Annotated in this window: 55 protein-coding genes, 1 pseudogene and 1 riboswitch (1 of these 57 running past the window's edge); of the genes and pseudogenes, 13 read left to right on the top strand and 43 right to left on the bottom strand. The window is 34.7% G+C overall.

Annotated elements, in window-relative coordinates; all coding sequences use genetic code 11:
* Window positions 1–180 precede the first annotated feature (180 nt).
* Window positions 181–456: a hypothetical protein gene (locus tag QOR44_RS03980; RefSeq protein ID WP_000880722.1), complete on the bottom strand. Its 276-nt coding sequence runs from the start codon at window positions 454–456 to the stop codon at window positions 181–183.
* Window positions 443–1,639 (bottom strand): methionine adenosyltransferase, encoded by a 1,197-nt coding sequence (gene metK, locus QOR44_RS03975; RefSeq protein WP_283572664.1) that lies wholly within the window; start codon window positions 1,637–1,639, stop codon window positions 443–445. Before metK ends, QOR44_RS03980 begins: the two co-directional genes overlap by 14 nt.
* A 184-nt stretch (window positions 1,640–1,823) precedes the next feature.
* Here metK and birA point away from each other — a divergent pair, with 184 nt between their 5' ends.
* Window positions 1,824–2,759, top strand: a complete 936-nt coding sequence (birA, locus tag QOR44_RS03970) for a bifunctional biotin--[acetyl-CoA-carboxylase] ligase/biotin operon repressor BirA (protein WP_001873801.1) — start codon at window positions 1,824–1,826, stop codon at window positions 2,757–2,759.
* Here birA and QOR44_RS03965 read toward each other — a convergent pair.
* From QOR44_RS03965 to udk, 4 genes are all read right to left on the bottom strand, one after another.
* Window positions 2,740–2,934, bottom strand: a complete 195-nt coding sequence (locus QOR44_RS03965; protein ID WP_000166926.1) for a DUF3272 domain-containing protein — start codon at window positions 2,932–2,934, stop codon at window positions 2,740–2,742. The two genes, birA and QOR44_RS03965, sit on opposite strands and share 20 nt — an antisense overlap.
* 88 nt (window positions 2,935–3,022) lie before the next feature.
* Window positions 3,023–4,687, bottom strand: coding sequence for a DNA polymerase III subunit gamma/tau (gene dnaX / locus QOR44_RS03960; protein ID WP_000283824.1), 1,665 nt, complete (start codon window positions 4,685–4,687; stop codon window positions 3,023–3,025).
* Window positions 4,687–5,184 (bottom strand): GAF domain-containing protein, encoded by a 498-nt coding sequence (locus QOR44_RS03955; protein ID WP_001043210.1) that lies wholly within the window; start codon window positions 5,182–5,184, stop codon window positions 4,687–4,689. Before QOR44_RS03955 ends, dnaX begins: the two co-directional genes overlap by 1 nt.
* 86 nt (window positions 5,185–5,270) lie before the next feature.
* Complete coding sequence (gene udk / locus QOR44_RS03950) at window positions 5,271–5,900, bottom strand: uridine kinase (RefSeq protein WP_001227823.1); 630 nt, start codon at window positions 5,898–5,900, stop codon at window positions 5,271–5,273.
* 144 nt (window positions 5,901–6,044) lie between these two features.
* Between udk and QOR44_RS03945 the strand changes: the two genes are divergently transcribed.
* Entirely contained in the window at window positions 6,045–7,127 is a 1,083-nt protein-coding gene (locus QOR44_RS03945; protein WP_000628859.1) for a DEAD/DEAH box helicase, read from the top strand.
* A gap of 31 nt (window positions 7,128–7,158) precedes the next feature.
* Here the strand turns inward: QOR44_RS03945 and QOR44_RS03940 are convergent, their stop codons facing one another.
* From QOR44_RS03940 to QOR44_RS03925, 4 genes are all read right to left on the bottom strand, one after another.
* Window positions 7,159–8,412: a polysaccharide deacetylase family protein gene (locus QOR44_RS03940; protein ID WP_000733382.1), complete on the bottom strand. Its 1,254-nt coding sequence runs from the start codon at window positions 8,410–8,412 to the stop codon at window positions 7,159–7,161.
* Between the two features lie 139 nt (window positions 8,413–8,551).
* Window positions 8,552–9,979 (bottom strand): NADP-dependent glyceraldehyde-3-phosphate dehydrogenase, encoded by a 1,428-nt coding sequence (locus tag QOR44_RS03935; RefSeq protein ID WP_000159916.1) that lies wholly within the window; start codon window positions 9,977–9,979, stop codon window positions 8,552–8,554.
* Window positions 9,980–10,128: 149 nt separating this feature from the next.
* On the bottom strand, window positions 10,129–11,862 hold the full coding sequence (gene ptsP, locus QOR44_RS03930; protein ID WP_000138153.1) for a phosphoenolpyruvate--protein phosphotransferase: 1,734 nt from the start codon (window positions 11,860–11,862) through the stop codon (window positions 10,129–10,131).
* Window positions 11,863–11,866: 4 nt separating this feature from the next.
* Window positions 11,867–12,130: a phosphocarrier protein HPr gene (locus QOR44_RS03925; RefSeq protein WP_000146945.1), complete on the bottom strand. Its 264-nt coding sequence runs from the start codon at window positions 12,128–12,130 to the stop codon at window positions 11,867–11,869.
* A 381-nt stretch (window positions 12,131–12,511) separates the two neighbouring features.
* On the opposite strand from QOR44_RS03925, the gene QOR44_RS03920 reads away from it, so the two are divergent.
* The 4 genes from QOR44_RS03920 to thiT all read left to right on the top strand — a co-directional run bounded on the left by QOR44_RS03920 (window position 12,512) and on the right by thiT (window position 16,939).
* Entirely contained in the window at window positions 12,512–12,736 is a 225-nt protein-coding gene (locus tag QOR44_RS03920; RefSeq protein ID WP_000719060.1) for a redoxin NrdH, read from the top strand.
* A 77-nt stretch (window positions 12,737–12,813) separates the two neighbouring features.
* Window positions 12,814–14,973: a class 1b ribonucleoside-diphosphate reductase subunit alpha gene (gene nrdE, locus QOR44_RS03915; RefSeq protein WP_000053862.1), complete on the top strand. Its 2,160-nt coding sequence runs from the start codon at window positions 12,814–12,816 to the stop codon at window positions 14,971–14,973.
* 202 nt (window positions 14,974–15,175) lie between these two features.
* Window positions 15,176–16,135, top strand: coding sequence for a class 1b ribonucleoside-diphosphate reductase subunit beta (gene nrdF / locus QOR44_RS03910; RefSeq protein ID WP_000214845.1), 960 nt, complete (start codon window positions 15,176–15,178; stop codon window positions 16,133–16,135).
* A gap of 84 nt (window positions 16,136–16,219) precedes the next feature.
* Window positions 16,220–16,318, top strand: a riboswitch (TPP riboswitch).
* A gap of 57 nt (window positions 16,319–16,375) precedes the next feature.
* Entirely contained in the window at window positions 16,376–16,939 is a 564-nt protein-coding gene (gene thiT, locus QOR44_RS03905) for an energy-coupled thiamine transporter ThiT (RefSeq protein WP_000042136.1), read from the top strand.
* An 85-nt stretch (window positions 16,940–17,024) separates the two neighbouring features.
* Here thiT and QOR44_RS03900 read toward each other — a convergent pair whose 3' ends face one another.
* The 15 genes and pseudogenes from QOR44_RS03900 to QOR44_RS03830 form a co-directional block, all read right to left on the bottom strand.
* Window positions 17,025–17,783, bottom strand: a complete 759-nt coding sequence (locus QOR44_RS03900; RefSeq protein WP_000787659.1) for a DUF3169 family protein — start codon at window positions 17,781–17,783, stop codon at window positions 17,025–17,027.
* Between the two features lie 2 nt (window positions 17,784–17,785).
* Window positions 17,786–18,001, bottom strand: a complete 216-nt coding sequence (locus QOR44_RS03895; RefSeq protein WP_000522958.1) for a helix-turn-helix transcriptional regulator — start codon at window positions 17,999–18,001, stop codon at window positions 17,786–17,788.
* A 44-nt stretch (window positions 18,002–18,045) separates the two neighbouring features.
* Window positions 18,046–18,327, bottom strand: a pseudogene (locus QOR44_RS03890) (hypothetical protein).
* A gap of 34 nt (window positions 18,328–18,361) precedes the next feature.
* Window positions 18,362–18,550, bottom strand: coding sequence for a hypothetical protein (locus QOR44_RS03885; RefSeq protein WP_000711346.1), 189 nt, complete (start codon window positions 18,548–18,550; stop codon window positions 18,362–18,364).
* A gap of 200 nt (window positions 18,551–18,750) precedes the next feature.
* Window positions 18,751–19,569, bottom strand: coding sequence for a glycosyltransferase family 8 protein (locus QOR44_RS03880; RefSeq protein ID WP_001050375.1), 819 nt, complete (start codon window positions 19,567–19,569; stop codon window positions 18,751–18,753).
* Window positions 19,570–19,656: 87 nt separating this feature from the next.
* Window positions 19,657–20,373, bottom strand: coding sequence for a DUF554 domain-containing protein (locus QOR44_RS03875; protein WP_000232924.1), 717 nt, complete (start codon window positions 20,371–20,373; stop codon window positions 19,657–19,659).
* Window positions 20,374–20,454: 81 nt separating this feature from the next.
* Window positions 20,455–23,073 carry an alanine--tRNA ligase gene (gene alaS, locus QOR44_RS03870; RefSeq protein ID WP_000661548.1) on the bottom strand — a complete coding sequence of 873 codons (2,619 nt, stop codon included), beginning with the start codon at window positions 23,071–23,073 and terminating at the stop codon, window positions 20,455–20,457.
* A gap of 15 nt (window positions 23,074–23,088) precedes the next feature.
* Entirely contained in the window at window positions 23,089–23,574 is a 486-nt protein-coding gene (locus tag QOR44_RS03865; RefSeq protein ID WP_000190196.1) for an LURP-one-related/scramblase family protein, read from the bottom strand.
* 241 nt (window positions 23,575–23,815) lie between these two features.
* Window positions 23,816–24,745 carry a peptidylprolyl isomerase PrsA gene (prsA, locus tag QOR44_RS03860; protein WP_000857817.1) on the bottom strand — a complete coding sequence of 310 codons (930 nt, stop codon included), beginning with the start codon at window positions 24,743–24,745 and terminating at the stop codon, window positions 23,816–23,818.
* 60 nt (window positions 24,746–24,805) lie between these two features.
* Entirely contained in the window at window positions 24,806–25,513 is a 708-nt protein-coding gene (locus tag QOR44_RS03855; RefSeq protein ID WP_000250854.1) for an O-methyltransferase, read from the bottom strand.
* 73 nt (window positions 25,514–25,586) lie between these two features.
* A complete protein-coding gene (locus tag QOR44_RS03850; protein ID WP_000736931.1) occupies window positions 25,587–26,213 on the bottom strand; it encodes an HAD-IA family hydrolase in 627 nt (208 codons plus the stop codon).
* Between the two features lie 194 nt (window positions 26,214–26,407).
* The gene (gene pepF / locus QOR44_RS03845; RefSeq protein WP_001282901.1) at window positions 26,408–28,213 is read right to left on the bottom strand and encodes an oligoendopeptidase F; all 1,806 of its coding nucleotides are present in this window, start codon (window positions 28,211–28,213) and stop codon (window positions 26,408–26,410) included.
* Between the two features lie 15 nt (window positions 28,214–28,228).
* Window positions 28,229–29,176: a competence protein CoiA gene (locus tag QOR44_RS03840; protein WP_000903646.1), complete on the bottom strand. Its 948-nt coding sequence runs from the start codon at window positions 29,174–29,176 to the stop codon at window positions 28,229–28,231.
* Window positions 29,177–29,227: 51 nt separating this feature from the next.
* Window positions 29,228–30,379 (bottom strand): MFS transporter, encoded by a 1,152-nt coding sequence (locus tag QOR44_RS03835; protein ID WP_001086191.1) that lies wholly within the window; start codon window positions 30,377–30,379, stop codon window positions 29,228–29,230.
* 72 nt (window positions 30,380–30,451) lie between these two features.
* The gene (locus QOR44_RS03830; RefSeq protein ID WP_001234960.1) at window positions 30,452–31,171 is read right to left on the bottom strand and encodes a 16S rRNA pseudouridine(516) synthase; all 720 of its coding nucleotides are present in this window, start codon (window positions 31,169–31,171) and stop codon (window positions 30,452–30,454) included.
* Window positions 31,172–31,266: 95 nt separating this feature from the next.
* Between QOR44_RS03830 and QOR44_RS03825 the strand changes: the two genes are divergently transcribed.
* Window positions 31,267–32,223, top strand: coding sequence for a glutathione S-transferase family protein (locus tag QOR44_RS03825; RefSeq protein WP_000523783.1), 957 nt, complete (start codon window positions 31,267–31,269; stop codon window positions 32,221–32,223).
* Between the two features lie 71 nt (window positions 32,224–32,294).
* On the opposite strand, the gene QOR44_RS03820 is transcribed toward QOR44_RS03825, so the two are convergent.
* Together QOR44_RS03820 and QOR44_RS03815 are read right to left on the bottom strand one after the other, a co-directional pair.
* Window positions 32,295–32,996 carry a glucosamine-6-phosphate deaminase gene (locus QOR44_RS03820; protein WP_001263957.1) on the bottom strand — a complete coding sequence of 234 codons (702 nt, stop codon included), beginning with the start codon at window positions 32,994–32,996 and terminating at the stop codon, window positions 32,295–32,297.
* Window positions 32,997–33,146: 150 nt separating this feature from the next.
* The gene (locus QOR44_RS03815) at window positions 33,147–33,827 is read right to left on the bottom strand and encodes a VIT1/CCC1 transporter family protein (RefSeq protein ID WP_000656582.1); all 681 of its coding nucleotides are present in this window, start codon (window positions 33,825–33,827) and stop codon (window positions 33,147–33,149) included.
* A 153-nt stretch (window positions 33,828–33,980) separates the two neighbouring features.
* Between QOR44_RS03815 and queA the strand changes: the two genes are divergently transcribed.
* Both queA and QOR44_RS03805 read left to right on the top strand, forming a co-directional pair.
* Entirely contained in the window at window positions 33,981–35,009 is a 1,029-nt protein-coding gene (queA, locus tag QOR44_RS03810; protein ID WP_001095268.1) for a tRNA preQ1(34) S-adenosylmethionine ribosyltransferase-isomerase QueA, read from the top strand.
* 80 nt (window positions 35,010–35,089) lie between these two features.
* Entirely contained in the window at window positions 35,090–35,533 is a 444-nt protein-coding gene (locus QOR44_RS03805; RefSeq protein ID WP_000606029.1) for a MarR family winged helix-turn-helix transcriptional regulator, read from the top strand.
* 54 nt (window positions 35,534–35,587) lie between these two features.
* Here QOR44_RS03805 and QOR44_RS03800 read toward each other — a convergent pair whose 3' ends face one another.
* From QOR44_RS03800 to QOR44_RS03790, 3 genes are all read right to left on the bottom strand, one after another.
* The gene (locus tag QOR44_RS03800; protein ID WP_000814859.1) at window positions 35,588–36,652 is read right to left on the bottom strand and encodes a serine hydrolase; all 1,065 of its coding nucleotides are present in this window, start codon (window positions 36,650–36,652) and stop codon (window positions 35,588–35,590) included.
* Between the two features lie 100 nt (window positions 36,653–36,752).
* A complete protein-coding gene (locus QOR44_RS03795) occupies window positions 36,753–38,009 on the bottom strand; it encodes a GntP family permease (protein WP_000388411.1) in 1,257 nt (418 codons plus the stop codon).
* A 24-nt stretch (window positions 38,010–38,033) separates the two neighbouring features.
* Window positions 38,034–39,176: a glycerate kinase family protein gene (locus QOR44_RS03790; protein WP_000869903.1), complete on the bottom strand. Its 1,143-nt coding sequence runs from the start codon at window positions 39,174–39,176 to the stop codon at window positions 38,034–38,036.
* Window positions 39,177–39,342: 166 nt separating this feature from the next.
* On the opposite strand from QOR44_RS03790, the gene QOR44_RS03785 reads away from it, so the two are divergent.
* A complete protein-coding gene (locus tag QOR44_RS03785) occupies window positions 39,343–40,437 on the top strand; it encodes a CdaR family transcriptional regulator (protein WP_000776696.1) in 1,095 nt (364 codons plus the stop codon).
* Window positions 40,438–40,505: 68 nt separating this feature from the next.
* Here the strand turns inward: QOR44_RS03785 and QOR44_RS03780 are convergent, their stop codons facing one another.
* The 6 genes from QOR44_RS03780 to QOR44_RS03755 all read right to left on the bottom strand — a co-directional run bounded on the left by QOR44_RS03780 (window position 40,506) and on the right by QOR44_RS03755 (window position 47,508).
* Window positions 40,506–41,933, bottom strand: a complete 1,428-nt coding sequence (locus QOR44_RS03780; RefSeq protein WP_000215673.1) for a glycoside hydrolase family 1 protein — start codon at window positions 41,931–41,933, stop codon at window positions 40,506–40,508.
* 16 nt (window positions 41,934–41,949) lie between these two features.
* A complete protein-coding gene (locus QOR44_RS03775; RefSeq protein WP_000170539.1) occupies window positions 41,950–43,818 on the bottom strand; it encodes a PTS beta-glucoside transporter subunit IIBCA in 1,869 nt (622 codons plus the stop codon).
* Window positions 43,811–44,662: a BglG family transcription antiterminator LicT gene (gene licT / locus QOR44_RS03770; protein WP_000584608.1), complete on the bottom strand. Its 852-nt coding sequence runs from the start codon at window positions 44,660–44,662 to the stop codon at window positions 43,811–43,813. Before licT ends, QOR44_RS03775 begins: the two co-directional genes overlap by 8 nt.
* A gap of 338 nt (window positions 44,663–45,000) precedes the next feature.
* On the bottom strand, window positions 45,001–45,609 hold the full coding sequence (sodA, locus tag QOR44_RS03765; RefSeq protein WP_000974717.1) for a superoxide dismutase SodA: 609 nt from the start codon (window positions 45,607–45,609) through the stop codon (window positions 45,001–45,003).
* A 79-nt stretch (window positions 45,610–45,688) separates the two neighbouring features.
* A complete protein-coding gene (gene holA, locus QOR44_RS03760) occupies window positions 45,689–46,726 on the bottom strand; it encodes a DNA polymerase III subunit delta (protein WP_000560292.1) in 1,038 nt (345 codons plus the stop codon).
* Window positions 46,727–46,779: 53 nt separating this feature from the next.
* Window positions 46,780–47,508 carry a methyltransferase domain-containing protein gene (locus QOR44_RS03755; protein ID WP_000468967.1) on the bottom strand — a complete coding sequence of 243 codons (729 nt, stop codon included), beginning with the start codon at window positions 47,506–47,508 and terminating at the stop codon, window positions 46,780–46,782.
* 175 nt (window positions 47,509–47,683) lie between these two features.
* Between QOR44_RS03755 and QOR44_RS03750 the strand changes: the two genes are divergently transcribed.
* Entirely contained in the window at window positions 47,684–48,676 is a 993-nt protein-coding gene (locus tag QOR44_RS03750) for an alpha/beta hydrolase fold domain-containing protein (RefSeq protein ID WP_000800991.1), read from the top strand.
* 58 nt (window positions 48,677–48,734) lie between these two features.
* Here QOR44_RS03750 and QOR44_RS03745 read toward each other — a convergent pair whose 3' ends face one another.
* The 5 genes from QOR44_RS03745 to QOR44_RS03725 all read right to left on the bottom strand — a co-directional run bounded on the left by QOR44_RS03745 (window position 48,735) and on the right by QOR44_RS03725 (window position 54,337).
* Complete coding sequence (locus tag QOR44_RS03745) at window positions 48,735–49,679, bottom strand: LacI family DNA-binding transcriptional regulator (RefSeq protein WP_000200826.1); 945 nt, start codon at window positions 49,677–49,679, stop codon at window positions 48,735–48,737.
* Between the two features lie 10 nt (window positions 49,680–49,689).
* Window positions 49,690–50,499 carry a Cof-type HAD-IIB family hydrolase gene (locus tag QOR44_RS03740; protein ID WP_000153216.1) on the bottom strand — a complete coding sequence of 270 codons (810 nt, stop codon included), beginning with the start codon at window positions 50,497–50,499 and terminating at the stop codon, window positions 49,690–49,692.
* A 124-nt stretch (window positions 50,500–50,623) separates the two neighbouring features.
* A complete protein-coding gene (locus tag QOR44_RS03735) occupies window positions 50,624–52,861 on the bottom strand; it encodes a DNA internalization-related competence protein ComEC/Rec2 (RefSeq protein WP_000939914.1) in 2,238 nt (745 codons plus the stop codon).
* The gene (locus QOR44_RS03730; RefSeq protein WP_000461740.1) at window positions 52,845–53,498 is read right to left on the bottom strand and encodes a helix-hairpin-helix domain-containing protein; all 654 of its coding nucleotides are present in this window, start codon (window positions 53,496–53,498) and stop codon (window positions 52,845–52,847) included. Before QOR44_RS03730 ends, QOR44_RS03735 begins: the two co-directional genes overlap by 17 nt.
* Window positions 53,499–53,596: 98 nt before the next feature.
* A complete protein-coding gene (locus QOR44_RS03725; RefSeq protein ID WP_000500221.1) occupies window positions 53,597–54,337 on the bottom strand; it encodes a lysophospholipid acyltransferase family protein in 741 nt (246 codons plus the stop codon).
* Window positions 54,338–54,471: 134 nt separating this feature from the next.
* Between QOR44_RS03725 and QOR44_RS03720 the strand changes: the two genes are divergently transcribed.
* Both QOR44_RS03720 and QOR44_RS03715 read left to right on the top strand, forming a co-directional pair.
* Complete coding sequence (locus QOR44_RS03720) at window positions 54,472–55,236, top strand: tRNA1(Val) (adenine(37)-N6)-methyltransferase (RefSeq protein ID WP_000567424.1); 765 nt, start codon at window positions 54,472–54,474, stop codon at window positions 55,234–55,236.
* Window positions 55,229–55,495 (top strand): GIY-YIG nuclease family protein, encoded by a 267-nt coding sequence (locus tag QOR44_RS03715; RefSeq protein ID WP_000598736.1) that lies wholly within the window; start codon window positions 55,229–55,231, stop codon window positions 55,493–55,495. Before QOR44_RS03720 ends, QOR44_RS03715 begins: the two co-directional genes overlap by 8 nt.
* 184 nt (window positions 55,496–55,679) lie before the next feature.
* Here the strand turns inward: QOR44_RS03715 and cshA are convergent, their stop codons facing one another.
* Both cshA and QOR44_RS03705 read right to left on the bottom strand, forming a co-directional pair.
* Window positions 55,680–57,266, bottom strand: a complete 1,587-nt coding sequence (cshA, locus tag QOR44_RS03710; RefSeq protein WP_000673086.1) for a degradosome RNA helicase CshA — start codon at window positions 57,264–57,266, stop codon at window positions 55,680–55,682.
* A 234-nt stretch (window positions 57,267–57,500) separates the two neighbouring features.
* Window positions 57,501–57,671 carry the 3' end of a MetQ/NlpA family ABC transporter substrate-binding protein gene (locus QOR44_RS03705; RefSeq protein ID WP_000735512.1) on the bottom strand. The gene runs 660 nt beyond the window's last position, so only the last 171 of its 831 coding nucleotides appear in the window; its start codon lies beyond the right edge, outside the window — the gene reads right to left on this strand; it ends in the stop codon at window positions 57,501–57,503.

Raw genomic sequence — 57,671 nt, 5'->3', positions numbered from 1 at the left:
TAACATGACAAATCAATTAAATTACGAACTTTTGTTTTTGTTTTCATGTTTTAAGGACAATAATGTTCGGTTATAATAACTAACGCTGTTTGTCGAGATGGAATTTTTACTTTTTTTAGAAACTTTGTATTTTTATTAAATACATTTAAATCAAATAAAAATATCACTTTTTTATTTTTTTTACATTTTATACTTATATAATATTTTTATAAAGGCTCTATTTATTTGATAATCAAATGATTTGAGTGTGAAATTATTTTTTTGAAAAATTTTTCGATAGGAAAATTCAATTAACTTGGCCATCATTTTATTCACAATATACACCATATTTTCAAGAAATATGCAGTATTTCCTATACTTAACCAGTTTATTATAAGATTTTATAAATGTTCTATAAATTATCATGAGCAAAAAAAGCGTAAACTTTCGTTTACGCTTTTTATTATTTGCTAGCAATAAAATCCTTTAAGGCCTGGACTTTATCAACTCGCTCCCATGGCAAATCGATATCAGTACGTCCCATATGCCCATAGGCTGCTGTTTGTCGATAAATAGGTCGTTTGAGGTCCAACATATTAATAATGCCTGCTGGTCGCAAATCAAATATTTGACGTACAGCTGCCTCTAGGTCTGCTTCTGCTATAACACCTGTTCCAAATGTATCTACACGCACAGAGACAGGCTGGGCAACACCAATTGCATAAGCAAGTTGTACTTCTACTTTTTTAGCTAAATCAGCTGCAACAATATTTTTTGCAATATAACGAGCTGCATAAGATGCTGAACGATCTACTTTAGTAGCATCTTTACCTGAAAATGCACCACCACCATGACGAGAATAACCACCATAAGTATCTACAATAATCTTACGACCTGTTAGTCCTGAATCTCCTTGAGGGCCTCCAATAACAAAGCGCCCTGTAGGATTGATAAAGAATTTTGTTTGGTCATCTAAATAATGGCTTGGAATAACTTCATTGATAACTTTCTCAATCACGTCCTTATGGAGTTGGTCATTGGTTACATTAGGATCATGCTGTGTCGAAATAACTACTGCATCCACACGAATTGGTTGATTATTTTCATCATATTCAACCGTTACTTGAGATTTTGCATCTGGTCGAAGATAAGTGAGTTCCCCAGACTTACGTAGATCTGTCAATTTCTTAACTAACTGATGAGCTAAAGAAATTGGCAATGGCATTAACTCAGGTGTTTCATCAACAGCAAACCCAAACATCAAACCTTGGTCACCTGCACCAATTAAATCTAAAGGATCTTGTTCAAGAGAACCACGTACCTCAAGAGCTTCATTGACTCCCTGTGCAATGTCTGGCGACTGTTCAACGAGTGACGGATGCACTCCAACAGATTCAGCTGAGAAGCCATATTCAGCTTTATCATAGCCAATTTCAGCGATTGTGTTACGGACAACTCGGTTAATATCAACATAGGCTGTCGTTGATATCTCGCCAAATACATAAACCGACCCTGTATAAACAGCTGTTTCGGCTGCTACGTGGGCATCTGGATCTTGCTCTAAAATTGCATCTAAAATCGCATCGGAAATTTGGTCAGCAATCTTATCGGGATGTCCCTCAGATACTGACTCAGACGTGAAAAGTTTACGTTCTGACATAAAAATGTCCCCCCTAAAATGTAAAATGTGTCGAGTTACAAAGAACTAGCCTCTAGGCTACCTTTTCGGGACTCATATAGCTATTGTACCACTATTTCATCTTTTGTGAAATAAGTTACCAATAAATAAAAAATTATCTCTATTTTCTTTAGTCTTTTTTCTCGATTTATACTATACTAGATTTATGAAAACCTACGAAAAAATTTATCAAATACTATCAAAAAATAACAACTTTATTAGCGGAGAAACTATGGCAAATCAACTTAATATTTCCCGTACAGCTATTTGGAAAGGTATAAAAACGTTAGAAGAATTAGGCCTAGAGATTGAGTCTGTCACTAACAAGGGCTACCGATTGGTATCAGGTGACATATTATTACCAGAACAACTCGAACAAGAAATTGGTATTAAGGTTAGTCTTAATAATAATAGTGCTTCAACCCAACTAGATGCTAAAATGGGGATAGAAAGCAAATTAAAAACTCCACACCTTTTTTTAGCTCCTAATCAAAAAAAAGCTAAAGGACGTTTTGATAGACCTTTCTTTACATCAAATCAAGGCGGCATCTATATGTCTCTTTTATTACAACCTAATGTACCGATTGAAGATATAAAACCTTATACTGTCATGGTAGCCTCTAGTGCTGTAAAAGCTATCTCACGGTTAACAGGAATTACTCCTGAAATTAAGTGGGTCAATGATATTTATTTAGATAATAAAAAAATAGCTGGTATTTTAACCGAGGCTATCGCTTCTGTTGAGAGTGGATTGGTAACGAATGTTATTATAGGATTAGGTATCAATTTCTATATCAAAGAGTTCCCTAGGGCGTTAACTAAGCGCGCAGGTAGTCTCTTTACAGAGCAACCGACCATAACTAGAAATCAATTGATTACAGAAATCTGGAATCTCTTTTTCAATATTCCACTAGAGGATCACTTAAAAGTATATAGAGAAAAATCCCTAGTCTTAGATAAAACCGTTAGCTTTATGGATGGTCAAACAATGTATTCTGGGAAAGCTATTGATATTACTGATAAAGGATATTTAGTGGTTGAGTTAGATGATGGTCAGTTGAAAACACTTCGCAGTGGCGAAATCAGTCTTTCTTCTTGGTAGATTTGATAAGCTCTTTTGTGAATTTTGAAATCGCATATACCTTTTGAAGATCTCGAAGTAATAAAACTCCCCAAAAAATAGCAAAAATCCAGGAGCCATCCATAACGGATTGATTGAAAAAATAAGTTTCAAAAGAGCATAAAAGCGCCATAAAAATAAATTGTCGTTTTGTCATATCACCATTATAACAGAATCTACTAAATAATTAAAAAACTTATCAAAAAAATAGTTGCCTGTTACAGGCAACTATTTTTAGTTACGTTTTAATCTTCAACGATTGCTATTCGTTCTGCTAGATAAGAAAAGTCTTCTGGAATCTGATGATTAACTTCAGGTTCTGTTTCCGTCTTTTGAGCTTTCATTTTCTTTGCAAAATCGCTCCGAATTTGATTAAAATCATTTCTAGGTACAGCTAAAATATTAGGTGAAAAACCTGCTGCTTTACTCATAATATTACCAAATATATCATTGAGATCGTTACGTTTCATAGCTTGTTCAGCATTAAAGGCAGCATCAAATGCCAAAATAGCATTCTCGCTATTAGCTAAGACAGGTTCAGATCCCATTAATAATGCTCTATCTTGAGCCGTAATATTATCTAATATCTCGTTCCAAGCGCTCTTTAAAGCTTCTAAATATTCACGTGAACGTTGGCTATCTACAACCGTTTCTTCCATAATGGTCAAAATCTTTGTACGGTCAACTTTGAATGTGAATGTCTTATTATTAACCTTTACTTTTTGAGTTGATGAACTTTGATCTGCTCGAGAGAGTTGGCTCATTTCGTTTTTTAACGATTTTAACTCCCGACGAAGGATATCTAATTCTGCTGTCACATCTGCGGGTAAGTTTGACGAATTTTTTTCTACCATTTCAGACAATTGGATGGTCATCATCTCTGCATAAACTTTAGGATGGCTACCATTTTTTATCTCAGGAAGAACAGATGTCACTTTATCAATCATTTCAAATAAAATATCTTGTTTAACATCAAGATTGACCATAAAAGTATCACTTGAATGACTATTTTCACCACCTGCTTGAACAACAAGTAAATCTCTTAAGTACATCAATAAATCTGTTGCAAAACGACTCATACTTTTGCCACTATCAAAGATTACTTCAAGTTTAGCGAGTGCTTCAGTTGTATCGTGAGCCAATATATTCGATACATAATCATCTATAGCAGATAAGGAAATGCTCCCTGTAATTTCTTCTGCTACATCTAAAGAAATGTGGTTATCTTTCGCTAAACTCAAGGCTTGATCGAGAATTGATAAAGCATCACGCATACCACCTTCGGCTCGTCTAGCGACTAGTGTCAGAGCATCCAAATCATATGAAATAGCTTCTTTATCTAAAATCTGTGCTAAATGATCTCGAATAGCTAATAATTTAATCGCTTTAAATTCAAAGCGCTGGACACGAGATAAGATTGTTGCAGGGATTTTATGGAGTTCTGTTGTTGCTAATATAAAAACAACATTTTCTGTTGGCTCTTCAAGTGTTTTCAATAGTGCATTGAAAGCACCTGTAGACAACATATGAACCTCATCAATAATATAAACTTTATAGGTTGCCCTACTTGGAGCATAAGTTGATTTGTCCCTGATATCACGAATTTCATCGACACCATTATTTGACGCAGCATCAATTTCAATGACATCCTCTAAACTACCATTTGTAATATCTCGACAAATATCACAATGATTACAAGGTTCGCCATTAACTTGATTTGGGCAATTCATCGCTTTTGCAAATATTTTAGCAGCACTTGTTTTTCCAGTTCCCCTAGGTCCTGAAAAAAGGTAAGCATGGCTAATTTTTTTGCTGGACACAGCTTGCTTTAAAGTAGTTGAAATAACACTTTGTCCAACCATTTCATCAAATGTTTGGCTACGATATTTCCGATAAAGGGCCTGATACATTACTTTTCAACTCCAAACATATCCAAATTCCAAATCGTATGTTCTACTAGAATACCTACAAATTTTTCTAAGTATTCTTGATCAATCTCATCATAATCTGCTACTAAAGAAGAATCTAAATCTAGAACTCCTAGAAGTTTGCCATTTTTAAACATAGGTACTACGATTTCGCTCATAGCTTTTGAATCACAGGAGATATAGTTAGCATGCTTTGTAACATCATCAACAATCAGCGTCTTAGCAGTTTGTGCTGATTCACCACAAACACCTTTTCCTAAAGTAATATGCACACATGATACACCACCCTGGAAAGGGCCAAGAATTAACTCTTCTCCATCAAATAAATAAAAGCCTGTAAATACAGAATTTGGAAGCATAGCATTTAGCATAGCTGAAGCATTTGATAAGTTAGCAAGAGCATTTGTTTCATCTGAGAATAGAGCTTGCGCTTGTAGTAATAATAATTGATAATTTTCGATTTTCTTAGACTTGTTCATAGCACTTATTATAGCATAATTTGAAAGTTACTAAAACTAAATAACCATCCTATATAAAACAAAAAAATAAACACAAACTATTGTGTTTATTTTGCTTCGTTTAAGATGCTAGCCACTTTGGTATTGATTAAATCAATAGCGACAATATTACTTACTCCTTCTGGAATTACAATATCCGCATAACGCTTTGTTGGTTCGATAAATTGATGATACATAGGTTTTACAACTTCTGTATACTGTTCAATAATACTATCTAAACTTCTATCGCGCTCTTCCATATCACGCTTAATACGACGAATAATACGAATATCATCATCTGTATCAACAAATAATTTGATATCCATTAAATCACGCAAACGCTGATCTTCTAATACCAAAATTCCCTCAACAATAATGACATCCTGGGGTTCTTGGCGGATAGTTCTATCACTACGGGTATGTTTTGTGTAATCATAAACCGGAATATCGACCGGACGTCCCTCAATCAATTCGTTCAATTGCTCAATCATCAAATTGGTATCAAAAGCAAGGGGATGATCATAATTGGTTTTTACACGTTCTTCAAAAGTTAAATGACTTTGATCTTTATAGTAAGAATCATGTTCAATCATGGTAATTTTTTGATCTGGGAAATTTGATAAAATCGCCCGAGAAACACTGGTTTTACCACCACCAGATCCACCTGTAACACCAATAATAATAGGTTTTTTACGCATTTGTCACTCCAAATTAAATTTATCCTCTATCTATTGTACTATAAACTTATTTTTTTTAAAGTCTAAATTTTATTGAAAACGCTCTAAAAATAAAAAGCATGTTATAATAACAATGACAATATATAAAATAACAAGAGGATTCTTATGATAACAAAATTTCCAGACCAATGGCAGGATAAATTAACCCAGCGTCAATTTGATGATCTAACAGATATTCAAAATAAACTTTTTCAACCTATTACTGATGGTGATAATATCCTTGGAATTAGCCCTACAGGTACTGGTAAAACTCTAGCATACCTTTTTCCAACGCTTCTTAAGTTGCAACCTAAAAAGAGCCAACAACTCTTAATTTTAGCTCCAAATTCAGAATTAGCTGGACAAATCTTCGACGTTACAAAAGAATGGGCAGAACCATTAGGACTGACCGCACAACTATTCCTTTCAGGGTCTAGTCAAAAACGCCAAATTGAGCGACTAAAAAAAGGACCAGAAATCCTTATAGGAACTGCTGGACGCGTATTTGAACTTGTGAAACTAAAAAAAATAAAAATGATGAACATTAATACTATCGTCCTTGATGAATTCGATGAATTACTCGGCGACTCACAATATCATTTTGTGGACAATATTATTAATCGCGTTCCTCGTGATCAGCAAATGATTTACATTAGTGCCACCAACAAACTGGACAATAGTAAACTTGCCGATAACACTATAACAATTGACCTATCTGATCAAAAACTTGATACTATAAAACATTATTATATTACAGTTGATAAAAGAGAGCGTACTGACTTACTTCGTAAATTTTCAAATATTCCTGATTTTAGAGGTCTCGTCTTTTTTAACAGCTTATCAGACTTAGGTGCATGTGAAGAACGTTTACAATTTAATAGGGCCTCGGCAGTTTCTTTAGCAAGCGATATTAATATTAAATTCCGTAAAGTTATCTTAGAGAAATTTAAAAACCATGGTATTTCATTACTCCTAGGAACCGATTTGGTAGCTCGTGGCATTGATATCGACAACCTAGAATATGTGATTAATTTTGATATCGCACGCGACAAAGAAACATATACACATCGTTCTGGACGAACTGGTCGTATGGGGAAAGAGGGATGTGTTATTACATTTGTAACACATAAAGAAGAACTCAAACAACTTAAAAAATACGCTACCGTTGCAGAACTTGTACTTCACAATCAAAAATTACATTTAAAATAAAAAAGAAACAAGTAACTTGTTTCTTTTTTTATTAAGGCGTTGAATATAATTCACCTACAGTAACAAAATAATAACCCTGGGTTGTCAGATAATCCATAATTGTAGGCAGAGCATCTATAGTTGTCTGGTGAATATCATGCATCAAAATCACTCCCCCAGGACGTAATTGTTTTTTGATATTGGTCATCATTGCTTGTGTATTATGATTTTTCCAGTCTTCTGTATCAACTGACCACAACATTTCTTTCAATCCTGTCACTGTTTTTACAGTAGCATTTGTTGCTCCGTAAGGGGGACGTAAGTACACCGGTTTTTGTCCTGTTGCTTTCATGATCAGATCATTAGTCTTATGAATCTCTTCCTTGATTTTCTCCGCTGGCAGTTTGGTTAAATTAGGATGATCCCATGTATGATTACCAATCTCATGACCTTCAGCATGCATCCTTTGTAAAATATCTGTGTGCCCTACAGCACTTTGTCCCATTACAAAGAAAGTCGCTTTAGCATTATATCTTTTAAGGATTTCTAAGGCTTTAGTAGTCGTTTTTTCATTTGGCCCATCATCAAAGGTAAGTGCAACACGTGGTGCTTTAGCTTTTAAATTAGAAACTAAATCTAGATCACTTGATTTTAAATATGACTCATCGATCACATTATATAATTTATCAAGTGGTAATTTTAAATCATTAATAATTAACTTACCATCTTTAACATCTAGCCCATCTGTTACTCTTCCAGTTTTTAAAAATTCTTTATTGCTATCATGTTCCTTTAGTTGAGTTCCCGGAGCTATATTTTCTAAAATAGCCTTAAATCCAGATATATTATGAGCTAAAAGCTCATCTAATTCAAAAGGTTTCTTATTTTGATCAAGTAAGTAGGTTCTCAAAAGGCGACTTGATTTTTGAAACATACTTCCTTTTTCTTTTTGATATAAGATTTGATAAATGGATAATTTTTTAACATTTGCAAAGTTAGAATCTGCTAATTGAGGACGTAGAATAATGTATTGATTGTCATAAAATTTTTTATGCTCAAAGCTTTTTTGATTCCACTTTAAAATATCAGCGCTTAGACTTTTGTCATATCCTTTAGGTTCAAGAAAAAGAACACGTTCAGTTTTCTGTCTTTTCACCACTTCTACCGTTTTCTCGGCTATGCGAATTTCTTTTTCAACAACAGCTTGTTGAAGTTTTATTTCCTTATGTTTCAAAAACGAAAAACCTTGCCAAGCAAGAATCGCTATAATAATTAGACTAAAAATACCTATAATTAATTTCTTCATATAATGACTCTTTTGTTATTTTTTATGACAATTATATCACAAAAATAAAACCACTTTAGAAGATTATATAATTCTTTATTTTTAATGTAAAAGAGGTTTATAAAACGACTCAACTGACAATAGTTGAGTCGTTTTACGTCTATTTCATATCAAAAACAATCGATTTTACATTTGTCATTGCTTCAATTGAATATCTGATACCTTGAACACCTGCACCAGATCCTTTGAGTCCTAAGAATGGGAAGTTATCAGGACCACGTCCAGTCTTATTGTTAATGTGAACTGTACCAACTTCAAGTTTATTTGCTATATCAAATGCTTTTTGGAAATCACGTGTAAAGACTGATGATTGTAATCCAAAATCAGATTTGTTGGCAATAGCAACAGCTTCTTCTGCATCCTTGACACGAATAATTGGGAGAATTGGCCCAAAAGGCTCTTCCCAAGCTAGTTTCATATCTAAAGTAACATGATCAAACAATCCTGGAGTTAATAGACGACCATCACGTTTAAATTCATTCAATTCTTTCGCACCTTTTTGACGTGCATCTACTACTAAGCTTTCAATAAAGTCAGCTGAATTATCATCAATAACCGGTGTCACCGTTGCATTATCAAATGGATCACCTACTGATAATTTTGCTACATTTTCAGATATTTTTTCTGCCAATTCATCTGCAACTTCTTCAACGACAAGTACACGCTTAATTGCCGTACAGCGTTGTCCGGAGTAATCATAAGCACCTGCAACGATTTGTTTAGCAGCGTTGTCAAGGTCAGCATCAGCTAAGACGATACCTGCATCCTTACCACCCAACTCAAGCATAATTGGACGCATTCCTGCTAACTTACCAATACGTTTTCCAACTGGCGTTGATCCTGTAAAGTTAATAAAATTAACTTCTTCATGCTCAACAATGTAATCTCCAATCTCAGAACCGCGTCCTGTAATAGTATTAAAGACACCTGCTGGAAGACCTGCTTCTGCAAAAGCTTTTGCTAAAACAAGTCCTGAGACTGAACCTTGTGTTGGTGGTTTAAACATCACAACGTTTCCACTAATTAGAGCTGGCGCAATTTTTGATCCTGAGAGGTTAACAGGGTAATTATAAGGTGCGATTGCTAAAACGATACCTACTGGTTGACGACGAATAACAGCCAACTTATGACCTGTTGAAGCATCCATTTTTCCACCTTCGTCAGCTGAAGTTGATAAACGAATTCCTTCTTCTGCTGCATAACGAATAAGATCAGCTGTCCTTACAACCTCAGTTACTGAAGCATTGTAAGCTTTAGAAATTTCTTTTGCTAAAACAGTAGCAATTTCTTCTTTATCACGTTCAATAATGTCTGCGGCTTTATGAAGGTATTGTGCACGTTCATATACTGTCAAAGCAGCCCAGGCTGGTAAAGCTTCACGACCCGCTTTCATGGCATGATCAACTTCTTCTCGAGTCATCGCTGGCACGAATCCCAATGAAGAATCATCAATTGGTGACAAAATCTCAATCTGATTAACAGATGATTTCCATTCGCCATTGACATAATTTTGATATTCTTTTGTCAAAGTAAATCTCCTTTTACATTGTAATAGGTTTATTCTATCACTTTATCTATTTATTTCAATTATCTGACATATTTTTCTTAGAAACTTAACAATATCCAAACTTTCAATAAAAAAGTAGAGATTTTTTAATCCCTACTTTTTTATTATTCTCAGTCAAAGTCAACGTATTCTTTTTGAAGTTCGATAACTTCTTCCATAGTTGAACACTCTGAAAGAGCACGATTAGCGTATTCTTCCATTTTAGCTGTGTCCAATTTTTTCATTAAGCTACGTGTACGAAGTACTGAGGTTGCTGACATTGAGAATTCATCCAATCCCATACCAACAAGAAGTGGAACCGCAGTTTGATCACCGGCCATCTCACCACACATACCTGCCCATTTACCTTCAGCATGAGCAGCTTTGATAACGTTGTTAATCAAACGAAGGATTGATGGATTGTATGGTTGATAGAGGTATGAAACTTGCTCATTCATACGGTCCGCAGCCATTGTGTATTGGATAAGATCATTAGTACCAATTGAGAAGAAATCAACTTCTTTTGCAAATTGGTCTGCAAGCATAGCTGCCGCTGGGATTTCAATCATAATACCAACTTCAATGCCTTCAGCTACTGCTACACCGTCAGCTAACAAGTTCGCTTTCTCTTCTTCAAATATAGCTTTAGCAGCACGGAATTCTTTAAGCAAAGCAACCATTGGGAACATGATGCGTAGCTGTCCATGAACTGAAGCACGAAGAAGTGCTCGGATTTGTGTGCGGAACATTGCATCACCAGTTTCAGAAATTGAAATACGCAATGCACGGAATCCTAAGAATGGGTTCATCTCTTTTGGAAGATCAAAGTAAGGAAGCTCTTTATCTCCACCGATATCCATTGTACGAACAACAACTGGTTTACCATTCATACCCTCAAGAACTGCTTTATATGCTTCATATTGCTCATCTTCTGTTGGGAAATCTTGTGAATCCATATATAAGAACTCTGTACGGTAAAGACCAACTGCTTCTGCTCCATTTTCGTTAACACCCTCAACATCTTTAGGTGTACCGATATTAGCAGCTAATTCAAAATGTTTACCATCAGCAGTAACTGTTTGTGCATCCTTAAGAAGTGCCCATTCAGCTTTTTGTTTGGCATAAGCTTCACCTGCTGCCTTGAAGGCTGAAATTTGAGCTTCAGTTGGTTCAATGATAACTTCACCAGTAATACCATTAACAGCAATCAACTGACCATCTTGAACACGTTCAGTAATATCATTTGTACCAAGAACAGCTGCGATTTCGAGTGTACGTGCCATAATAGCTGAGTGACTTGTACGCCCTCCAATATTTGTTACAAAAGCTTTAACAAATTGTTTATTTAATTGAGCTGTGTCAGAAGGTGTCAAATCGTGTGCAATAACGATTGATTCTTCATTGATAGTTGCTGGGTTTGGTAATTTAACACCCAAAAGATGTGCTAAGACACGTTTGGCAACATCACGGATATCTGCTGCACGTTCTTGCATGTATGGGTTATCTTCCATACCTTCAAAGATAGTGATGAACATATCAGTCACTTCTTTAAGACCTGTTTCTGCATTTACTTGTTTTGCACGAATAGTCTCTTTAATTTGATTAATCATTTCTGGGTCAGAAAGAACCATTAAATGAGCATCAAATACAGCTGCGGCTTCTTCGCCTAAGCTTTCTACTGCCTTCTCACGGATAACAGAAAGCTCGTCTTGTGAAGCTTGGAGTGCAACATCAAGGCGAGCTTCTTCTGCGTTTGTATCTTCGACTGTTACAGTCTCAAATGACAAATCCGGTTGGACAAGTAGATATGCTTTAGCAACTGCAACACCATCAGAGGCTGCGATTCCTTTAAGCATTTCTGTCATTTTCTTATGCCAATCCTTCTTTTGTCATTGTTTCTTCGATAGCTGCAATTGCATCATCTGCATCTGCACCTTCTGCTGAAATAGTAACATCAGCACCTTGACCAACACCAAGACTCATAACACCCATGATTGATTTAAGGTTTACTGCTTTACCTTTGTAATCAAGCGTGATGTCTGAAGCAAATTTGCTAGCTGTTTGGACAAGCAAAGTAGCTGGACGTGCGTGAATACCTGTTTCTGCAACAATGTGGAAATCTTTTGAAGCCATATTATGGTTCTCCTTTTGTCATTTGTAAATATTTGAGTCACCTATTGGTAACCCTTACAAGTTAAAAGTATAACATATTGCTTTTTATTTTTCAAGATTAAATGTCTCAAACAGAAAAAAACTTGAATGTTTTCCACAGCTTTTCATATTAAAAATGAGAGTCTTAGAATTTAAAAATAGAATTCTAAAAATGATTTTTTTATGTTCTTCTGAAAGGAATTGGAAAACAGGCTGAAAGCTTTTAAACTAACCCTAAAAACGAAATATAGTGTCTCATTTTATTTTAAGACACTATATATTGTGTTTTGTTAGAAATAAAACACTTGCTTTTTCCATTCTTTTTTTATATGCTATTACCATGAAAATAATTAGGAGGACAACATGGCAGCTATTACTGTTTTTTCGAAAAACAACTGTATGCAATGTAAAATGACTAAGAAATTTCTTGACCAGCACGGCGCTGATTTTGAAGAAATTAATATTGATGAAAAACCAGAAAAAATTGAATATGTGAAAAATCTCGGCTTTTCTGCGGCTCCAGTGATTGAAGCTGGTAATGTTGTTTTTTCAGGTTTCCAACCAAGCAAACTAAAAGAACTTGTTTAAGCAAATTAGAGTCTGGGAATAAAGCAATTAATTGCTTTATTCCCATTTTGTATTGTTAAGTTAAGAGGATAAATTCAATGAGTTTAAAAAATATTGGCGATGTATCTTACTTTCGCCTAAATAATGAAATTAACCGTCCTGTTAATGGACAAATCCCACTCCATAAAGATAAAGAAGCCTTAACTGCTTTTTTCAAAGAAAACGTACAGCCTAATTCAAAAGCTTTTGACTCAATCACTGATAAAATTGCTTACCTCCTTAAGTATGATTATCTTGAAGAAGCTTTCCTCAATAAATATCGTCCTGAATTTATTGAAGAATTATCTACCAAACTTTTCGATAAAAAGTTTCGTTTTAAATCCTTCATGGCAGCCTATAAGTTTTATCAGCAGTATGCATTAAAAACAAATGATGGAGAATACTATTTAGAAAGTATTGAAGATCGCGTTCTCTTTAATGCTCTTTATTTTGCAGACGGTGATGAAGAACTAGCAACTGACTTAGCTCTAGAAATGATTTCACAACGCTATCAACCTGCAACACCAAGTTTTTTAAATGCTGGTCGAAGTCGTCGCGGAGAATTAGTCTCATGTTTCTTAATCCAAGTAACTGATGATATGAATGCTATTGGTCGTTCAATTAATTCAGCTCTTCAATTATCTCGTATTGGTGGTGGGGTTGGAATATCACTTAGTAACCTTCGTGAGGCTGGAGCTCCTATCAAAGGTTTTGCTGGTGCTGCTTCTGGAGTCGTTCCAGTCATGAAATTATTTGAAGACAGTTTTTCTTACTCCAACCAACTTGGACAACGCCAAGGTGCTGGAGTTGTTTACCTTGACGTTTTCCATCCAGATATTATTTCATTCTTATCAACTAAAAAAGAAAATGCTGATGAAAAAGTACGTGTTAAAACATTGTCATTAGGGATCACTGTACCCGATAAATTCTATGAACTAGCACGTAACAATCAAGAAATGTACTTGTTTAGTCCTTATAGTATCGAACGTGAATATGGTGTTCCTTTCAGCTATATTGATATTACCGAAAAATACGATGAATTAGTCGCTAATCCTAATATCACTAAAACAAAAATCAATGCTCGTGATTTAGAGACAGAGATTTCTAAACTTCAACAAGAATCAGGTTATCCTTACATCATCAATATTGACACTGCTAATCGTACTAATCCTGTTGATGGAAAAATTATCATGTCAAATCTTTGCTCTGAGATTTTGCAAGTACAAAAACCAAGTCTTATCAATGATGCTCAAGAATACCTTGAAATGGGAACTGATATTTCTTGTAACCTTGGCTCAACTAATGTTTTAAATATGATGACATCTCCTGATTTTGGAAAATCAATTAAAACAATGACTCGTGCTTTAACTTTCGTTACTGACTCATCAAATATTGAAGCTGTTCCAACTATTAAGAACGGAAATGCTCAAGCACATACATTTGGACTTGGAGCAATGGGACTCCACTCCTATTTGGCAAAAAATCATATCGAATATGGTAGTCCAGAATCAATTGAATTTACTGACATTTATTTCATGCTAATGAACTACTGGACCTTAGTAGAATCAAACAATATTGCCCGCGAACGTCAAACAACCTTTGTAGGTTTTGAAAAATCAAAATACGCTGATGGTACATACTTTGATAAATATGTATCTGGAAAATTTGTTCCACAATCTGACAAAGTAAAATCCCTATTTGCTAATCATTTTATCCCCGAAGCTAAAGATTGGGAAAACCTTAGATACGCAGTTATGAAAGACGGACTATATCATCAAAATCGGCTTGCAGTTGCTCCGAATGGTTCTATTTCGTATATCAACGATTGTTCAGCATCTATCCACCCTATTACACAACGTATTGAAGAGCGTCAAGAGAAAAAAATCGGGAAAATTTATTATCCAGCTAATGGCTTAGCTACAGATACTATCCCTTATTACACTTCTGCCTATGATATGGATATGCGTAAAGTAATAGACGTCTATGCCGCAGCAACTGAGCACGTAGACCAAGGTCTCTCAATGACACTCTTTTTACGAAGCGAATTACCAAAGGAGTTGTACGAGTGGAAAACAGAAAGTAAGCAAACTACTCGCGACCTTTCAATCCTACGTAACTATGCTTTCAACAAAGGTGTGAAATCAATCTACTATATCCGTACTTTTACAGATGATGGTAGCGAAGTCGGAGCTAATCAATGCGAAAGTTGTGTCATCTAACGAAGAAACTCTACTTAAAACATCAGAAACTAGACTGAGATAAACTATCTCAGTTTCATGATGTTATCTTATTTTCTAAGGTATTTTCATCTTTATTTTTCTAAAAATCGATAATACTTGAAATATTGCTAGATCAGAATTCTATATTCTACTCTTCTTCCATCATCATTATATAAAAACCTATTTACCATTGGAGAAAACCATGACAACTTACTACGAAGCTATAAACTGGAACGAAATTGAAGATGTTATTGATAAATCAACTTGGGAAAAACTAACCGAACAATTTTGGCTCGATACACGTATCCCTTTATCAAATGACTTAGACGATTGGCGCAAACTTTCCGCTCAAGAAAAAGATCTTGTTGGCAAGGTTTTTGGAGGCTTAACCCTACTTGATACCATGCAATCAGAAACTGGTGTTGAAGCTATTCGTGCCGATGTTCGCACGCCTCACGAAGAAGCTGTCTTAAACAATATTCAATTCATGGAATCTGTTCACGCTAAATCTTATTCTTCAATTTTCTCAACTTTAAATACTAAATCAGAAATTGAAGAAATTTTTGAGTGGACTAATAATAATGAGTTCCTTCAAGAAAAAGCACGTATTATCAATGACATTTATGCTAATGGAAATGCCCTTCAAAAAAAGGTGGCTTCCACCTACCTCGAAACTTTCCTTTTTTATTCTGGCTTTTTCACACCTCTTTACTATTTGGGAAATAATAAGTTAGCAAATGTTGCTGAAATCATTAAATTAATTATTCGTGATGAATCTGTACATGGTACTTATATCGGTTACAAATTCCAGCTTGGTTTTAACGAATTACCAGAAGATGAGCAAGAGAATTTTCGTGATTGGATGTATGACCTCCTTTATCAGCTGTATGAAAACGAAGAAAAATACACCAAGACACTTTATGATGGCGTAGGATGGACTGAAGAAGTTATGACCTTTTTACGCTACAATGCTAATAAAGCTCTTATGAATTTAGGACAAGATCCTTTATTCCCAGATACAGCAAATGATGTCAACCCAATTGTTATGAATGGTATTTCAACAGGAACATCAAACCATGACTTCTTCTCTCAAGTAGGTAATGGTTACCTACTTGGTAGCGTTGAAGCTATGCATGATGATGACTATAACTATGGATTATAAGAAAAAGACACTGATTTAGTGTCTTTTTCTAGTTAAATACAAATTTCTTGACAAGCAAACCCTTTCAAGATAGAATGTTAGAGTGAATACACAAGGGAGTGCCTTGAGCTGAGATTGCAGATATGCAAAATCCTCTAACCTGATCTCGTTAGGACGAGCGTAGGAATTGTGGTTTGAATTGGTTAAACATGACAAATGACAAAAGAATCTCCTTTGCTGTATAAAAAAAGGAGATTTTTTATGTCAAAAAATAACAACACTACCTGTCTTATTGAAACTGCTATTTTTGCAGCGCTTGCTATGGCTTTATCAATGATTCCTGATTTTGCGTCATGGTTCACTCCCTCTTTTGGAGCAATTCCTCTGATACTTTTTGCCTTACGTCGTGGTACAAAATACGGTCTATTTGCTGGCTTAATTTGGGGCTTATTGCACTTTGTTCTTTCCAAAGTATATTACCTTAGTTTATCCCAAGTTTTTATAGAATACATCTTAGCATTTATAAGTATGGGACTTGCAGGCGTATTTTCTGCTAAATTTAAAGATGCACTTAGCAGCAGCTCTAAAACTAAAGCTTTATCATTAGCATTATCTGGAGCAATATTAGCAACATTTGTTCGTTATGTTTGGCATTATATCGCTGGTGTTATTTTTTGGGCTAGTTATGCACCAAAAGGTATGTCTGCTACATTATACTCATTAAGCGTCAATGGTACTGCTGGTTTGTTAACTCTATTTTTTGTAGTCATTAGTATTATTATTTTAGTTATCAGCTACCCTAGCTTCTTTTTACCTAAGAAATAAAAAAAAATAAAAGGATTGATTTTCAAAGAATCAATCCTTTTATTTTACACTAATATAAGTTTTTTGATAAAAAATCTAGCTACTACTATCTATAAAAATGACGCGCTGCTTTTAAAGACTTAATAAGAATGTAGATATGAATAGATGTTGTTATAATAATTGCTACAATCTCCACTTTTTGAAAAACAAATGAGATAAAGAATAATACAAAATAGATCGTAGGGAAAATAAAACCACTTAAATTCATGACAATATCAAAACACGTCTTATAATTTGATTCCAACTCTGCTTCGTCCAATTGTAAGACATTGTTTTTCAACTCTTTTAAAGTTGGAGCGACTGTCATTTTTATACCTCGGATATTCTGATATACTTTTAAAAAATATATATGTAAACCCCATAAAACAAATAGCAGTGATAAATCATATATTGGAATAACTAAAGTAACTGAATCATCAAAAATATTTAGTTTATAGTTAAATAAAGTATTAACTATACTGAGTACTATTGAAATTGACACAAAAGTCATCCCATAAGAATGTCTTAAATTAATCTGGCGATAAATTTCTTCAGATTGACTTTCATCAACATTGAAAAAAACTTTCTGATATTTTTGAATCTGATAGAGGTAGATGAGACTAAAGAGAGCTGTTATAATTACAACAATACGACTAACCCATAGGAAATATTGAACAATATTAATTTCAGATAAGTACTTATCTTGACCAAATATGTTAAAAAGAGCTCCTACGGAACCAAGTATGGCCCCTATAAAACCACCAATTAAAAGACTTTTGATAATTCGAACAAATGTAGTATCACTTTGTTTTATAAAATTTTTCATCGTTATTCCTCCGTTGACACTAAACTAAAAACATTCTCTAGGGATTCTTTAAATACTTGAGAAATCTTCATAGCAATAATAACAGATGGCGTATATTCTCCGCGTTCAATTAGGCTAATTGTTTGTCTTGAGACTCCTGTTAATTTGGCGAGTTCTGTTTGATTGATACCATCTCGTGCACGCAATTCTTTGAGCCTGTTTTTTAAAATTAATCCCATCATTTTTCTCCTTTATAAAATGATATATAGATTTATTCCTCACTCTATTTATTGACTGGACGCAATTCCTTGATATCATGAATACGGACAATACGTACCTCCTCTTTACTTCGTTTCAAGTTGCGACGAATCTGTACCCAATCCTCATCTACCTTTTAAATCTCATAAGGATGCGTTTGAAAACCATCCTCTAAATAAATCATACATGTGCTTCCTACTAAATCTTGAATCATTTGTGACATAAGTTTTTTCCTTTTTTCTAATTGTTTAACCCTACGACTGAGTGCCTTTTGCTCTTTAGGTACACCAATATACATCATGACCATAAAAAAAGCCATTAAGCCAAAAAATTCCATCTATCTACTCCCTTTCTTTTTGCAAACAAAACTCAAGCCCTGCAATTGATGCTACCAACACACAAAATACAATTTCATTTATTTCTATTATATCAAGCATATCGAGAGCAAGATTACTCGCCATACATAAGCAAACTAGGGTTTCCATAACTCTTGCAACCATCCGACCTGTAATAATAAATTCCTTTTTCATTTGAGTAACTCCTAAAACCATTGTGCTTTTGAAACAATCATTAATCTGATTGTTCAATGATTAAGTGATTTTAACACGCTCCTCCTTTGATATTATTTTTCTTTTTTACAAATAATTATTAGCAAAGATTATTGATATCATTAAAATATCACCCCAAAAAAGGTTACTAAATTATTTCTATTTAGTAACCTTTTAAATCTTCAATTTTTAGTTAAAGCCTCTTTAGCCATAAACTTATAAAGGCCCGAGTAACGTCCTCTATAATCTTTTTTCCATGGTTTATCTCGTCCTGCAAAATGCAAAAAAACAGTATGGTTAATAACCCACTCTAAATCCCATTCATTGCGACTTTTTAATTGATAAATAAGACTATACCTAGCATCATAATTATAAATTTCATCAGGTATTGGTTTAACCAAATTAGCGTATAAGCCATTTAAGATATCCTGATCTGGTAAGATTAGACGACCACGGTTTTGCATTATGTAATCTAAGATAGTTTGTTGATGAACAACTTTTCGTATAGCAGGCAAGTTCATCAAGAGTACCCCTGTATTGAAATAAGAGGATTCTAGCTCTACATTTTTTAACCGTAATTTATTGACATAATCTAGAAACTTACCATCAGTATTATGACTTGCCGCTGCATATAGTTGATCACCTAACTCCATATCATATAAACTTGAGAAATCATTTAAGCAAAGCATATCTGCATCTAAATAAAGTATCCTATCTAAGGTCTCAGGTAAAAATTTATGAGCCAAAAGTCGATAATATATTGTATCTGGATAGCGATCAGTTGTAGGTGCCTGAGCAAATACTTCGGTACCTACAATTATTGGATGATAGACAACTTCTAAATTTTGAGTATATTGAATAAGTTCTGTATGACGTTTGAGTAATGTTTTTTGTAAGACATATATCTCTAACTTACGATTCTTGGTTTGTCGGACAAGCGAATAAAGCATCACTTTAAAATGATCTACGTACATATCATCAATAGAAAATAATAGATTCATGAGTTGGATCCTCTCCGTAGTATATCTTCTTTCATCCTAACATATGTCTAAAGAAAAACCAAGTTTGAGTTAAAACTTGGTTATCTTTTATATAAAACTTCCCCATAATATAGCTAAAATAATTGCTGGCAACATATTGATAACTTTAATATTTAGGTTAAAGAGTAAATTAACACCGACACAGAATATAAGCATATTTCCTACTAAGTTAAGGTAATCTAAAGATGATGGATTAAGTAGGCTCCCCATGAAAAAAGCAACAATCGTAAGGCTACCTTGTAGTAAAGCGACAGGAAGTGCAGAAAATAGAGCTCCTTTCCCTAAAGACACTGTCATAATTGCAATAATAATCATGTCTAACATTCCCTTAGCAAATAAAATCGAATGATCTGCTGCTATACCATCTTGAATGCTACCAACAACGGCCATTGCTCCAATACAAACGGTACAAGTTGAGGTGACGAATGCCTCCACAAATTTAATATCGTTACCACTTCCTGTTTTTTGCTTAAGATAGTTCCCAAATTTATCAATATACGAATCTAGTGATAGCAACTCTCCAAGTACCGTACCTAGAGCAAGAGTAATAATCATCATATTTGTATGATTAGAGATGAGATGTGACTTTTCGACTAACATCATTTTCTCCAAAACACCTGATATCGAAATAAATAAAACTGCAACTCCCATGGCTTGCATAAGGCTCTTTTGAAGTGATTCTTTCAAAAAATTTTTCAAAAATAAACCTACAAAGCCTCCAACTATAATAAGAATAACATTGATAACTGTTCCTAAACCAACCATATTTCTCCTATATACACAAAGGAACAGAACGATGTTCTGCCCTTTGCCTGTTTTATTTACTAACTAAATGAGAGGTACTTCTTATAAATTTTCTGCAACTGCTGCTAGCAGCTCTGCAATTTTACTTGCATCGCTACCACCTGCCATAGCCATGTCTGGTTTACCACCACCACGACCTGCTACAATTGGTGCCAATCCTTTGATCATGTTACCAGCGTGGACATCTTTAGTTTTGCTTGCAACAAGGACATTAACCTTCTCACCAATAGCTGCTACGAGAACAAGCACATCAGAGTAGTCTTTTTGTTTCCAGTTATCAGCAAATGTACGAAGTGCACCTGCGTCTGCAACATCAACTTGACTAGCAATGAAGCGCACGCCCTTAGCTTCTTGAACATCTTTAAAGACATCACCAGCTGCTGCAGCTGCTGCTTTTTCTTTAAGCTCTACATTTTCTTTTTGAAGATCACGAAGTGAGTCACTAAGAGCTTGTACTTTAGTTGCTGCATCTTTCAATTGCGGAGCTTTTACAGTAGTAGCAATCTCTTTTAGTGCATCTTCTTGGTTACGATAAGCTTCAAAAGCTTGTCTACCAGTAACTGCAATAATACGACGAGTGCCTGAACCAATACCTTCTTCTTTGACAATCTTGAAGAGACCGATTTCTGAAGAATTATTTAAGTGAGTTCCACCGCAAAGTTCAACAGAATAATTACCAATTTGAACCACACGAACCACTTTACCATATTTCTCACCAAAAAGTGCCATTGCTCCCATCTCTTTTGCGGTTTCAACGTCAGTTTCAGTAGTTGTGATTGTAAGAGCGTTCCAAATTTGCTCATTAACTTCTTGTTCAATATGACGAAGTTCCTCATTGCTTACTGCTTCAAAGTGAGTAAAATCAAAGCGCAAGAATTCTTCTTCGTTCAATGAACCAGCCTGAGTTGCGTGTTCACCGATAACATTGTGAAGAGCTGCATGGAGCAAGTGAGTTGCTGTGTGGTTTTTCTCAACAGCCAAACGACGCTCTTTGTTGATTTCAAGTGTGTAGTTTGTTCCAACTGAAAGTGATGCCAAAACATTTACAGTGTGTAGAGGTTGACCATTTGGTGCTTTTTGAACATCAACAACCTCAGCAACTGTGTCACCCTTATCATTTTTGATGACACCGTGGTCAGCAACCTGTCCACCCATTTCAGCATAGAATGGTGTTTGAGCAAAGACAAGAAGGGCTTGGCCTTCTGAAACAGCCTCAGTACGTTCATTATCAGCAATGATAACTGAAAGACTTGATTCAAGACTATATGTGTCGTATTCGAAGCGTGATTCTTCAACGATACCAGCTAGGGTTTCATTTTGCATACCCATTGAGCCACCCTTAACAACAGCCGCACGCGCACGGTCTTGTTGTTCTTTCATGGCTGCTTTGAAGCCTTCGTGGTCAATCTTGTAGCCTGCATCTTCTGCCAATTCCTCTGTCAATTCAACTGGGAATCCATAAGTATCATAAAGTTTGAAGATATCTTTACCTTCAAGAGTATCCTTACCTTCAGATTTAAGCTGCGCAAGCAATGAATCCAAGTGACCGCTACCTGCATCGATAGTACGAGCAAATGTTTCTTCCTCACGTTTAACGATTTTCTCGATAAAATCACGTTTTTCAAGCACTTCTGGGTAGTAGCTTTCCATGATTTGTCCAACAGTCGGAACCAATTTGTAAAGGAAAGTTTCGTTGATGCCAAGACGGCGACCGTGCATAACCGCACGACGAAGAAGACGACGAAGAACGTAACCACGACCTTCATTTCCAGGAAGCGCACCATCACCGATAGCAAATGAAAGCGCACGGATGTGGTCAGCGATAACCTTGAAACTCATGTTTTCGCCATCTGGATCGTAAGTTTTACCTGACAATTTCTCTACTTCACGGATGATAGGCATGAAAAGGTCAGTTTCAAAGTTTGTTTTTGCCCCTTGCATAACAGCTGCAAGACGTTCAAGACCCGCACCCGTATCAATGTTTTTGTTTGGCAATTCTTTGTATTCTGAACGTGGTACGGCTGGGTCAGCATTGAATTGTGAGAGAACGATATTCCAGATTTCGATGTAACGATCGTTTTCGATATCTTCAGCCAAAAGACGAAGTCCGATATTGTCTGGATCGAAATCTTCACCACGGTCGAAGAAAATCTCAGTATCTGGACCTGAAGGACCAGCACCGATTTCCCAGAAGTTATCCTCGATCGGCACCAAGTGACTTGGTTCAACGCCACAAGCAATCCAACGGTTATATGAATCTTTGTCATCAGGGTAGTAAGTCATGTAGAGCTTGTCTTTAGGGAAGTCAAACCATTCAGGACTTGTCAAGAGTTCAAATCCCCACTCAATAGCTTCATCACGGAAATAGTCTCCAATTGAGAAGTTACCAAGCATTTCAAACATAGTATGGTGACGTGCTGTTTTACCAACATTTTCAATATCATTAGTACGAATTGATTTTTGTGCATTGGTAATACGTGGATTTTCTGGAATCACTGAACCATCAAAATATTTTTTCAAGGTTGCAACACCTGAGTTGATCCAAAGAAGCGTTGGGTCGTTCACAGGAACCAAGTTAGCTGAAGGCTCAACGGAATGTCCTTTGGATTTCCAGAAATCCAACCACATTTGGCGGATTTGTGCAGACGATAATTCTTTCATTATTCTCTCCTAAAATTAGTTTGATGCATTTTTTTCTAACTCTTTGACATAGTCGATCGCTATGACAAGCGAAATTGTCAAATCGTTGTAAGTTTCATTGTAAACTTCTACCTGATAAGTTGAAGTCATACGAAACCACTGTTGAGATATGTTTGCTATAACTTGATTGTCTTTTAAGAGTTGGAAATCCATATCCCAAAAATTTCCCTTAACTTCCATATCAAGGTCTTCAATGGTGTAGTGAGGTTTCAAAAATGAGAAATCTTTCTTAATCGTGAAATGATTCCCATTAGCTAATGTCACATTAAACTTTGGTAAAAAACTTAAAACCTTCTTCTCAATCTGACTAATGAGATGCCCCTCTTCGTCAAAGACTTTAAAAGTCTTAGGTAGAGGGAACAAACTTCCTTCAACGTGATAACAGGGAAGCCCAGTCTGGTCTGTAATAGTAAATTTACCGCCTAGAGAAAACATTTTTTCTTTAATTTGAAAAGTAGCCATATCTCTTCCTCCTCGAAAGTTGACAAATAGCAAAAGACAAGTCCATTACGAAGGGCGAAAACCGCGGTACCACCTTCATTCAATGAACTTGTCATTCTCATTTATTTTTAGTTTTACCCCATTGAGTAGCATCTTTTTCTGATTATCCATGACTCGCAGCAACCGTCACTTTTCTGTATCTAATCGTTGAAATTTCATTCTCAATAGTATTAATTATACAGTCTTTTTAAGACTTGGTCAACTATTTTTTAAGTGATGATGAACCACTTGTTGTAGCATATTGTGATAAGATGCCTGCAAATGCTTTATCTTTAATCTTAACATTAGCTTTTTCTAAGGCTTTTGAAATCACTTTATTTTGGAAGGCTCTATCGCTTGTTTTATCCTTAAGAATAACTTCTTTTAAGCGATTTTTGTAAGATTTCCAATCAGATTTTTTCTCTGTCTTATCAGTTACTTTAATGATGTAGTAACTTGTTTTATAAGTTGTTGAATCAACCGTTGACACCACATCTGAAACACCATTTTTATCTAGCTTAAAGGCTGCTGACATAACTTCTTTAGGGAGGCTTGTCCCTGCAGAATCAAATTTATACTCAACTTTTTTATCAGTAGCTGTTGTTTTTTCTTTTGCAATCTTTGCAAAATCAGCTCCATCAGCCTTTACATCTTTAAGGACAGATTTAGCTTTATCTTCTGCATCCAATTTGATTACTTGTACAGAAGTTTCAGGAGTATAGTTTTTATATGCTTCTTTATAGTTTGCTTCTGTTAATTCTTTCTTAGCTGCTTCTTTTACAGCATATTCCACAAGCATAGTTGTGCGAATTTGTTGTTTGTAACCTTCCGGAGTCAAACCTGCTTGTGAAAGTGCGCTTGAAAATGAATTACCATAGCCTTTAGCTGTCTTATTATAAGCTTCTGATACTTTTTTATCTGAAACTTTATCACCATACTGTGTATCAAAAACACGTGAAAGGATCAATGTAAGCATTGATTGTTGTGCAGCTTTTGATGTTTTTACTTGATCATAAAAATCAGAGACTGTGATAGTGTCGCCCTTCATTGTAACAACATTTGTTCCATTTGATGTTTTACCTGAGCAGGCAGCTAATGTGGCAACTGACATAAGTGTCAAAAAGCCTGCTGCAAGTTTTGATCTTGTTTTCATGATTTATAACTCCTTTTTGTCATTAACTCCATTATTATATCATAATTTCTTAAAAATGCCTTAATCTTCTAGTACAATATGCTCTGCATTTTTACGAATCATCAATAAACCATCTCCCAAAGGTACCAAAGTAGCAGTTAAATCAGGATGTTGCAAAGTCGAGTCAAATAAACGTTGCAGACCTCGGTAGATAGTTCGCTGACCTCTTCTCACTTCATCGATAGGTTTTGCAATATCTCCACCTTGGAAAATATCATCTAAAACAACTACTCCTCCAACATCTAAATGTTTTAATACTTGAGGTAAAAAAACGATATATTTAGACTTAGCAGAATCCATGAATACAAAATCGTAAGATTTATCCAATGTTTGTAACACATCCACAGCATCGCCTTCCAAAAGGGTTATCTGATTGTGATTATCATATTTTGCAAAGTTTTCCTTAGCCAAGGCAATCATCTCTTCATTACGATCGATCGTTGTTATCTTTGCTTCAGGAGCATTTTCTGCCATCAAAAGGGCCGAAAAACCAATAGCTGTTCCAATTTCTAAAATGTGCTTAGGTTGTAATGTTTGCATCAAAAAACGAAAATAAGTCGCTGTTTCATGAGGTATAATAGGGATATTTTCCTGTTTAGCAAATGCTTCTAACTCTGCTAAACAGCCATTATTTTGTTTTTGGTGCTGACGCATATATTGAACAATTTCTTCTTTAACTACTGGACGACGCATATTATGATTAGCATTTTTACTGTAAGATTGAACCACTTTTGGCTCCTCTTTTCTATTTTAAATAATAACTTTTTTATTATAGCAAAAAATGTCTAACTCTGAGAATGATTTAATCCAAACGAGTGAAATCAAGTGATATTATATCTTTGAGACTTGAAATATTATAGTTTTCTTTGGAATTCTCTAACCTTAAGTTTATAGATTTTATACCAGCATTTTGAGCAACCTCCAAATCTAGGGGACGATCTCCTATGTAATAAGTCATTGATTTATCTAAAGAATATCGTTTAACTAAATAATTAATCCCTTGTGGATGTGGTTTTCGCTCGAATCCAGAAACACCAGTTAAAATTTCATCAAAATAATGAGAGATCTGCAAGGTTTCCAACACTGAATGCGTACTTGCTCCTTTATGTGTATACATAAAATTGGGGATATCTTGTTCTTTGGTCCATTCTAAAATCTCTTTTGCATATGGCATTAAATGTATTTTAGAATCTCGACTTTCTTGTTCTTTTGTGAAATATGCTTTCAGTTTTTCATGAGGTATTTGCTCTTCCTCTGAAAGGTTTACCAATAATTGCCCCACTGATGCCTGTAAAATATATTCATGGATTAATTCTTTATCAAATATTAAGCCAAAATGACGATAGGTTTCTTCAAGAGCTTCCATAATTGGTACATACGAATCTATTAATGTCCCATCTAAATCCCAAATAAAAGTAAGCTTTTTCATCCTATTTCCCTTCTTTTTTGACAATAGCAGTTTTGGTCTCATAAAAATCATAGCTTGGGTAGGTATTTCCAACTATTGAGTTTTCCACTAACTAACTTTACCAAAACCACTCTCAAAACAAACTATAAAATAACTGATCACTATCAAAAACCAGTCTAGTTGACTGGTTTTACTTCAATAGCTATATTTTCAACTTAATCATTATGGACGCCTTTTGCTACAAGATTTTCAAGTTCCACTAAACGCTCTTCAAATACTCTAAAAGCTGCATCCAGATAGTCTGCACTAGTCATATCAACACCAGCTTTAGCAATGACGTTTAGAGGGTAATCTGAATTACCAGCTTTAAGGTAATTTAGGTAGGCCTCTTTATCCTCCGGATTACCGTTTACAATACGCTCTGCTAAATAATTTGCTGCTGCGAAGCCGGTTGCATATTGGAAAACATAATAATTGTAGTAAAAGTGTGGAATTCTTGCCCATTCATATTGAATAAAATGATTATCTTCTTTAGTCAAACCATAATATTTTTCATTAAGCTCAGCGTAAAGGTTGTTTAAGTATTTGCTAGTTAGTACTTGCCCCTCCTGATCAGCTACATGAATGGCATGTTCGAATTCAGCGAACTGTGTTTGCCTAAAAATTGTTCCTTTGAAACCGTCCAAATAATGATTGAGAATTGCAAAGCGATTTTTATCATCTTTAACTTCTTTCAAAAGGGTTTCTGTTAATATATTTTCATTTGTTGTTGATGCAATTTCAGCTAGGAAAATAGAATAATCACCATAAACATAGGGTTGATTTTCACGAGTAAACGTCGAGTGTAGACTATGTCCAGTTTCATGAACCAGCGTATAAAGATTGTCTAAAGTATCTTGCCAGTTAAGAAGCATGAAAGCATTAGTGTCATAAGATCCACCTGAATAAGCGCCTGACCTCTTTCCTTTGTTAACATGGACATCAATCCAACGTTCAGTAAAAGCACGATGAACACGTTCAGAATATGCTTCGCCAAAAATAGCCAGAACCTCCTCTGATTTTTTTAGAGCTTCATCATAAGTAAAACTCATATCCATTTGAGAAAGGGGTGTATATACGTCATACATCTTCAAATCATCTAGCCCAAGAACTTTTTGACGCAACTTCATATAACGATGTAAGAGCGGTAAATGATGATTAACTGTCTTAATTAGAGTTTCGTAGACCTCTTCTGGAATAAAATTGGCAGATAGAGCTGATTGGCGTGCTGATTGATAATGATGCACACGAGCCTTAAAATTTTGAGATTTCACATTTGTTTGTAATGTTTTAGCGTAAGTATGCTGGAATTGTTCATATGTGCTATACATAGCTTGATATGCTTCTTTTCGAACCGTCCTATCGCTAGATTCCATAAGGGAAATGAAGTTACCATGTGTAAGCTCAACTTCCTCACCTTTTGCATTTTTTACAACTGGGAAGACCATATCTGCATTATCAAGGATTTCAAATGTCTCACCAGCTGCTCCAAAAATCTCACTAGCACCAGCTAACAATTCTTCTTCGTTTTGAGATAAGACATGAGGTTTATTTGCAAATGTTTTCTCAAAGAAATGATCATATTTTTGCAAGTCAGGCATTTCTAAAAGGAATGACTGGTAATCAGACTCTGAAAGTTGCAATAGTTCTGGCTCGTAAAACGAAAATGTTTCACTAAATTTTGCATAGAGCGCTGTCGCTTTCGCTTGAAATTCTTGATATTTCGCAACAGTGGTGTCTTGGTCATTTTTCATTGAAGCATAGACATAAACTTTTTCTAAACGGCGAGATAAATCTAGTTCAACCTCCGTGATCTCCAATAAAGATTGGCTTGAGTCCAACAGATGAGCTGAAAAACCCTTTGCGTTATCGATGGCTTGAGTAAGCTCTACCACTTCAGTTTCCCATAACTCATCAGTCGCAAAGACAGTAGTTAAATCCCATTGGTATTTTTCTTCAATATGTGAGCGATTGTCTGACATTTTGTATCCTCCAGTTTAATTCTTAGTGACTATTTTATCATAAAATACAGGGGGATAAAGTGTTTGGTCCAAGTTATTCTTATTTTTTTGATAATAATTTGTAAAATTCTGATAAAACGATGTTAGAGAATTTGTTATTTGACAAAAATCAGTATCTACACGTGGTGGCTGTATTTGAGGAAAAAACATCATTAGCTCTTGAGTCAATAGATTCTGACCAGAAAGGTAGGCCTTTTCTTGTTTTCGTAACCAAAATTGATTGCCATAGCGTAACTGCTGACGCACATAATCTCTGATATTTCTGTCTTGTTTAACCTTATAAAAATTTAGATTTTTTGATTGGTATGGCCACTTCAAAAATGCTAGAACGTCTCCACTAAGAGGGCAAGTTTTACTTAAGTAATAGACATGTCCGCGTAAATCTTCGTAAATCAAATATTTTAGTCTCAGCACTTCTAACCTCAAATCTAACTCCCAAATATGAAATCCGATACTTTGAGAAAATTGTAAAAATTGTTTATGTAGATTTGTTAACCGATGCTTTAACCAGAGTTTTTCCCCTAGTAACCATCTCACTTGAAAGTCTGCCTGTAGATATGCTTTTGTTCGCTCCCTGAGTCGCTGCTCTGACAGTCGGCTACACTGAACTTCTAAAGCCAATGTCTCATTCACAAATAAATCTGCAATCTGATTAATTTCTGGCAAATGATGCTCGAGCATAGTTTCATTCTCTCTACTTAAACTCATATATAACTTTGCTTTTAATTGCAAGTGCTCATTAGACTCATTTTCATGATGAAACTGACAATTTTTTAGACTAATATGTGCAAAGTGTCTTCTCATGATTCGACCTGCTTTTAACCTTACAGCTGAACAACAAGTTGGACAAAAATACTGTCCCTTTCCCGGATGAGACTCGAGTAGATTAATTAAATTTCCTTGTCTGTCTTTAGCAATTAACATTTTTTCTCCTACTTTTACTATTCGAAAAAAGTTATCCTTTCGGATAACTTTTTATTTATTTTTTGACATTAAAACTAGGTAAACAAAGACATTAATTACCATCAGCCCACTTGTTATTAAAAATGGTGTCATAAAAGGTTCCAGATGTAGCTGGCTTGGAAGTTTCGTTAAAATAAGCGGTGTCAAAATAACTCCTATATTACCAGCTGTTAAGGCAAGGCTTGTGATAAAGTTATTATGTTCTTTTGCATAGTTTTTTGAAATATAAAAGAATACAGAAGACATGGTGCCAACAAAACTAGCTCCTATTAAAATACTAGCTACGATAAAAATGATCTGATTATTAGCTAAAGCAAATAGCACATTACCTATTCCCATAGCTAGAATCATAATTAATAGCGTCTTCTCTTGGAATACTTTAACTAATTTTCCAAATAGAGATCCAACTAAAATACCACTAAAAGCAAGGAGAGTTAACATATTACTAGAGAAGCTCGTCGCGTAGTGATATTTTGTCACTAGTAAGGTTGGAATTTTGACAGTTGCTCCTATATAAGCAATACCTACTAAGAATGTGATAAGCATCAACAAAGCCGCTTTAGTATCAAATGTTGTACTAGCTTTAAGGGTATGTGTTTGATTTTCAACCTCTGGAACATTTTTCCAAAAGAAAAAGAAAACAGGAATAACCAGAAGGTAAACCAAATAAATATAATTCACACCAATAGCTAAAACCAATCCAACAATAAATGTAGTTAAGGCTTTACCGATATTAAGTGATGCTGTTCTAAGACCAATCATACTGGCTCTCTCATCAGCCTCATATAAATCCGTTATGATACTAATTGATAGCGAATTATAGAGACCAATACCAATACCCAAAAGTAGTCGACTAGCCATCGCAAGTGAAAAATTACTTGTAAAAAATGAGATAAACCCAGATATTAAGATTAAACATAAACCAAGTAAGACCGTGTTTTTTTTGCCAAGTTTTGTGACTACAAAATTACTCAAAATAACAAAAATAGTAATCATCATAGCTGGAATAGTAACTAAACTCTCTACTGAAGCTAGTCCAATATGAGGATTTTGAGTATGGTAAAAGGCATACAATTTAGGAATTGCAGGAGCAATTGCTAAGTGAGACATCAAAAAGATAGAAATCGATAAAATAGTCAATTTCAATGAAAGTTTTGAATTCAATGGTTTTCTCCTTTAAAATAATCACTTATAAGTATATGAAGAATACTAAGCAAGGTCAAGTGAGTCGTTTCACTAATCTAAATACCTTTTTAAGATAGCTGCCTCTGAATCTCTCAATCTACGATACTGACCTGGTTTCAAATTCATATCAAGCCTCAAGTCACCAAAAGAAATACGCCTCAAGTATATAACTTTAACGCCATATGCAAGAAACATCTTTTTTACTTGGTGAAATTTCCCTTCTGTGATAGTTATTCTTGCGGTACTTTTGTCATTATTAGCTGTATCAATCGTTAATTCAGCTGGTTTACATTTTGTTCCATCGTCAAATACAACTCCTTCTTCAAAAAAGGTAATAGCATCTCTTTCTAAGAAACCATTTACTTCAACATAATACGTTTTTGCAACGTGGTGTTTTGGATGTAACATTCGGTAACCCAGTGGACCATTATTCGTGATTATTAAAAGCCCTTCCGTATCACGATCTAGACGACCAATCGGATACAATCCCTCCACCTTATCTTTTTCGCTAATTAAGTCTATGACTGTTTTATGTTCTGAATCTCTAACTGCTGAAACAACTCCTGATGGCTTATAAAGAAGGTAATAAGAACTTTCTTTTAGGCAGACTCTCTCTTTTCCTACAAAAATCGATTGTAGACCACTATCTACAATAACATTATCCTTTGTAATAATTTGACCATCTACAGAAACTTGCCTAGAACGAATTAATTTCTTAACCTGATTTCTAGACCCAAATCCTGCCTGACCTAATAATTTATCTAAACGCATACTCTTAGTTTACCATACTGTAAGTTAAACATTTGCTAATTCCTTTTAAAATCTTTATACTACTAATTAGTAATAGAAAAACAAAGGAGATTATCATGGGACTTTTAGTAGATGGCAAATGGGTTGATCAATGGTATGATACTGCATCAACTGGTGGTAAATTCGTCCGAACCGTTACACAATTCCGTCATTGGGTTACTAAAGATGGTTCAGCAGGGCCTAGTGGGGATGCAGGTTTTAAAGCAGAGTCTGGACGATATCATCTCTACGTTTCACTAGCCTGCCCTTGGGCATCACGTGTATTAATCATGAGAAAGCTTAAAAATCTAGAATCTCATATCTCTATCTCCATTGTTAACCCTTTAATGTTGGAGAATGGTTGGACTTTTCAAGAATATAAAGGCGTTATTCCTGATATGATTAACCAAAGCCAATACCTTTACCAAATCTATCAAGCAAGTCAAAGTGATTATACAGGACGCGTGACAGTCCCTGTTCTTTGGGATAAAAAATGCCATACAATCGTTAACAATGAATCATCTGAAATTATGCGTATGTTAAATACTGCATTTAATCATATTACTGGAAATACTGACGATTACTATCCCGATTCCTTGCAAGGACAAATTGACGAAATGAATAATTTTATTTATCCAAAAATAAATAATGGTGTCTATAAAGCTGGTTTTGCTACTTCTCAGAACGTTTATCAAAAGGAAGTTGAAACCTTATTCACAGCTTTAGATCAGTTAGAAAAACACTTATCTGATAACCATTATCTTGTTGGAGAACAATTTACCGAAGCTGATATTCGCCTTTTCACAACTTTAGTTCGCTTTGACACCGTTTATTATGGTCATTTTAAATGTAATTTAAAAGCGCTACATGATTACCCACATTTATGGCATTATACAAAACGTATTTACAACCTACCTGGAATTGCTGAGACAGTTAATTTTGATCATATCAAAAAACACTATTACGGTAGCCATAAAACCATTAACCCTACTGGTATTATTCCAGCTGGACCTAACTTAGACTGGACAATTTAATAAAGCATAATAAAAAAGTAAGAATGAATTTTTTCTCATTGAGATTCATCCTTACTTTTTTATTATTTACTTTACAACTTTGATGCCGCTGCTTCATCCACAATAATCACAACATCATCATGTTTTTGGAGGATACTTGCTGGCATATTTTCTGTGATAGGTCCTTTAATCATACTTGCAATCGCTTCTGCTTTTTCAATACCATACGCCACTAATACGATTGTTTTTGATTTCATAATAGAGCCTATACCCATTGATAAGGCTTGCTTTGGTACATCATCAATACTATTAAAGAAACGACTATTAGCTTCAATTGTACTTGGAGCTAAGTCAACCACATGTGTTGTAATATCAAAAGGTGTACCTGGTTCATTAAAACCAATATGACCGTTACGACCAATTCCAAGGATTTGAAAATCAATTGGATTAGCATTTATAACAGCATCGTATCGTTTTATTTCTTCTTTTAAATCTTTAGCCAAGCCGTTTGGAAGGTTATTTTCCTTGAAAGGTTTAGCATCAAAAAGATGTTTATGCATAAAATAAGAGTAACTTTGATCATTACTTGCGGCAATTCCAACATATTCATCAAGGTTAATAGAAACCATATTTGAAAAATCAAGGTTACTTTTTACAATCTCTTCGTAAAAGGTGATTGGGCTACTTCCTGTTGCCAATCCTAAAGTTTGAGCACCAGCTTTCATTTTCTCTTCTAAAAGAGTAAATGCAATTTTTCCCCCCTCAATGTCGTTCTTAACTGTAATAACTCTCATGTTTACTCTCCTTTTATTTGGTATAGACCTTTATGATTATATTATATGGTATATACCAATTTTTGTCAATAAAAACTTCTTAATTTCGTTATAAAACTAAAAAGAATTACTGTCCATTCTAGTTTAGACAATAACTCCACGATTAATATTTTATATTGAAAATAATTGTCCAATGACATAGGTTGCCAACATTGTCAAACAACCAATCATCACATTTCGACGCATGGCAGGTACTGTAGGGGCTTGGCCTAACTTAGCACTTACATAACCAGTTGATAATAGTGAAACAATAACAATTATTACCGTTCCTACAATTCGTACCGAAAATGGCAATAACAGAATAGTTATAGTTGGAAAAATTGATCCGATGGCAAAAGCTATAAAACTAGATATAGCAGCATGCCAGGGGCTTGTATATTCACCGAACTCAATACCATATTTTTCTTCAACTAAATGCTCAATAGCATTCTTTGAAAAAGCCTTGTCAACTAGCCATTGAGCATGTTCGTGACTTTCTCCTTTTGCTAAGTAGATATCAACTAAGGATTTTTTGGCAAGTTCTGGATTATTTTCTAGTAGTTTCTCTTCACGCGCAACCGCTGCTTGTTCAGTATCTTTTTGAGTAGAAACACTAACATACTCCCCGCCAGCCATAGAAAATGCACCAGCTAAAATCGCGGAAGCTGCTGATAAAAAAATAATCCAAAGGTTATGAGTTGCACTCGCAACACCAATAACAACACCAGCTACAGAGATGATACCATCATTAGCACCAAGAACACCAGCTCTTAAAATATTCAATTGTTGGGAAAAATTTTTTGCTTCTTTCATCTTCTCTACTTCTCACTTTCTGACAATTATTATATCACTTATTTAGAATCATTACAATTATTTTTTATAATCATTCTAAATAAAAAAGATTAGTTGGGTCATTTTTACCGAACGTGATATAATAGAAAAGCTTACTTATAGATAGGAGAAATCATGAATACAAACGATTTTGATTTTTATTTACCAGAAGAACTCATTGCCCAAACACCACTTGAAAAAAGAGACGCTTCTAAACTATTAGTCATTGATCATAAGAATAAGACGATGACAGATAGCCATTTCGATCATATCTTAGATGAACTCAAGCCTGGTGATGCTTTAGTAATGAATAACACACGTGTTCTGCCCGCTCGCCTTTATGGTGAAAAGCCAGATACACACGGCCATGTAGAGTTATTACTTCTCAAAAATACAGAAGGCGATCAATGGGAAGTGCTTGCTAAACCCGCTAAACGCTTACGAGTAGGGACCAAAGTTTCATTTGGTGATGGTCGGTTAATAGCAACAGTCACAAAGGAATTAGAACATGGTGGGCGTATTGTAGAATTCTCATATGATGGTATTTTTCTAGAAGTCCTTGAAAGTTTGGGCGAAATGCCACTTCCGCCATATATTCATGAAAAACTAGAAGATCGTGACCGCTATCAGACTGTGTATGCAAAAGAAAATGGTTCTGCTGCTGCACCAACAGCCGGTCTCCATTTTACAAAAGAACTATTGGAAAAAATTGAAACAAAAGGTGTGAAGCTTGTCTATTTGACGCTTCACGTTGGACTTGGAACTTTCCGTCCTGTTTCAGTTGATAATCTTGATGAACACGAAATGCATTCTGAGTTTTACCAATTATCTAAAGAAGCTGCTGATACTCTCAATGCAGTTAAAGAATCTGGTGGACGTATTGTAGCTGTTGGTACAACTTCTATTCGCACATTAGAGACAATTGGTTCTAAATTCAATGGTGAATTAAAAGCCGACTCAGGGTGGACAAATATTTTTATCAAGCCTGGTTATCAGTTCAAGGTTGTAGACGCTTTTTCAACCAACTTTCACTTACCAAAGTCTACTCTTGTCATGTTAGTATCAGCATTTGCTGGACGTGATTTTGTACTAGAAGCTTACAACCATGCAGTTGAAGAACGATACCGTTTCTTCAGCTTTGGTGATGCTATGTTTGTTAAGTAAGAATAGGCTTTCAATTAGGAAAAAGTTTTATCGTTTTTTAACACGATTGACATACTATAACGCCTCCAAAATGCTACAATATGATAATGAGTAATCGAAGTATTTTAGACGAGCGATTATGTTTTACGGTTAGTGAAACACATCGACTTTTCAATAAATTTTACCAAAAAGCTTTGGATGAATTTCAATTGACTTATCTCCAATACGTTATCTTGTTAGTCCTTTGGGAAGAGGATCATCGGCATATGAAGGAACTTAGTTATGCACTATCTCTTAATTCGAATACCCTAACTCCAGTTTTAAAGCGTATGGAAAATCGTGGGTGGATTGTACGAGAAAAACCAAGAGATGATAAAAGGCAACTCATTATTCATCTAAGTAACAAAGGTATTGAGTCACAAGATGCCGTTGTCAATGCGGTGCAATCGTGCGGGTATTTTTTCTCAGAAATTAGTCCTGAATCTTATCAAAAAACTGTTTCTGCCCTTTCTTCACTTAACCAAGTTATAAAATCACATTTATAAAAACCTCTTAGATAGTTAATCTAAGAGGTTTTTATTATTTTGATAGATTTATTTCTAATTCATATTAACACGATGCCATTGATTAATAACAAAACATAATTGTTCCAGCTGATATAGTCCCACTCCATTAATTTCTGAATCTTCCTGAGTAGAGCCACCTAAACCTGCAGTATAAATAGCAACAATATAAGGCACTTCTTCTTTGACAATTGCTCCAACATTCAACGCCTCACGGACATACCCTGGCTTTTGAGCAACAACAACATCAGATGGTATCAAAGCACGATAATAATCCGTTGGAAAAGCTTCTTCTAAATAAGTAATTAAACTATCATACTTTTTACGATGTTTCCAGAGATAGTCTAGCACTTGAATATAGTAATCTGTTGTCACTTTATTACCGTTTTTTTGTATATTTTTGATGTCTCCTTTAGATTGGCCATAACGACCAAACTTTGAATAAGCACTATCCATGCCACCAATACGCTCAGCTAAAGCATAGGCGGGTGTATTTTCTGAATAAACTAAAGAGTATTTTTGCATATCATCAATAGACATTGCCCCCGAGAAAGCAGCAACATAATTATTATGTTCACCAATATATTCATAGTCAGTCTCGGTAATATCAAAGCGTTCTTCCATGGACAACTTGCCCTTGACCACTGCATCTACTACCAACATGTTAAGAGGTAACTTATAGGTGCTCCCTGCTGTCATAGCCTGAGTATCATTCATAGCGTCCCTTTGTCCTGTTTTTAAATTTTTATAAGAAAAAGCAACACTATTTTTTTCAATGCCATATTCAGACATATAGGCCAGAACAACGTCTTTCAAGGACAAATGGGCATAATCATAATAGAGTCTATAGGCATTCATCAATTCCATATCCTGTTCCATGACCATTTTCTTTTTTTCAAGAGACTTTTCTACAATTTTTTGATCATGTGAGATACTGGATGTCCTTGTGGTTGAAGTAGATAATATTCTTCTATCTTTTGTCTGCTTCAACTTAGAGTTGCTGGACTTATTAAACATTACTAAAAAAATCAGCATGATTAATAAAGTAAGGGCAATAATAATGGTTAATCCTAAAATAAATTCTTTCTTTGTTTGTTTCACAACACCTCTCCTACTAATTTATTATAGTAAGAAAATTAGAAAAAATCAATGAGAATTCTATTCAAACAGTGATAATAAACATCACGTATTCATCCAAATTTTACCCAAAGAAACAATAGTAAACGACAGCAACTATTGTGCTAGTTAATCCAATCAAAGCTTCATAGCTAATTAGTTTCATACGATCTTTTATAGCCATATTGACAGCTCCGCCTGTCGCATGGAAGAAGGATCCATGAGGTAGCGAATCCAGAACAGTCGCACCTGCGTGAATCATAGCTGCACCCGAAACCGCCGGTACCCCCGATTTAATCAAGGTTTCAGCAAACGTTTGTGAAGCGATAGTTGTTCCAGAAGTCGTTGATGCTGTTGCTGCTCCCATAAAAATACCTGAGAGTGGGGCAAGGATAAAGGTCGGCATATTTAAAAATTCAAGGAGATGAATCATATCAAATTGTAGATTAGATGCTTTAATAATACCTGAGAGCGTACCTGTTCCAATCAAAAGAATTGAAACGCCAACAACTTTTGATAAACCGTATTCAACAAACGGTACCGTTTCTTTTAGGTAACCTGTTGCTAAAATACTAATTAGACCACCCAACGGCAGTGCAATCAAGGGATCAATAGTGATTCCAAATAAAGGACGAAGAGCTAATAAGCAGATAACCACAAGTGGACCAGAAATAGCCGGTAAGAATGCTGGCAGATCAGAGCCCACTTGCTCCTCACTATCATAAGAAATATCGTTATTTTTCTTGGAAACAATCTTTGCTAATATAATCGTAACTACTAAAGCTGCAATTGCAGGAATAATATTTTGTACCATTAAGCTTGTTAAATCAACCTTAAATGCTTCTGAAGCAGCAATTGTATTAGGATTGGGTGAGATAATATTCCCAGCCTTACCACCACCAATCATTGCTAACAGTATGCTAGATTTAGAAAGATTAGCTTTTTTACCTATTGCTAATGCAATCGGAGCAACTGTAATAACTGCAATATCAATAAAGACACCTACTGCACAAATAATCATTGTTGCGATGGCTAAAGCTGTGATGGCTCGCTGTTGTCCTAATTTTTTAATGATACTTTCTGCAATTTTTTCAGCTGATCCGGTTTTAATTAAAGCACCCGCTAAAATCCCTGATGTTAAAATGCGTAATATGGATGACATCATCCCTTGCGCACCTAATACCATAGTATTGACAATTGTAACTAAATCACCGCCACCAATCAAACCACCAACTAATGCTCCAAGAATGAGACTATAGGCAGGATGAACTTTTTTGATAATCAGTAAAATAGCAAGCGCTAATCCTATTAAAGCCCCTGTTGTTGTAAATGTAGCTTCCATAACTTATCAGAATTCCTTTCAATATTAATGATTATACAAATTGATTAATCTAAAGACTTGAGTAGCAGTTTCTTTCATATTTTTATAAGCTACCTCTTTAGACATAGCCTCATCTAAACTGATAAGGCGTCGTACGATTGGAAAAAAAGCATCAATACCATGTTGATTACAAAGTATAGCATCTTCGGTGACAGATCCAGAGAATGCCACTACTTTCTTACCATATTTTTTAGCTAATTTTGCTACGCCAATTGGAGCTTTTCCCATCACCGTTTGCCCATCCAGACGACCTTCACCAGTAACTACTAAATCAGCTTCAGAAATCGCTTTTTCTATGTTAATTTCTGATAGAATAATATCAATACCAGGTTCTAAGGTGGCATTTGTAAAGGCTAAAAAGGCAAATCCAAGCCCACCCGCTGCACCTGTTCCTTCAATAGTTGCATCTGCTTTTTCACTAACTGAAGTAGCTAAAGTAGCATAATTACTTAACCAAGTATCCATTTTTGTAATCATATCTTCATCAGCACCTTTTTGGGGTCCAAAAATCGAACTACAACCTTGAGCACCACATAAAGGATTTGTTACATCACATGCAATTTTAAAATCACATTCTTTTAATTCTTCAATAACCTTATCAGTAGAGATAGATTTTAAATCTGCCAATCCTTGTGCTCCCAAACTGATTTCTTGATTATCTTTATCTAATAATGCATATCCCAAAGCTTGTAGCATACCTGCCCCACCATCATTAGTAGCACTACCTCCAATACCAATAATAAAGTGCCTACAGCCTTTACTTATAGCATCCTTTATCATTTCTCCAACTCCATAAGTGGTTGTATGGAGAGGATTTCTCTCTTCAGTAGCAATTAGGGTAATACCAGCAGCTGCAGCCATTTCAATAATAGCTAACTGACGCTGTGGAATAATACCATAACTCGCATGTACTTTTTCTCCAAGAGGCCCCTTAACAGGGATTGTTTCGATCGTCCCCCCCATACCTAGCGTCAAAGCTTCAACAGTTCCTTCTCCCCCGTCTGCTAATGGATGTACTTCCACATCCGCCCCTGGGATTACTTCATTAATTGACTCCTTTATAGCATTGCCAGCTTCTAAAGAAGAAAGACTCCCTTTCAAAGAATCAATAGCTACTACTACCTTCATTTGAAAACCTCCTTGAAAATATTTTGTGAATCTTTGTTATTTTTTTCACTATTTTATATCACTCAATTATAGTAACAAAATCAAATAACAAAAAATATAGACTATAGAACAAATGTTAGCGTTTTTATGATATGATATTTGTTATATATAACAAAAGGTAAGCTGAATGAAATTAAGAAAACAACTCGCACAACAAATCGTTACCTCTATCAAAGATGTTTGTCAACAAGATATTAATTTTATTAATACCAAAGGAATCATTTTCGCTAGTACCAATCCAAAACGTGTTGGAGAATTCCATGAAATTGGTTTAAAAGTAGCACAGACAGGACAAATGATTGAAGTAACAGATCAAGAATCTTATTTTGGGACACAAGCAGGGATCAATATTCCTTTCTATTATAATTGTGAATTATTAGCTACTATTGGGATTAGTGGAAACCCCAACCAAGTAGGAAAATATGCTTTACTTGCTCAAAAAATGACTCGACTCATCTTAAAAGAGCATGAATTAGATTATCTGGATTTCGGGCGAAAAAACGAAGCTTCTATTGTCTTACATCATCTTGTTGAAGGCAGAGAGTTAGACTACTATTACCTCAATCAATTTTTAAACCAATACCACCTATCAGAAAAAACTGACTATCGTCTACTCACTTTTGAAATCAATAGTCAAAAACAAAAATTACTCTTAAGTCAATCTGAAATGTCACTCTTGAACTTTTTTGATAAACTTGACACTGCTATTTATACCTTTAATTATCCCAATCAATACTGGCTTTTACTTTCTGACCAGATGTTTGACTATTATTATCCAAATATCCTGTCAAAGTTTGAATGCGAAAAGGGCCTCTATAAAGTTGGTATCGGACAAAAATCATCTTTATCACTTTTAAAAAGATCATATGAAACGTCTATCTTAGCCCTGAAAGCTTTAAAAGGTCAACAGAAGGTCAACCTCGTCGACGACCTTGATCTTGAACTGTTATTAACAAGTATTGATTCTAATATTAAACAATATGTGCTAAATAAAGCGCTTGTAAACTTATCTGAAAATGATAAGATCTTGCTTAACTCATATTTTAAGCATAATCTATCATTAAAAGAATGTAGTCAGGAACTTTTTATCCATAAAAATACTGTTCAATATAGGTTAAATAAGATTTATGAATCAACGCAACTCAACCCAAGAAACTTTAAGGATGCAACTTTATTGTATCTAGCACTTAAATCAGAAGATATTAACCTTCATAAATTATAATAAAAAGGAGTAACCTATGGATACTCCTTTTTATATTAAATTGAAACAGAGACTAGTTGTTTAACATGTTATCTGTTATGATGTTCAAACAATGATTGGCCATTTGTCTTAATCACTTTTTGGTACCAACCAAATGACTTCTTCTTGTAACGTTGTAGACTCCCTGTTCCATCATCATTTCGATCAACATATATTAGACCATAACGTTTACTTAGTTGAGCTGTAGACATGGATACACAATCAATGCACCCCCAAGATGTATATCCCATTATTTCAACACCATCTTCAATAGCTTTAGCAACTTGAACTAAATGTTGATTCATATAATCAATACGATAATCATCTTCAACAGTATAATCACCGTCTAGTGTTTCTATCAATTGATCTTTTGCTCCCAATCCATTTTCTACAATAAACAACGGAATCTGATAACGTTCATAATACTGATTTAAGACTAGGCGTAGCCCGATGGGATCGATTTGCCATCCCCATTCTGAAGTTGTTAAATGAGGATTAGTCAGGCCTCCAAGGATATTTCCCTGACCACTTTGATAATTTTCAAAGTCATAAGCTTGTGTCACGCTCATATAGTAACTAAACGATAGGAAATCTACTGTATTTTGTGCCAATATTTCCTCATCTCCTTCTTCAAATTTAATTTTAATACCATTATTTTTGAAATAGGATTGAATATAAGTGGGATATTTACCTCTGACATGTATATCTGAAAATAGCAGATTATGTTGTTCAAATTGTCTTGCAGCCAGGACATCTCTTGGATCAGATGTCATAGGATAAGCTGGCATAGCCAGAATCATACAGCCAATTTTAAAATTAGGGTTGATAGAACGCCCTAATTTTGTCACTCTAGCCGATGCTACTAATTCATGATGAATAGCTTGATAAAGCTCCTGAGGACTTAGTTGTGATTTGTCGGTCATAATAGCACCACTGGTGAAAGGCATATGTAAAATAGAATTCACTTCATTAAAAGTCAACCAATATTTCACCTTATCTTTATAACGCTCCATGACTGTTTGAGCAAATTTCTCAAAAAATGCTATCAAACGTCTATCAGCCCAACCATTATAGGTCTTTGCAAGATGAAGCGGTGTTTCATAATGAGATAAGGTAACCAAGGGCTCGATATTATATTTAAGCAACTCGTCAAATAAATTATCATAAAATTGTAAGCCAGCTTCGTTTGGAGCACTATCATCACCATTTGGAAAAATTCGAGACCAGGCAATAGAGGTTCTAAAAACTTTAAAGCCCATCTCTGCAAACAGTTTTATATCATTTTTATAGTTATGATAAAAATCAATTGCTTCTAGCTTCAAATTGTCTGGAGTAGGTTTGGCGGTGAAATCGCCTAAACCGCCATTTGGAAGTACATCTTGTACAGATAAACCTTTGCCATCTGTTCTAAATGCACCCTCTACCTGATTGGCAGCAACTGCACCTCCCCATAGAAAATGTTTAGGAAAAACCGTCATATTATCATCCTTCCTTTTAAAGAATTACAAGTAAATCATCTTCATTTGTAACCATTGTCTCTTCGTCTTTAACGATAATTTCAAGTTGATCAATTGAATTTGTAACCACAACCGGACTAATAAGAGAATACCCCTTTGAACTAATAAAATCAATATCCATTCGCAAAAGTAACTGTCCTCGTTTAACAAAATCGCCAACTTTGACCAATTGTTCAAAACCTTCTCCATTTAGTTCTACAGTATCTATTCCAATATGGATTAACACTTCGACTCCCTTATCATCCTTTAAGGCAATGGCATGTTTTGTAGGAAATAAACTTATAATTTCACCATCAAATGGTGCATAAACTTCACCCACACTAGGAGTGATTGCTAAACCTTCACCTAGTAATTTAGATGAAAATGTTTCATCGGGTACTTTAGATAAAGGTAATACATTGCCTACCATAGGTGAATACAATGTCTCTTTTTTTGATAAACCACTTCTAATATGTGTGTGCTCTTGAGCATTAATACTACTTTTTTCGTTTTCTCCTTCATCAATTCCCAAGAACCATGTAATAATGAAAGTCAAAATAATAGTAGCTATTGCTGCAATAACAGCATTACTGAAATTATTGCCCCCCTGTGGATTGATGTATTGTGGCAAACCAATAATAGATGGCACTACAAATGTATAGGAAGCAATATTAACTAATCCAATATAAGCTCCTACTAAACCACCTGATATCATTGCAGCGTATAAAGGCTTCTTGAATTTCAGTGTGACACCATAAAGTGCAGGTTCTGTGATACCAGCTAGTAGTGCTGATAAACCTGCTGCAAAGGCCACCTGACGTGTCTGTTTTTGTTTAGCCTTAACTGCAACAGCAAGGGAAGCTGCACCTTGAGCTAAATTAGAAGCTAACATTGCTGGTAAAATCAAAACATCTGGTGTCGTAACAGAAGCAGCTAAAAAGATTGGAGCAAATGCCCAGTGCATTCCTGTCATAACAACCAATGGCATAATAGCACCAAGAATAGCTAAAGCTAACCATGGTGCCACATGGTAAATCGAAAGCATTGCACTAGACAATCCTTTACCAATAATTACCCCCAGTGGCCCCACGACCACTAAAGCTAAAAAGCCAGAAATGAGAATAATCAAAGTCGGTTGTAAAAAACTCTTCATTACACTAGGAACAATTTTATTAATCCATCTCTCAATATATTGCATAAGAAAAACCATAATTAAGATTGGAATAACAGAAGAACCATAACTAGCCAGTGTAACCGGAGCTCCAAATAAAGATAATGGTTTTCCTTCAGCTACCATTGTCACAAAAGCAGGGTGTAAGAGAATCCCTCCTACTGTAGCAGCTAATACAGGTGTAACTTTAAATCGTGACGCAGCTGAATAAGCAATCATTATTGGCATAAAATAATAAGCGGCATCACCAAAAAAATTGATAAAAGCTACTGTTTGAGAACTAGAGTTTGCTATACCGAGCATAGGGAGCAAAATACCTATAACCTTGAGCATACCTCCTCCTAGAAGAGCAGGTATAAGCGGCGTAATGACTCCTGCAATCGTTTCAATTAATTTCTCAAGTATTGAACTCTTTTTTTGTGATGAAAATTCTCTGGTAGTATTTTCAAAATGACCTAAGGCCAAAAAAGCATTATAATAATTATTGACATCATTTCCCAAAATAATTTGGTATTGATCATTTTTACGCATAACACCGATAACATTCGGAATAGTTTTAATAACCTGATCGTTGACAATTTCATCATTGTCTAAAACTAATCGTAATCGTGTCACACAGTGGGTTACGTGTTGAATATTTTTTTCTCCCCCTACTGCTGCTAAAATAGCTTTAGCAGTCTCTTGGTATTTAGTCATCTGATATCTCCTTTAAATTTTTAACTAATCGTTTAACATGCACCGTCAGATATAGGAGTTCACTTGAATTAAGTTGATATTGGTATTGGATAGCCATATTGTTGCCGATCTCTTTAACACATTTATATTCTCTCGGATATTTTTTCTTAACTACCAAAAGTAAATCAGCATCATCATCTTCGTATTTCATTCCTGATAAAACACGTTGAGCAAATAATTTGGTATGTGTCATGAAACGATAATAATCAATTGAACTTTCATCTAGTTCTGTTCGAAAATCTATTTTTACTTTCTGTTCAATGTAAGATACAATCTCAGTGATTTTATGCGCTTCATTAAACGGATTATCCAATCCAGCATTTACAAAGTGCATAGCAATAAAAGCTGACTCATCAATTGTTAAACAAATACCCAATTCATCCTTTATAAGTTCCAGAGCCTTCATCCCAATGGAGTATTCATCAGGATAGTAACGCTGGATTTCCAACCTTAGTGGATTTTGGATAACCATTCCTTGTTCATGTCTTTCAATAGCCGAATGAATATGATCTGTCAAATTAATATAAAGAATTTCATCTAAGTTCTTACCCAATTTGATTTTACCTAGGTTGATAATTCGTTCTGAACATGCAACTACTTCTTCTGGAACAGTAATAAATAACTCCGTAAAACGGTTCATGTTATCACTATTTTTTAAAACAAATGACTTCTCAATAGCATCGCTATTAATCCTATCACCTATTCTTTTCTTAAATGCAATTCCTTTCCCCATCAGTAACACATCTAATCCTTGATGTGTTACTGATATGACTGCATTATGATTTAATACGCGTTTTATAATCATTAAAGTCCTAGTCCTTCACTCACACAATAAAAAATGACCCATCCAAGACACAACAAAAAGTCGTCGTTGAATAGGTCCCTGCTCACAAAATGTGATAACATCCTTTATTATGCAATTTTATCTGTTATCAGCTTGCTTACCTTAAATAATAACACCTGAAAACGTCTTAATTTTATCATTTCTTACTAATCTTGTCAAGCGCTTTCAATAAACTTATTCGCTTAGTTTAAGACAATAGGACTGTTCTAGTTTTATCTGAGTTTGGACTTCTAGACTTTTAAAAAACATTATCAACTTTTAGAATAATAAAAAAACGAGCCTATCGACTCGTTTTTTTATTAAGCTTTAGCAGCTTGGTAAAGTTCATTTACTTTATTCCAGTTAATAATTTCAAAGAAAGCTTTGATGTAGTTAGGACGAACATTACGATAGTTTAAGTAATAAGCATGCTCCCATACATCAAGCCCTAAAATAGGTTTCTTGCCTTCCATAATTGGAGTATCTTGATTGGCAGTTGAAAGCACTTCAAGTTTGCCTTCAGCATTAACAACAAGCCAAGCCCAACCTGAACCAAAACGTCCTGTTGCTGCTGCTGTGAAAGCAGCTTTAAAGTCTTCAAATGAACCAAAAGTTGCATCAATGTCTTCAGATAACTCTTGTGAAATTTGAGTTTCTTCTGGTGACATCAATTCCCAGAAAAGAGCGTGGTTAAGATGTCCGCCACCGTTATTGATGACTGCCTGACGAATATCTTCTGGAATTTGAGAAACATCAGCCAAGAGCGCCTCTAAGTCTTCTCCAATTTCAGGATGTTTCTCAAGAGCAGCATTTGCATTAGCAACATAAGTTGCATGGTGCTTATCATGATGTAGTGTCATCGTCTCAGCATCAATATGTGGCTCAAGCGCATCATATGCATAGGGTAAATCTGGTAAAATAATTGCCATGTCGAAATCCTCTTTTCATCTATTGTTACCCTTATTCTATAGGAATTTGGAACAGCTTTCAACTCTTTTGTTTCTTTAATTAGGGCTTTTTATGAGCAATTTTTAATAAGGCTAAATCAAAGAGATAATCCTTATCATAAGTCCCTCTTTTAATAGCATAGTCAGTCTCAATTAAAATCCTAATCGCTTCTTTTAAAAAAGCGAGGGGAAGATTTCTAGAATCTCTGACAGCAAATTTTACTTGATAAGGGTTGATTTTACGTCCTATGTAATGGGATAGTTCAGAAACAATTTGACTCTCTGACTTTCCTTTACTAGCCAATATTTTAACTTGCAAAAACATCCGAAACTGTCCTAACATGATTGCAATCAATTTGATTTCGTCTTCGCCTTGTAGACGTAAATCTCTTACTAAATCACGCGCTAAATCTATCCTACCAAGTAAGACATCTTGAGTCAAATCAAATATATTATCTTGCAGGCTTTTAGGGATAGCCTCTCTAACATCATTGGACGAAATATGACCGTCTGTTTTATATGACTTTAAGAAAGCGATATTCGTTAAAGTATCACTAAAATCATAGTTAGACTTAATCAATAACTCATCAAAAACACCTGCTTCAAAAACTAATCCTTCTTGGTGAGCATATTTTTGAAAATACGTCTTTAAATCTGATTCTTTTAAAGTATTAGCCTCTAAAACACGAGCATCACGTTTCAATAACTTTACAAGTCTACGTTTTCCATCAAGTTTTCCTGGGGCACAAATAACAAGTCTCGTAGTATCTACAGGATTCTGCAAGTAGGCTTCAAAGCGCTTCATTGCTTGTTCATCTAAATAAGTTTTTTTATCAGTCGTAATATCTTGAAACTGATCAAAAATAACAACCTTGTAGTCTGATAAAAAAGGTAAACTTTCTAAGTCTAATTCCGCATTTTGATAGTCTTCTTCACTTAAATCAAAATAAGAATAGGCTAAATCGTCTTTATTGAATCCAATTACCTGAAATAGCTTCTCTTTCATCTGAGCATATTGCCCTAAATCTTCTCCTGCTAAAACAGTTACTAACCCTAAATTATCTGGGGTAATTCTCCCAATTTCTTCAATCGCAATCATATTCCTTATTATACCATAAGGAAACTTTTCAAGGTGTCAAATAATACTTAAAATCATTCATCAACTCTATGAGAAATAATTCCAAATTGACAATCTCGGATAAAATGGTCATTATTCTCTTCTAATTCTTTTTGTAAATTGACATCTTCTAACCCCTGAAGGTCACTATATTTTTGTATTCTTTCTTTCATGATATTTAGTAGCCAAGATAGATCTGTACCAGTTTGTGACGTTTGAATGACATTTTCTGATACAAAATGGTCAACGATTAAGCCTGCTTCTAACATTAATTGCTCAAGTTGACTTCCAATATGAATGTGTCCTCCTTCCTTCTCAACAGTTTGCCAGATTAGTGATTGTATTTTATTCATATTTACAAAGCTAGGCTTAGCTAGTTCTAAACACATTGCATCACTTTCTTGAAAAACATAAAAACCATTTTGCTTTAACAAAGGTGTTAAACTTTCTATTACTTTCTTTGGATTTTTTTGATACATTAATACACGACGTCCAATAATAGCATCAAAACTTTTTGTTTCAAAGGAGGAAAGTGCTGCTAAATCTGCATTTTGATAACTAACATTAGCATAGCCATTATCATGTCTAGCTTGCCATAAAAGTTGTTCATTAATATCAATTCCTACAACATCACCTTCTTTACCAACGATATCAGCAGCCAAACGCGTTAATTCCCCACTACCACAACCAATATCCATAACTCTCATACCGGGCTGCAAAGCTTTTTTTAATAATGCTTTTGAAAAATCTTCTCTGTGAAACATAATAACACTCTCCTCTCTTCTATTTTAGCAAATTAAAGGTTAATACGTACTATCAGCAAAAAATTATAATAGGTTGAAATTTTATAGCATTATTTTCTTGTTTTCGTATCTACTTTATTATAGAATAACAACTAATCATTTTTAGCATGACGAGCTCAATTACAAAAGGATAATCATGAAAAACTATCGAAAACTTATTGTACTACTACTTCTAATCTTTTTTGCCATTTTTATGGGAGCATATGCTTACACGCATATTGTTGAAAAAAGATCCCTAACTAGCAATACTATTGAAAAAACTCTACCTGTGGTAAATCAGATTAAGCCTCAAACCATTAAAGAATACCAAAATTACTTAACTAAGGTAGCTAAACGTAATGTTCTTCCTGTAGACATTCCTCAGGCATTAAATAATGAAAAGGTAGAAATTACCGCTACTGATGGCATGCAAACATTCACTTGGAATGATAAAAATAATCCTAAGCAAAAGGTTATCTTCTATGTTCATGGAGGATCATATATCCATCAAGCTTCTGAATTACAATATATTTTTGTCAATAAACTAGCTAAAAAATTAGATGCAAAAGTTGTCTTTCCCATTTACCCTAAAGCTCCTACATATAATTATAGTGATGCTATCCCCAAAATTAAAAAATTATACCAAAATACATTAGCTAGCGTCACATCTCACAAACAGATTATCCTAGTAGGTGAAAGTGCAGGCGGAGGTCTTGCTTTAGGTCTTGCTGATAACCTTGTCACGGAGCATATCAAACAACCAAAAGAAATTATTTTAATATCACCATGGTTAGATATTGCTACTAATAATCCAAAGATTGAAAAAGTTCAAAAAAAAGATCCCCTTCTTAAAGCTTGGCAATTACAACAAGTAGCTCCTTACTGGGCAAATGGAAAAAAGAATTTTAAAAATCCTCAAGTTAGTCCTCTTTACAGTAGCCAATTTAACAAGATGGCTCCAATATCGTTTTTTATAGGAACGCACGATATTTTCTACCCCGATAATCAATTATTACATCAAAAATTAGCAAAAGAAAACATTAAACACCACTATATCGTTGGTCAAAAAATGAACCACGTTTATCCAGTCTTACCGGTTCCTGAAGCAGAGACTGCTTTCAAACAAATGCTTAAAATTATCAATCATTAAATAAAAAGGTTTCCAATCAAGTTTAGTTGGAAACCTTTTTTCTATTACTTTTGAATGACTAATTGTCTTGAGATAAAAACTCTGAGAATAAAACTTCTTGACTAATATTTTCAGCTAAAGCCTGTTTAAAAGCTAATTTCCCTAAATAATAGGATTTGTGATCAATCGTTGGGAGTTTCAAAAGTTGCCCAACTAATAAACATTCCTGACCAATAATATAGGGACGTTTTTTCCTACTTTCTTCATAACCTTTTATTAGCCCTGCCGCGACTTCATCACTTGTAGCTAATATACCATCTATACTAACTTCTTTTACCAATTGATAAGATAAATTTAGTCCATCATTAAAGTCATGAACATTCCCAACTACCATATATGGAGAGGATAGTTGCCCATAGACCTCTTGATAAGCTAATAATGCGGATTGATAGGTAGCAGAGGATTCATTATTCCTTGAAAATAATAAAACTAAGTGCTCCAAACCTCGTAACTTCATATCAGAAAATGCCTCTAGAAATGAAGAATAGCGATCAAGGTAAGCAGAGGATAGATGATTATATTCCTGCAATTTTTCACAAACTACTATTCGTCCATATTCTGCATAAGTTTCAATAATATCGAGGCTAATTGCTCTTGAAGTGAATATTAAAGCATCAATAGCTTCCATCTTGAGCTGTTTCAAGTAGGAAAGTTCTAATTCTTGGTTGTAATCCGAAGGCATCATAACAAGTTGATAATCGGTAGTTTTAGCAGCATCTAATAGGCCATTTATTAATTGTGTAAAATAAGGATGGCGCGTGTGGGGAATGACGACACCTATTTTTTGTGTTTTGCCTCGACTTAAATCCCGCGCTAGTTGATTTGGTATATAATCCAATTCGGTGATAAGAGCCATTACTTTTTGTCGCGTCTCATCAGAAACATGTGGGTGATGATTGATAACACGGGAAACTGTTGATTTAGCAACACCTGCCTTTTTAGCTATATCACTAATACTTGTCATTATAAGGCTCCTACTTTAAAAATTTTTGAATCCCATATCCCACTCCGTCTTCATCATTAGACTTAGTTAGTTGATATGCTATCGCTTTGATATCATCAAAAGCATTATCCATAACAATAGGGTAACCTACCATTTCAAGCATAGACAAATCATTATGTCCATCTCCAAATGCAGCCGTTTCTTCTCTAGCTAACTGCTCTTTTTGAAGGATGGAAGCAATTCCTTTAGATTTTTTGGCTAAGAGATGTGTAATTTCAAGATACGCTTTACCTGAGCGTTGAATAGTAATTTCTGGTAACTCCAAACTCTGAAGATATTTTTCTAATTCTAGCATATTTGCTTCATCGAAAGTAATCATCATAATTTTAAAAGTATTTGTGTGACCTTCTAAAAACTGATCCTCATTATGAATAAACGTTGGGCATTGTTGAGTTAAACTATGTTCGTATCGGATTCCTTCATCTATTTTATCACAATACCAGTTATTAAGATCGTAATAAGATAAACTAACTTGAGGAAAATGAAACCGTATTCCTCTTAGCAATTGTTTTACTGTGCTTTTTTTAATGATTTGTGTATGAATAGGTAGAACTTGATTATTATCTCCTATTCTATAAATCAATCCTCCATTAAAAGCAACTTGGACTCCTCCTAATTGAAGTGCATCTACGGCATCCTTCATTTCCATAGGTGCCCTAGCAGACACTAAAGTTACTGGAATCGCTGCCTCACGTATTAAGGTAGCGTTACTTTTACTCACTTGTCCTTCACTATTTAATAGTGTACCATCCATGTCACAAAAAATACGTTTGATAGTCATAAAAATACCTCTCTTCTTCTGAAATCAGTATAAATGCTGGAACCCGTTCCATGTCAAGCTTAAAATTACTGAATTCTTGAGAAAAATAGATTGTATTTAACAGATACGCAATCATTTTAATAAATCAACGAACTGTCTGAATATGCCACTTCCACCATCCTGTTAGCCTAATTGTGCCTGATTGATCCGTTCGGAAAATCTTGCTTTTAATCTTTTGGAACCTTTGTAAAGTCTCTTGATGAGGATGCTGGTAACGATTATTTTTACCAGCTGACACTAGAACCACACTAGGAGACAACTTTTTCAGAAAGGATAGACTTGATGAGCCCTTAGAACCATGATGTCCTGCTTTAAGGATATCTACTGATAAATTAGGATAAGCTTCTAATAACTGCTTTTCTCCCTCTTCCTCCAAATCACCGGTAAATAAGAAGCCTTTTCCTAATAAATGTCCATATAAAACAATTGAATCATTATTTTTTCCATCACCCTTGTGCCATGGGTAAAGTACTTGTAAATAACTTCCCATGACAGCAAGTTTATCACCGGCTTCTATAGATTTTACCGCTACACCTATCTTTGATAAACGCTTAACGTACTGCGAATTCGTTAAAGAACCTGAACTTGTAATCAAACGTGCAACTTTAAAATGCTTTGAGATAACTTCCATATCCCCCATATGATCTGTATCGGTGTGAGTTATCACTAAATCATCTATCTTGCTAATGCCTCTGCTTTTCAAGTAAGGAATGAGCGTTCTCTCAGCATTAGACTGATTTACTTTTTGTTTCCATTCTTCAGGCTGTTCAAATCTCAACCTTCCCCCAGTATCAATTAAAATTGTTTTTCCTAACCAATCCCTCACTAAAATACTATCTCCTTGTCCAACATCTAAAATCGCGACCTCGTTAGTAATTGGATTCTTAGTGATAAAAAACAAGGTAAAGATAATAAGAAGGGAGCAATAACGAAAACATTTAGAATGATAATAATCATAAAGTAATCCCAAAATTATAATCATGACTATTAAAAGAAAAAGGCTGGGCTTTCCAAAAATAAGTGGCCTTGGAAACAGTTGCCCAGTCCATTTTAATAACACTTCTAGGATTTCAAACAAACTATTAATACAACCTAATTTAACGATAGGCGATAAGACAAATATAACAGTTAATAAAGGCAAAAATATAATATCAAATGCAAAAGATAAAAGTGCTGTTAATATAATTGATATTGGTTGAAAACCCGAAAAATAGTAGGTTAGTATGGGAAGAATTCCTACAGAGACTGTCAAAGATTCGATAGCTACTTTTTTTATACTCGAAAAATGATCAAAGGAGGTCATCGTAAGTATAAAAGCATAAGCAAAGCTAAGAACTCCTCCCGTAGTCAAAAGTGAGTGGGGGAGAGAGATAAGACAAATTAACAAGCAGAGAGCAAAGTTCTCATCTTTCTTGACACCGCTATGTGATAATAAAGATTGAATAAGTGCCCTAACGACTGAGATACTAAAGCCTGTTAAACCAGCATAAATTAGCGAGAATGGTATTTGAAGTAACCAAACATGGTCTAGACGTAAGCCAATACGTAGACAGATATAACGAAAAATACCGAGAAAAAAACCTACTTGCATACCTGACAAAGCAAATAAATGTATAATACCTAGACTACTATATAAATCGGACATGTTATCAAAGGTCTTATCTAGATATCCAAACAAAAGTCCTGACATATAGTGACGCATAGGATTTGGAAAAGTTTGACTAATAACAATTGCACTTCTACGCCACTTAGACATAAGAGCAAAGAAAGACCTATGTTGAGATAAGCGTATCTGTTTTATCTTTGTCACTTTGGCGATACGATAAATTCCATGTCTTTTTAAATACTGACGATAATCAAAGCCATTAAAATGCCTTCTCTCCTCTGCTTCTTCGAGTTTGATATCTGCAATGATCATTATATTATTATCAAGATTTTGAAAATAATCTTTCTCACTTTTATTTTTTAATGTGTAAAAAGCTTGATAAGTGTTACCTGAAGCATCTGCCTGGAATGATAAAACATCACCATTGATAGAAATAGTATCAATACGCACTTCAATCTGGCTAATATGATTCGGTACTCTTTGATATTGGACATTCATATTGTGATTTTGCCATAAAAAATAAAATAAGAAAAAAATTACTATTGCTATTGTTTTAAAAATAGTTTCACGATCATATTGATAAATCAGAAAAATAAAAGTAAATAAAAGAAAGGCACAACCAAGCATTGTCCAAGAAAACACTAGTAAGTAAATTTGGAAGACCAACAATGCTAAATAAATAGGTTTTAGAGGAAAATACTTAGTCAATTGTAACATCTTGACGTAATTTTTCTAGTGTTTTCTCACCAATACCTGATACGTTTTTGAGGTCATCAATAGTTTTAAAACCACCTTGACTATCACGATAATCTAAAATATCTTGAGCTCTTTTAGCTCCAACGCCTGATATGGTCTGAAGACTTGATAAATCTGCTTTATTAAGATTAATTTTCCCCTTACTATTTCCCTGAGTGGCGATATTATTTGCTTTCTCCTCTTCCACAACAGTTATTTTTTCACCTTTTTGAGCAACATAGATAACCGTCTCATCTTGTAATTTCTGTGCTAGATTAACGGATTTACTATCAGCGAGATTGCTTAGTCCACCTGCACGCTTAATCGCATCTGTTACACGACTTTGAGAAGGCAAACTATAAACACCTGGATGATTGACTGCCCCTTTTACGTCAACCGTTACTTGATTAGATACTTTATCTTTGACGTGACTAATCATTGGTACCTTTTTTTCTGTTATAGTTGATACTTTTTTCTCTAAATTGATATTTAAATCGTCTTCTTTATGATGAGTGCCAAAATGATTTAAACCCAAAATTCCAAACAATAAGAGTCCTACAATAATTCCTGTTGTCTCCCATTTATGCGATTTAATTTTTTCCAATACTATTTCAAACATAAAAATATTCCTCCATTTACTTATTCGTAACTAAAGAGATTTTCCTATTAAAAACAAAAAAACTATTTACTAAAAAGTAAATAGTTTCCATGTAACCCTTATTTTAGATGGTTTTGTGGATCCCACACAAAGCTTGCTAAATAACTAAAAATTAGAGTTAGGACAAGCAAGACAATAGCTATAATTGCTAAAGGTAGACGATAAATATAAGTCAATGGATTTAATTTCTTACCATCATCATAAGTTTCATTTTCTCTATCTAAACGATCAAATTCTTCCTGAATACGACGAGATACTTCTGCAATCCCTTCGGCATCCATACGCTTAATATCAGAAACATCAATAGGGTTACCAAAATTCATATCAACACGATGCCCCTTTAATAGATTTTTAAAAACCATAGGACCTCTATATGCTGCTGGCATAATTCTGACTTTTGCCATTTTTGCAATAACAGCTACGCCTCCTTTGACATCTTTAGAGCGGCGGCTTCCACTCGGAAACATCACCAAAGAACGGTTACTATTTTTCAGCATCTTTACAGGATATCGAATAGCATCTTGCCCTGGCTTTTCACGATCAATAGGGAAAGCACCGCACATTTTAATCCACCAACCAAACAAACGATTCGTGAATAATTCTTTTTTGGCCATAAAAATAAACTGTTTGGGTCTAGCAGCAAAAGCCATGTACACAGGATCCCAAAATGTTCTGTGTGGAGCTACTAAAATATAATTTTCATCATCTTTTAACATTTTATCTTCATTATGATAGTGCGCATTACCATTAGCCACCCAAATCAAGAACATAACTAAAGTACGTAAGTAAGTATAGAACATGTTTCTCCTCTACCTTTCATCAAGTAACTTCTATTTTATCATGCTTCCTTTTTTTTAGAAAGAATTATCTTAAAATCAACCTCCACACTTTCAAAACTAGTGCTAGGAAGCTGTAATTTTGCTATAATAAGCCTATGATAGATACAATTTTAAAAGAAAATGAACGCATTGATCAGCTTTTTTCAACTGATGTCAAAATCATCCAAAACAAAGAAGTTTTTTCCTATTCCATAGATAGTGTTTTATTGTCTCGGTTCCCTAAACTTCCTTCTCGTGGTCTTATCGTTGACTTATGTAGTGGTAATGGTGCTGTCGGTTTGTTTGCCAGCACCAAAACAAATGCGACAATTATAGAGATCGAACTACAAGAGCGCCTTGCGGATATGGCTAAGCGTTCGATTAAGCTCAATAAATTGGAAAAACAGGTTACTATGATTAATGATGATTTAAAAAATCTTCTTGATCATGTTCAACGTTCAAACGTTGATTTAATGCTTTGCAATCCACCTTATTTCAAAACAAGCGAAACCTCTAAAAAAAATCTAAGCCCGCATTATCTCCTTGCAAGACACGAAATAACAACAAACCTTAGAGAGATTTGTCAAATTGCTCAACATGCTCTAAAAACAAAAGGACGTATCGCTATGGTACATCGTCCAGACCGTTTCCTTGAAATTATTGATACGATGCGTCAGTTCAATTTAGCACCTAAACGTATCCAATTTGTTTATCCAAAATTAGGAAAAGATGCTAATATGCTTTTAATTGAAGCTATTAAAGATAGCTCGACAGAAGGTATGAAAATACTTCCTCCTCTTGTTGTTCATCAAGATAATGGAGACTATACTGAGACTATTTTTGATATATATTTCGGAGAAAACGGAAAATCTTATGATTAAAGTTCCTGCTTATATGTATGTTTTAGAATGTTCAGATGGAACACTTTATACAGGTTATACTACAGATGTCAAGCGCCGTCTCAATACACACAATACCGGAAAAGGTGCTAAATATACTCGTGCGAGATTGCCAGTAAAACTTCTTTATTCTGAAGCTTTTAATAGCAAACAAGAAGCAATGAGGGCAGAAGCATTATTTAAACAAAAGACTCGGCAAGCAAAATTGACTTATATTAAACAACATAAAAATGAACAATAATACGATAATATACTAAGTGTAATGAGCCTATCCTCGCTTCTTTAACTTTTAAATTTCAACCTCACTTTAACCTTTTGTCTTCATTCTTAAAGTTATAAGGCAATTTTATGGATATCACTATCTACGCTTTATCTTACACAAAATAAAAAAGGAGTCGCTCAGCAACTCCTTTTTCGTAATCCTCTTATTTATCGCCTTTGTTGCGAATAACAAATCCAGTTTGTTTTTCACTTGAAGTGTTTTTATGAGGTTTTTTATTTTCTTGACGACGATTATCTTTCTTGAACTTATCATCACGACGTTTAAAATCACGACGACCTCCACGATCATCACGGTCACGATTTCCACGACGATCACCACGATCATTGCGTCGACGATCGCCACCACGGCCATTACCTCGTCCACCTTTACCTTTAAAGCCACCACCTGATGGTTTAAATGGTAATGGTTTTTCACGTGTGATTTCAACTTCTGGTAACGATTCTGGATCCTGAACTGTTAAGCTTAAGACATAAAGAGCAAGTTCTTCTGGTGTGTATTGAGTTGCTAATTCTAAAGCATCGGCTTTAAATTTATCAAATTTAGAAACTAATTCCTGATCCTCAAAGTCACGTGCAATACGTTTTAATGCAACTTTTTTCTTAGCCTGAAATGCTTCGCTTGCAGTAGCAGGCTTCATTCCAGTCATACGTTTTTTAGTTAAGTTTTCAATAATTGTCAAATATCCCATTTCGTTTGGTGAAACAAAAGTGATAGATTGACCAGATTTACCAGCACGACCAGTACGTCCAATACGGTGAACATAACTTTCTGGATCTTGGGGAATATCATAGTTGTAAACATGTGTAACGCCTGAAATATCTAAACCACGCGCAGCAACATCTGTGGCAACAAGAATATCAATATGGTCATTTTTAAAGTCTCTGATAACACGAAGACGTTTATTTTGATCTAAGTCTCCATGAATTCCTTCTGCTCGGAAACCACGTAATTTTAGACCACGAGTTAATTCATCTACACGACGTTTCGTACGTCCAAAGACAATTGACAATTCTGGTTGATCAACGTCCATCAAACGTGTCATAGTATCGAATTTTTCATTTTCCTTAACACGAACATAATACTGATCAACATTCACATTAGTTAATTCAGTTGCTTTAATTTTAACATGCTCAGGATCTTTCATGAATTTAACCCCGATACGTTTGATTGGATCAGGCATTGTCGCTGAGAATAAAAGAGTTTGACGTGCTTCTGGTACACGACTAATGATTGCTTCAATGTCCTCTAAAAATCCCATGTTAAGCATTTCGTCTGCTTCATCAAGAATAAGAGTTTCGATGTGATTAAGTTTAAGTGCTTTACGTTTAATTAAATCAAGTAATCGACCTGGAGTTCCAACAACAACGTGTGCTCCTGAACGTAATGCCTTGATTTGTTTTTCAATACTTGACCCACCATAAACAGAGCGGACCTTAACACCTTTATCGCGTCCAAAACGGAACAATTCTTCTTGTGATTGTACTGCAAGTTCACGTGTAGGAGCAATAATAAGTGCTTGAATAGTATTATCTTCAGTATGAATTTTATTTAAAGTTGGTAACCCAAAAGCTGCAGTTTTTCCTGTACCTGTCTGCGCTTGACCAATGACATCTTTGCCTTCAAGAGCAAGTGGGATAGTCATTTCTTGGATTGGTGATGGCTCTACAAAGCCTGCTTTTTCTACCGCTGAAAGAATATCTTGCGATAAGTTAAGTTCTGTAAATTTCAAATGTTTCTCTTTTCTAAAAGACAGTGCGAAGCTGCCTTATGAACCTTTATTAGTTATCTTTTCTGACAACCTACTTAGTGTAACACAATTAAAAGTAAAAAGATATAAAATAAGGTCAATCTAATAAATAACACGCTTTCATAAATTGCTAGTTCGATTAGTTGCTTCAGAAAATAGAAAAAAGGCAATAAAAACCCTCCATCTATAAAGAAGGAGGGTTCATAGTTTATCTATCTAGAACGCAACGTCTGCTTCACTTGGAATCTCCTTAGTGATATAGTGACGAATCTCTTTACTTGTTAGTACTTCTTTAAGTACTTTTATTTTATCACTATTTTTATTATCTTCACGAGCTACCAAGGCACCTGCAAAACGGATATCTGGTTTTTTCTCATATAATAATCT

The organism is Streptococcus agalactiae (genome assembly GCF_949788565.1).
In the GTDB taxonomy this organism is placed as follows: domain Bacteria; phylum Bacillota; class Bacilli; order Lactobacillales; family Streptococcaceae; genus Streptococcus; species Streptococcus agalactiae.
This window is presented reverse-complemented; position numbering and strand designations above follow the sequence as displayed.

Excerpts from the sequence above, each read along its gene's own strand:
- metK (WP_283572664.1), bottom strand. The coding sequence starts at position 1,639 with ATGTCAGAACGTAAACTTTTCACGTCTGAGTCAGTATCTGAGGGACAT.
- birA (WP_001873801.1), top strand. The coding sequence starts at position 1,824 with ATGAAAACCTACGAAAAAATTTATCAAATACTATCAAAAAATAACAAC.
- QOR44_RS03965 (WP_000166926.1), bottom strand. The coding sequence starts at position 2,934 with ATGACAAAACGACAATTTATTTTTATGGCGCTTTTATGCTCTTTTGAA.
- dnaX (WP_000283824.1), bottom strand. The coding sequence starts at position 4,687 with ATGTATCAGGCCCTTTATCGGAAATATCGTAGCCAAACATTTGATGAA.
- QOR44_RS03955 (WP_001043210.1), bottom strand. The coding sequence starts at position 5,184 with ATGAACAAGTCTAAGAAAATCGAAAATTATCAATTATTATTACTACAA.
- udk (WP_001227823.1), bottom strand. The coding sequence starts at position 5,900 with ATGCGTAAAAAACCTATTATTATTGGTGTTACAGGTGGATCTGGTGGT.
- QOR44_RS03945 (WP_000628859.1), top strand. The coding sequence starts at position 6,045 with ATGATAACAAAATTTCCAGACCAATGGCAGGATAAATTAACCCAGCGT.
- QOR44_RS03940 (WP_000733382.1), bottom strand. The coding sequence starts at position 8,412 with ATGAAGAAATTAATTATAGGTATTTTTAGTCTAATTATTATAGCGATT.
- ptsP (WP_000138153.1), bottom strand. The coding sequence starts at position 11,862 with ATGACAGAAATGCTTAAAGGAATCGCAGCCTCTGATGGTGTTGCAGTT.
- QOR44_RS03925 (WP_000146945.1), bottom strand. The coding sequence starts at position 12,130 with ATGGCTTCAAAAGATTTCCACATTGTTGCAGAAACAGGTATTCACGCA.
- QOR44_RS03920 (WP_000719060.1), top strand. The coding sequence starts at position 12,512 with ATGGCAGCTATTACTGTTTTTTCGAAAAACAACTGTATGCAATGTAAA.
- nrdE (WP_000053862.1), top strand. The coding sequence starts at position 12,814 with ATGAGTTTAAAAAATATTGGCGATGTATCTTACTTTCGCCTAAATAAT.
- nrdF (WP_000214845.1), top strand. The coding sequence starts at position 15,176 with ATGACAACTTACTACGAAGCTATAAACTGGAACGAAATTGAAGATGTT.
- thiT (WP_000042136.1), top strand. The coding sequence starts at position 16,376 with ATGTCAAAAAATAACAACACTACCTGTCTTATTGAAACTGCTATTTTT.
- QOR44_RS03900 (WP_000787659.1), bottom strand. The coding sequence starts at position 17,783 with ATGAAAAATTTTATAAAACAAAGTGATACTACATTTGTTCGAATTATC.
- QOR44_RS03895 (WP_000522958.1), bottom strand. The coding sequence starts at position 18,001 with ATGGGATTAATTTTAAAAAACAGGCTCAAAGAATTGCGTGCACGAGAT.
- QOR44_RS03885 (WP_000711346.1), bottom strand. The coding sequence starts at position 18,550 with ATGAAAAAGGAATTTATTATTACAGGTCGGATGGTTGCAAGAGTTATG.
- QOR44_RS03880 (WP_001050375.1), bottom strand. The coding sequence starts at position 19,569 with ATGAATCTATTATTTTCTATTGATGATATGTACGTAGATCATTTTAAA.
- QOR44_RS03875 (WP_000232924.1), bottom strand. The coding sequence starts at position 20,373 with ATGGTTGGTTTAGGAACAGTTATCAATGTTATTCTTATTATAGTTGGA.
- alaS (WP_000661548.1), bottom strand. The coding sequence starts at position 23,073 with ATGAAAGAATTATCGTCTGCACAAATCCGCCAAATGTGGTTGGATTTC.
- QOR44_RS03865 (WP_000190196.1), bottom strand. The coding sequence starts at position 23,574 with ATGGCTACTTTTCAAATTAAAGAAAAAATGTTTTCTCTAGGCGGTAAA.
- prsA (WP_000857817.1), bottom strand. The coding sequence starts at position 24,745 with ATGAAAACAAGATCAAAACTTGCAGCAGGCTTTTTGACACTTATGTCA.
- QOR44_RS03850 (WP_000736931.1), bottom strand. The coding sequence starts at position 26,213 with ATGAAAAAGCTTACTTTTATTTGGGATTTAGATGGGACATTAATAGAT.
- pepF (WP_001282901.1), bottom strand. The coding sequence starts at position 28,213 with ATGTCAGACAATCGCTCACATATTGAAGAAAAATACCAATGGGATTTA.
- QOR44_RS03840 (WP_000903646.1), bottom strand. The coding sequence starts at position 29,176 with ATGTTAATTGCTAAAGACAGACAAGGAAATTTAATTAATCTACTCGAG.
- QOR44_RS03830 (WP_001234960.1), bottom strand. The coding sequence starts at position 31,171 with ATGCGTTTAGATAAATTATTAGGTCAGGCAGGATTTGGGTCTAGAAAT.
- QOR44_RS03825 (WP_000523783.1), top strand. The coding sequence starts at position 31,267 with ATGGGACTTTTAGTAGATGGCAAATGGGTTGATCAATGGTATGATACT.
- QOR44_RS03820 (WP_001263957.1), bottom strand. The coding sequence starts at position 32,996 with ATGAGAGTTATTACAGTTAAGAACGACATTGAGGGGGGAAAAATTGCA.
- QOR44_RS03815 (WP_000656582.1), bottom strand. The coding sequence starts at position 33,827 with ATGAAAGAAGCAAAAAATTTTTCCCAACAATTGAATATTTTAAGAGCT.
- queA (WP_001095268.1), top strand. The coding sequence starts at position 33,981 with ATGAATACAAACGATTTTGATTTTTATTTACCAGAAGAACTCATTGCC.
- QOR44_RS03805 (WP_000606029.1), top strand. The coding sequence starts at position 35,090 with ATGATAATGAGTAATCGAAGTATTTTAGACGAGCGATTATGTTTTACG.
- QOR44_RS03795 (WP_000388411.1), bottom strand. The coding sequence starts at position 38,009 with ATGGAAGCTACATTTACAACAACAGGGGCTTTAATAGGATTAGCGCTT.
- QOR44_RS03790 (WP_000869903.1), bottom strand. The coding sequence starts at position 39,176 with ATGAAGGTAGTAGTAGCTATTGATTCTTTGAAAGGGAGTCTTTCTTCT.
- QOR44_RS03785 (WP_000776696.1), top strand. The coding sequence starts at position 39,343 with ATGAAATTAAGAAAACAACTCGCACAACAAATCGTTACCTCTATCAAA.
- QOR44_RS03780 (WP_000215673.1), bottom strand. The coding sequence starts at position 41,933 with ATGACGGTTTTTCCTAAACATTTTCTATGGGGAGGTGCAGTTGCTGCC.
- QOR44_RS03775 (WP_000170539.1), bottom strand. The coding sequence starts at position 43,818 with ATGACTAAATACCAAGAGACTGCTAAAGCTATTTTAGCAGCAGTAGGG.
- licT (WP_000584608.1), bottom strand. The coding sequence starts at position 44,662 with ATGATTATAAAACGCGTATTAAATCATAATGCAGTCATATCAGTAACA.
- sodA (WP_000974717.1), bottom strand. The coding sequence starts at position 45,609 with ATGGCAATTATTTTACCAGATTTACCCTATGCATATGATGCGCTTGAG.
- holA (WP_000560292.1), bottom strand. The coding sequence starts at position 46,726 with ATGATTGCGATTGAAGAAATTGGGAGAATTACCCCAGATAATTTAGGG.
- QOR44_RS03755 (WP_000468967.1), bottom strand. The coding sequence starts at position 47,508 with ATGTTTCACAGAGAAGATTTTTCAAAAGCATTATTAAAAAAAGCTTTG.
- QOR44_RS03750 (WP_000800991.1), top strand. The coding sequence starts at position 47,684 with ATGAAAAACTATCGAAAACTTATTGTACTACTACTTCTAATCTTTTTT.
- QOR44_RS03745 (WP_000200826.1), bottom strand. The coding sequence starts at position 49,679 with ATGACAAGTATTAGTGATATAGCTAAAAAGGCAGGTGTTGCTAAATCA.
- QOR44_RS03740 (WP_000153216.1), bottom strand. The coding sequence starts at position 50,499 with ATGACTATCAAACGTATTTTTTGTGACATGGATGGTACACTATTAAAT.
- QOR44_RS03735 (WP_000939914.1), bottom strand. The coding sequence starts at position 52,861 with ATGTTACAATTGACTAAGTATTTTCCTCTAAAACCTATTTATTTAGCA.
- QOR44_RS03730 (WP_000461740.1), bottom strand. The coding sequence starts at position 53,498 with ATGTTTGAAATAGTATTGGAAAAAATTAAATCGCATAAATGGGAGACA.
- QOR44_RS03725 (WP_000500221.1), bottom strand. The coding sequence starts at position 54,337 with ATGTTCTATACTTACTTACGTACTTTAGTTATGTTCTTGATTTGGGTG.
- QOR44_RS03720 (WP_000567424.1), top strand. The coding sequence starts at position 54,472 with ATGATAGATACAATTTTAAAAGAAAATGAACGCATTGATCAGCTTTTT.
- QOR44_RS03715 (WP_000598736.1), top strand. The coding sequence starts at position 55,229 with ATGATTAAAGTTCCTGCTTATATGTATGTTTTAGAATGTTCAGATGGA.